This is a genomic window from Ohtaekwangia koreensis (assembly GCF_900167975.1).
GTDB lineage: Bacteria > Bacteroidota > Bacteroidia > Cytophagales > Cyclobacteriaceae > Ohtaekwangia > Ohtaekwangia koreensis.
In genome coordinates, this window is sequence record NZ_FUZU01000002.1 from 7,501 (window position 1) to 65,171 (window position 57,671).

Consider the following 57,671-nt stretch of genomic DNA (forward strand, 5'->3'; position numbering starts at 1 on the left):
TTCTGCGAATAATGAAAAGCAATTTGCTCCTCAAGTATCTGCTTGATTTCACTTTTGAACCGTATCATATCTGTAGACTTGCCAGCATCGATTTTATTTTTCAACAAATTCAACTGTCCCTCAAGTTCATTATAATATTTTTCTTTCCTCGCTGTCTCAATCAACAGTTTGGTATTTCGTTCGAGGGATGTAGAGTATGAGAATTTATTTTCCTTAATGAGCTTCATAAATTTCTCATAATCATTATCGGTAAGGTGGAAAGATTTCAGGTCTGGTTGATTCGAATTCTCCGCGCAATAACGCGATGCAAATTCAAATACCCACCCGGAACTTATTAGCGCAGAGGTGACCGTGCCGACAGGTTCGTATTCAACCGTAACGTCAGGATCAAGACCTCCTCCATCATAAACTTTTCTTCCTTGCTTGGTTTTAAATTCCGATTTTAACGAATCGGCTACACGCTCTACAGTCCCATCATCTTTTCGATGCGTATAATCAAGCGCCTGGATACATCTCCCGCTAGGAACATAATATTTGGCTGTTGTTACTTTCAGCTGAGAATTATAGGCCAATGGACGTGTTGTTTGCACAAGTCCTTTTCCAAAAGTTTTCTTTCCTACTAGCACAGCACGATCATAATCCTGAAGTGAGCCGGCTACAATCTCCGAAGCCGAAGCGCTTCCTTCGCTTACCAATACAATCATTGGAATTTGTGTATCAACCGGACTATTTAATGTAGTATATGTTTTATTCCACTCTTCAACTTTTCCTTTTGTCGACACCACTACTTCACCGCGAGGAATAAATAAACTTACTACGTTCACCGCTTCATGCAGAAGCCCTCCTGGATTTTCCCGAAGATCTAAAATGATTTTTTTTGCGCCTTTTTGTTTTAATTCAATCAACGCACTGGAAACCTCGTTGGCTGCGCCAGAAGTAAAATCATCCAGACGGATATATCCTATTTCCGATTCCACCAAACCATAGTAGGCCAAGTTATCAATGCTTATTTTTTCACGTTTGATTTTAAATGTGAGATCATCTTTTTGTCCGTAACGCCTTACTTTAATTTCGATCTCCGTTTTAGGTTGGCCTTTAAGTAATGCACTAACATCTGATGTTGATTTTCCCTGCACATCTTTTCCATCCACGGAAATGATTTCATCTCCAACTTTAATCCCCGAGCGATACGCTGGGAAATCTTTATAGGGAAATGTTACGACTGTTTTTTTATTTATGATTCCGATCAATGCTCCTATACCACCATACTGACCAGTGGTTGAGATACGAAAAGATTCAATTTCATCTTCCGGTATATAGTCTGTGTACGGATCAAGCGATTCCAGCATTCCATCAATCCCTTTTCGAATGAGCTTCTGTGGCTCGACCTCATCTACATAGTAAGCGTTGATCTCTTTAAAGAGCGTGGCGAAAATGTCGAGGCTCTTTGCAATGTCGAAATACTTCTCTGCAGGTCTTCTAAAAGCGAATGCAAGTACTACACCGAGTACTAGAATCAATGGCCATTTAATTCTTCTCCACATATAATAGCTTTCTGGTTGCTGGCTCTTGTGCAAATGCGAACGGATGCTAAGTAAATATAAAGAGTATTCGATTTACTCCCTATATCTATATCATCAGAAGTTTTGAGGTTAAACGCTTCCGGAATTTTTAACCGGGGCTTTGGGGATTTTTTTGAATGACTGAAGCATTCTGCGCTTAATCTCCTCGAATAGCAAAATTTCTTTGTGAGCGTAGATATACCCGATCATCAATGGTGCTTCCGGCAGGAATTGCTTTTGTAAGCGATAGGCCTCTCTCATTCGCCTTTTAATCAAATTTCGATCAACGGCGCGTTTAAAGTTTCTTTTAGAAACAGAGATCAGAACTTGGTGATGCTCTAACGGCTCAGGACCGGGCATAAAAAACACCTTGAACGGGAACAAATAAAAAGAGGAACCCTTGTCGAAGAGTTCCTGTATTTGTTTTTCCTTTATAAGTCGTTCTTCCTTACGGAACGTAAATTTCCCCATGGAGATCAAAATTAATTCAATCTCTTTCAGGGAATTGAACTACCCGAAAGGGATCTATTTATGCTTTAAGGTCTTCTCGTCAGAAACAGTAAGTTTCTTGCGCCCTTTTCTTCTACGGGAAGCTAACACTCTGCGTCCGTTTGCAGAAGCCATTCTCTCACGGAAACCGTGTTTGTTCTTTCTCTTTCTGCGGGAAGGTTGATATGTACGTTTCATAGTAATCCGTTTTTACCCTTACTTTTTAAGGGCTGCAAAGATGGCCAGGATTTGCCGATTTTACAAACCATCCTACAAGGATTTCTTCCAAGATGGTCATAATCTGTTAAAAACCGTAGTTATCTGCGATTTCAATTTTCTATTTGAACAAAAATCAGGCAACTAAATCTGCCAATATTTTCTTCGCTTGTTCCGGATCGAGTCTTGGACCCCATTGTGTTACTACCCGTGATGATGCCAGAGACGCTAACTTTCCAGCTTCTGCATAACTATGATTGTGGGTGATACCAAATAAAAAGGCACCCGCGAACATATCGCCTGCTCCATTGGTATCGATCGCCTGAACTTTGTAAGGTTCAATTTGAATAAAAGTGTCGCCATCAAAAATCAATGCTCCGTTGGCACCCAGTGTGATCACGAATCTCTTGGCAACCTGTCTTAATTTTTCGCGTGCCTCGAGGATGGTTGATGTTCCGGTAAAGATCATAGCCTCTTCATCATTACAAAAAAGAAGATCAACGCTGGCTCCTACTATCTCTTCCATTTGCTTCGGGAAATATTTCACCATGCTTGGATCAGAGAATGTGAGTGCTACTTGCACATTATTTTTTTCAGCAATACGCTTTGCTTCTTTTATCGCCTCAAGTCCTTTTGGACTAGCTACTAAATAACCTTCCAGGTATACATATGAAGAGTCTTTGATAGCGCTTTCATCTAACTGCTCAGGTGAAAGAAAAGAACTCACTCCTAAAAATGTATTCATGGTACGATGCGCATCCGGTGACGTCATCACCAGGCAGCGACCGGAATGTCCTTCAGGACAATTTTCGTATTTCAGATTTGTATCAACGCCATTTCTCTTCAGATCATCCAAAAAGAATTTACCAAGAGTGTCATGTGCTACGAGGCATGAATAAAAACTTTTCCCGCCAAACTGATTGATTGCAACCACAGTATTCCCTGCGGAACCCCCACCGGTCATTTTGCTTTTCTGCATGTCGATTACTTTCATCAGCTCGAGCTGACGCTTTTCATCTACCAGCGTCATAACGCCTTTCTCTATACCATTCTTTTCAAAGAAGTCATGATCAACTTCGGTTACAATATCAACGATCGCATTGCCAATGCCGTAGACGTTATACTTTTTGCTCATTCCGGTTTCAGATTTTTCCCGCAAGAATACAGAATAAATAGAAGAATACAGTATCTGTGTCTGTTGTACGACTGTGTTATTTCTTTTGAACGTTCATATTCAATGTCATTTTATACTTACGGGCACGATCAGGATAGTCTGTAATAAACCCATCAACTCCCATACCTTTCAATGAAATCATTTCCTTCTCATCATTCACAGTCCAGGGAATAACACGGATTTTCTTTTTGTGAAGTGTATTTACTTTATCCTTTGACAACAACTTATAGTATGGACTATATATAGAAGGATTAAAACCAAGGTCCCTCAGGTTGGCGTCTATGGATTTGATGTTTTCTACCAACGCTGCTAACCGTACTCCGGGATATTTTTTATGCCAGTACTTCAGCACTCTGAAATCAAACGATTGGATAACAACACGTTCGAGCGGCAAATATTCATTGATGATTTTATAAACGAGATCCGAGTATTCTTCTACACCGGGATGATATTTTTTATCACCGTCTGGTGTACTCTTGATCTCAATGTTATAGTCTACTTCGTATTGCGTAGTTGTTTTAATATGACTCTCTGCGGCAATGATTACATCGCGTAAAAGAGGCTTGCTTACCGCGATCTTCTCCTGTTGTGGAAATTTTTCATTCCCTTTTGAACCGCAATCATATTTACTCACATCGGAATATAGCATCTCGTAGATGTTATACTTTTTTTCATCTTTCTCCGCTATAGGATGACCTGCTGTATCCAGACAAATGGAAGCTGACATGAATGGTTCGTGAGAAAGTACTACTTGTTTGTCCTTCGTGATAACGACATCCATTTCTAAGGTCATCACTCCGGAATCCAATGCTATGATAAAAGCAGGAATGGTATTCTCAGGCTTAAGACCGCGTGCACCGCGATGACCTTGTACTTCAAATTTTGGCATATAGACCTGGGCGAAAGATGTTATGGATGTTGCTACCAATAGCAGTACAATGTATTTTATCATGCCCCAAGATAAAACTGCTGTAGACAACCTCCAAGCTCCACGCATGAAGTACGCATTAGCATTCGGTTATAAAAAAACATCCACATACAGCGCGGGAGTCAGGCCAAACCCCTAATCCTATACCCCTCCTGACTCTGCACTGCATGTGGATGCCTATCGACTCCACTATATATACTAGTGTCCTACATTACTCATGTCGACTTTATTTTTTGCCGGTTTTAATATCAATACAAATGGAACACATACGAGAAAAAATATTCCTATACCCAAAAAGACATCCATATAGGTAAGTAACATGGACTGCTTCGTTACCATCAGGTCCATGAGTTTATTTGCCTGCATGGAGGCTTGATCTGCACCAGCGCCATTTGTAAGGAAATTTGCTTTCATACCTGCAAGACGTTCTTGCACATCCAGATCATACGGTGAGATGTGATTTGCAAGGTCTGCGCGATGCTGTACACTTCTGCGACTTATATAGGTACTAATCAACGCTATTCCAAATGATCCACCTAACTGACGAACCATACCGGTAAATGCAGCACCCTGACCAATCTCTTTTCCTTTTAGAGATGAGAGTGCAAGTGTGGTAGTAGGTACAAACAAAAATCCAAGTCCTACACCGCGCAACATCAACATCCAAAAGAAATCACCTTCACCTGTAAACGGAGTAATGATGGTATAGGCCCACAAACTAAATCCGAAGAATATAGAGAAGCCTAAGGCTATCAAGTATTTTTGAGATATACCATTCTGAATTGCTTTCCCTACAATAGGCATCATCAACCCGGTGGCTACTGAACTGGGAACCAACATCAATCCCGATTGTAGTGCAGTCCATCCCAAAGCATTTTGCGTGAACAGCGGTATAACAAAGGTTGATCCGTATAAACCAAAGCCAAGGATAAAGGAGAGAACTGTTCCTATAGCAAGATTCCGGTCTTTTAATACCCGCAATTCAACAGCCGGATCTTTCGCAACAAGTTCCCTCCAAATGAACAAGTATACTCCTAAGACGGCAACCACGGCAAAAGTGATGATCCATATATCTTCAAACCAATCATGCTCCTGTCCTTTCTCCAATACAAACTGAAGAGATCCGACAGCCAAAATCAGGAATAGGATTCCCAACCAGTCAACGTCTGATAATGATTTTTTACCGCCATAGTTCGGACTCTTTACGTACGACAATGTCAAGAGTGTTGCAATAACTCCGATCGGTATATTTATATAGAAGATGTAGGGCCATGAAAAATTGTCTACTATATATCCACCCAACGGAGGGCCTAGTGTAGGACCAACAATCACACCCATGCCGTACAACGCCTGGGCCATACCACGTTTCTCAGGCGGATATACTTCCGTAATAATTGTCTGAGATGTTACGAGTAAAGCACCTCCTCCAAGTCCTTGTATAAAGCGGAAGAACACAAGCTCCCATATATTTGTGGCGTTACCACACAAAAAGGAAGACACTGTAAAGATGATAATGGAAACAGCAAAGTAATTTTTTCTACCGAACTGCTGTGACAACCAACTCGTAAGTGGTACGATGATCACATTGGCAATAGCGTATGCAGTAATTACCCAGCTTACATCATTCAAGGTAGCGCCCAGGTTTCCCTTCATCTCATTGAGCGCCACATTTACGATAGTCGTATCAATGATTTCAAGCAAGGCGCACATCACCGCAGTAATGGTGATGATTACCCGGTTAAAACCATACTCGACCAATGATTCCTGCTGAAGCATCTGATCTCGGTTAATCTATATGTACATCAACAATCACATTCATACCGGCACGCAACAGACTTGCTTTCTCCTGCGATTCAGTCAGTACTATTTTTACCGGTATACGTTGTACTACTTTTACAAAGTTACCAGATGCATTATCGGCTGGTAAGAGCGCAAATTTTGCGCCCGTTGCCGGAGATATAGATTCAACTTTTCCCTTAAAAGATTCATGCGGAAAAGCATCAACTTCAATTTCGACTTCCTGTCCGGGTTTCATTTTTTCAAGCTGTGTCTCCTTAAAGTTTGCAACAACCCATTTCTGTCGCTCTGTTACCAATGCAAAAAGTGATTGTCCGGCTTGTACCAATTGACCTACCTGTGCATTCTTGCGCGAGATAACACCGGCGGCAGGAGCCGTGATATAAGCATACGACAATTGAAGCTTAGCAAACGCTACATCGGCTTCACGCTCTTTTACGACAGTCTCAGCCAATGCTATATTTCGATCACTCACGGTACTCTGTGCTTTACGAGCTGACGTTTCGCGGAAACTTGCTTCGCGTTGACGCTTGGCTACTTCAAGTTGTTTAAGGGCAGCATCACGTTCAGCTTCTGCCTGCTCATATTGTTGCTTCGTTATCGAATTTGTTTTGATCAATTCCTCATAACGTTTAAAGTCCTGCTCCGCTCTTCGTGCTCTTACTTCTGCGATCTCTATATTTCCTTCCGATGCCTGCAGCGTTGATTTGGAACTCAATACATTTTCCTGAGATGTAGTATATCCGGCTCTTACAGCAGCGAGGCTTGCTTTTGCATTTTCTAATGCCGCTTCTGCCTGCAGAACACGCAACGCAAGGTCACGATCATCCAACACAACCAGTGTATCTCCCTTTTTTACTACGGAGTTATCATCAACCAGCAGGCGCGCTATAAAGCCGGGTACTTTTGGAATGATCGGACTGATATCGCTTTCAACCTGCGCATCATCAGTTTCTTCATGATGCCGGCTATGGATATATTTTGTTATACCAAATGCTGCTCCTGCCAAAACCAATACGCCCAGCACCAGAGCAAATCTTTTATTCTTGTTAGTTTTAGTTTCCATACTATATTTTACAATGCTTTTATTGAAGAGTTCCGACTGATTCCTGAAGTTCGTAGTAAGCGATCATACTTTCTGCTCGCGTGGTAGCATAGTTGATCCGTGCCTGAAGTAATGCGACATCAGCTTCCAGGTAATCGGAAAGAATGAGTAAACCTTGTTTGTATTTATTCTGAGAGATCTGAAAATTCTCTTCCGCTTGTTCGATTGCTTTTTCAGTGATCGCGAGTTGCTCCAGTGACTTCTGACAATTCAGATATTTTTCACGGATATTAACCTTCACCTGGTCTGTCATAATCTGCCTGGAAGCTTCTGCCTGTTCAACGCGTGCCCGCGCTTCCTGCATACCATGTGAAGCATGTATAGCACCGGTTATACTATATTTCAGGGATACGCCTCCATTTAAAGCATTGGTGATATTGACTACATTCGGTATAAAGGCGTTTACATATCCGGCCGTTAGGGCTACGGTTGGAAGGCGATTAGCCTTTGCAATTTTATACCCGGATTCTCCGGCCTTTACCTGTACCGTTGCAGATTTCAATTCAGTACGATTTGCAAGTCCTGTCTGAAGGTATTCATCCCAGGTAGTAAGCTTTGCCAATTCAAACATCCCAACAGTATCAATCTCTACGATAGTCTCGTCTGGCAAGCCTAAGAGTATAGCAAGATTATAGTCGGCAAGCTTTACATTGTTATTTACTTCAGTAAGAGCAAGCTCTACATTATTCATCTGCAATTCAGCCTTCAACCGATCATTACGCGCTAAAAGATTTTGCGCCTCTTGATTTTTAAATTCAGTTACACGTTGCTGCTCCTGTTTCAGATTCTCCTCTATCGTTTTACGGGTTTCCAGTAACTCATAATATTGATATATAGCTTTCGCTATTGTGAGTGCAACGTTGCTTTTCGTAGTTTGTGCATCATACTGAGCAGCCTGTTCCAGGTACTCGTTCATAATTTTAGTGTTCCTGGTTCTGAAACCGTTGAACACAGGCCACGATGCAGAGACTTGCAGCAATGCTATATCGTGTAAATTAGCCAACGATGCGAGTGGTGAATCAGAACTTCCACCGTTCGAAGATGATTCTTGTGAAAAACTAACGTTGGGAGTATTCAGATGTAAATAGGTTCCGCTAACACCAACTTCTGGTATTACTTTGTCTTGCGCCTGTTGAAGCTTCGCCTGTGCTTCTTTTACTTTAGCATTGGACACGATCAGTTGCTTACTGTTGACAACACCAAGATCGATGGCCTCTTTCAGCGTAAGCCGTTTAACCGATTGTGCCTGCAACTGCAGTGCGGTAAGCAGGCCGATTATTAGAATACTGATTTTTCTGTACATGGTATATATTCTTATTTCACTAAATAACCTGTGAGTAGATCGTTGAGATATTTTTTCACGCGTAGTCTGTAGCTCTCGTCATCCTCGTTAGCACGCAACCACCGTTTTCTGAAAATCGAATGTGTAGTCTGATACATTACACCAAACAAAGTCGCCATGGCCATATCTATATCTACATCTTTTTTGAAGGCCTTCTTTTTCTGACCTTCTTCCAGAAGCTTGCGTAACTCCGAACTGTTTCTGTTTAGAATTTTGCTGATACCTTCCACTAATTCTGGACGCTGCGTTGTTGACAGTTCACGATGGATAAGCTGATGATACTTGCAGTTAGAAAAGATTTTCTCAACATATAGATCGATCACTTGCAATAACTTCTCTTCCGAAGAGGAAGCAGACTGATTAATATTGTGAAGCTTCAGTCGGGTGCTATCCACTGATTGCTCCATAACCGCCAACAGCAGGTTTTCTTTGGAACCAAAGTGATAGTTAATCAACGCGACATTTACATCAGCCTTCGTTGCGATTTCCCGAACACTGGTCAGGTCAAAGCCTTTTTCTTCAAAAAGCTCACGTGCCGCAGAAAGTATCTTTTCACTTGTCATAATCGTCTTAACGAGGCGCAAAGTTAAACGGTTGTTTAATTTTTAAACAATTGTTTAAAAATTATTTTCTTAAGCCGTATTAACAGAGTTTCAAACGGTTGTAGCAAATGAATGATTTTCAAATTTGATTCATTTTTTAACTTAACGATGATAAAATTAGATGCAGCCAAGGAGCGTGCGTCACTGATTATACCGACATATTTCTGTCAGGCGTGAAATCACTTATCACCAGGGCTGGTGATATTAATTCTGGATTCACAAGGTGCAAAACAAAAATCACTGCTCAATCTCACTGCTCCATACATATTGTAATGAAACAATAAAACTGAACAGTGACTTATGTAAGAATCTGAAGTCTTATCGGATAATGCGCATCATGCCTCCCCGGGGAGGACGCATGCCCATTGGGTTTAGCTGTTTGTTGATCGCATAAATAAAACTGACCATATAATAACGACCTAAAGAATTTGTAGTCTGGCGTTGAAAGTAATTAACGTCAGCTGTTTGTGATACACCTATATTCTTATCCAGAAGATTGTTTACTGAAAATTTAAGTTCGCCACTTTTAGCTTTTAGTAAGAATCGAGAGATGGAAAGGTTCACCAACGGAATAGACTGCTTGTAATCTGTCGTTTTGCTTTCATATACCAGGTACTCAAGTGATGAACTCAGTTGGTAATTTTTCAGAATAGTAAGATTTGCTTCTGCTGTATATGTCTTATTAAAATATAATTGATTGGATGATTTGTTGAACTCATAGTCTGTGGACTGGCGACTGATGTTAGCGCTTAAACTTGCGTCAAAGACTTCTTTATAGCGGTAGTCATAACGCAACCTTCCACCATAAGTCTTTTGAAGGATTCCGCTTTCAACTTCCTCAACAACATTTACACCACTTTGCCTTGTAACATTCGCAGATAAACTAAAGCGGCTGCCAAACTTCTGTATCGGAAAACTAAATGTAGCATCGGTATTGATACGCGTGTTGCTTGATACGTTTACCGGTGTCGATATACGAACTTGTTCTTCCGTATAGCTCTGTGCAGTGGTAATCGAATTTTTCGTATAGGTAGCATCTACAAAAGCGAAGAAACTTACAAACTTGCCCGGCTCAAACGTCATAAAGTTCAACCGTGCATTGTGTGCATAGGCAGGCCGTAAATTCGGATTCCCTATATACCAGTTAAGCTGATCACTATTATCAACCACAGGTTGCAGTTGCTGAATCGTTGGTTCTTGTACTGACGTCTCATAATCAAAGCGAAGATGCTTCGTTGTAGAAAAATCATAATTGAAATGCGCGACCGGCAAAATATTCTGGTATGACTTTGAAATCTTCTGATCCAGTAAAATCAAATCTCCATCGAGGTAAGTTTGTTGAAGGCTACTTCCAAAAGTCAGATTATAGTTTGACCGAACCATTCTGAGATTAAGTCCCGCACGGTGATACTGATAATCGCTCTTATACTGATTGCTGAGTGAAGAATTAAATACATAGTCCTCATTCTCCACATCATAAACCCGTTTGTCAACATCATTCAAATTCTGTCTGAAGGTATAATTCGCTTCAAGGTACCTGCGCTTGCCGAGTGGTTCTGTATAGGAAAGTGTGCCGCTATAGCTTACCGTGTTGGTCTCCTGTATATTGGTTTGTAACACGTTGTTTACCATCTCCCCTTCGGTATAGTATATATTTGTAGCATTCTGATCACCATCACGATCACTATCCGTAACGCTCAACTGTCCATTGACGGAAAGCGTACGCCCCTTCCGGGAAAAGCGATGACGCCATAGCAGATTTGTATTCAGATTTACTGAACTGCCAGCGGAAGACGTACTTCCGATACTTTCATTTTGAAGTATACCGCCAGCATCCAGATTTTGGCTTTCACTTTTTGTATTGGATTCTGTTTCATTATACGTAACACTCGTAACCATTTTCAATGAATTCATAGAATCCAGCTTATGTTCCAGCGTAGCATTAACACGATGATTGGCATTCGTATTCAACTGCCTGCTATGTTGATTAAATTGAAGATTGCCGTTTGATAAATAATTGGTACGCTCGGTTGTAGCATCTATATCGTGATCGAGGTAGTTGTAGAAGTAACTTGTATTAAGCTCCGTTTTTTTATTGAATTCATTATTGAAATTTACACCGCCAGCATAGTTCGTCATGATTCCGCTGTTGCGTCCGCCTATATTTAACGGTATACCAGATTGATTATTCGAATTAAGCTGAACACTTACCTGACCGCGTCCACTCATTAATTGTTGCGCACCACCTGTAAAGCTCATATATTCTTCCATAGAGAAACCTTGTTCATTGGTATTGTTAGCCATACCGAGAACGGAAAGTTGCTGACCTTTTCTGAATCGATTAAGATTCGCTTTGGCCGCAAAGCGATCGTCTGTACCTACTCCACCTTGTACGTTGCCAAATATACCATTACGCTTTTCCTCCTTCAGCTCAAGGTTTATAGTCTTTTCACGCTGACCATCATCTATACCCGAGAATGTTGCCTGATCGGATTTTTTATCAAACACTTGCACTTTATCTATGGCATCAGCAGGAAGATTCCGCGTAGCCAATTTAGGATCGGTTCCAAAAAAAGTTTTGCCATCCACCGTTATTCGCTTTACCTGCTCGCCTTGGGAGCGAATGGTTCCATCATTATCTACTTCAACTCCGGGAAGTTTTTTCAATAATTCTTCTACATTGGAATTCTGGTTAGTCTTAAACGCCAACGCATTATACTCGATCGTGTCGCGCTTTATCACTACGGGTATTTTTTCTGACTGGATCACTACTTCATCGAGCTTTGTCTGCGCAGGGTACATCTTTATTAATCCCAGATCCATAACTTCACTTTCTGTAACATGTAGCAACGAAGAATATGTTTTATACCCTACATACGTGATCTTTAATATATACTCTATCTTCTCCAGATTCTTAATTTCAAATTGCCCGGAATTATTGGAGGCCCCGAAATTCACCAGCGATGAATCCTTTGGATTTAACAAAATAACCGTAGCGCCTTGCAAAGCATGAGAAACGGAATCAACCACTTGCCCTGTAATCGTGATCTTTTGCGCCAGTGAAAGCTGCGTTATGAATAGGAGAAATATTAAAAGTCGCTTCATAGTATGAGTTTATGAAATCCAGGAATGGAAATTATTTTGAACTATATATAGTATAGATTGACCAGGTCTTAACAGGTTAATTCCTGATCATGACATTTCCACCTTCCCGGCCCATGCGTTGCATTTGCGCTTCTACCATCTTGCGAAATTCCTTCTCCGTAATTTTAGTGCCTCCCGAAGAGATTTTGAGCTCGCCTTTTTTCAAGGTTCTTTTCTCTATCTTTTGTACCGTGATCACTCTTTCACCATTGTTCATATCGATTTGGATCACCGTTCCGGGCAGCGTATTAAAATTTTCCGGACCCATATAGGGGCGCAACTTGTCGGTATACCAGGCTACTATATTTTGCTTGCGATCTTCAATATATAGTGTGGCCTGACGGCATTCATATCCATTGATTGTCTTTACTTTCGCTCCAAATTTCCAGGGCGTTATCTTTAAGGAGTCCTCGATCAGATATTTCTTACCCATAAATTCCTGTAGTGTGACACGCTTTGAAGCACTATGATTAAAATAATACTCTGCCTCAGGTCTTCTGAATCGCATGCGCACATTGCCACCTTCATCTGCAAAATCATCTTCTTCCTCTATCACAGGTTTATACAATGATTCCGTCTCATTAAAGAAAAGCTGGTCGCTGCTGATATTGAATTCCGGCATCATCTCTTTCATCCCTTCACGATCAGGAGGAAGCCTGCGATGCATATTTACTTTCACCTCATAGGTGATAACACCTTCCGTAGTTTGACCAAACACAAAATGAGCAGCCATCATGGACACAACAGTGCCCAGAATTATCAGGATTCGTTTCATAGTAATAGAAATTTGCATATTGATTTTACAATCGTAAATGTACTGGCAGGGATAACTGCCAACGGTTAATGGTTCTGAAAGGAATGTTAATTAACGTTAAAGAAGTACATCCTACGTTACAACTACGTTAACTTTGTGAACCGTTATCTACTCCTATGAATGAGTAATGGTTACTCTTGTTGTGATTGGGGATTAAGAAATAACAGTTTAACCATTGAGCGGATAAGGCCAGGCAAGACTAAAAATGATGAAGCGAAAAGATATAGTGATTCTTATACTTATGGTCAGCAGCATTGTGTTGTTGATCACACTCCAGGTATTCTGGTTGCAAAACTCCTATGAAAAAGCATTTTATGACTTGAGGCGTCAAACGAATACTATATTTCGCAACACGGTGTTAACGCTCCGCGATTCTGCTTTCTCAAAAAACATCCAGGCTGTTTCAGTAGATTCTTTAGGCCCGAAGCTGACACTTGCAATGCCTGGAGAGTCCGCTGCATTTGGACTGCGTGATTCTGTAAAGAGTATTGCAGCCCAAAATCAAAATGTTCAGGTATATATATCCACTCAGTATGGAGATTCTGTGTCGAAAGATGAATTAAAGCCTGTTGTTGCCGGCATCCAGAATATCCGGTTCCGAAGCGCAAAAGGATATGCTAAAAATTTCATTGTGCGGCTTGGTGCCGATACTTTAAACAGCGATAGCCTGCAGCACCAATTTAAGCGCGCACTCGCCAGTGAATCGCTTGCTATACCTTTTACAATAAAACACATACAACACATACCGCTGGAACGTTCGGAATTTTTTCCGGATTTCGGTCATAAGGAATTTATTCGTGAGCGAGGCCGGAGCGATACGCAGGAAACTATATTTAGCGATACCCTACATTCAGAGCCTGTCCGATTAAATCCTGCCCATCATTATACAGCCTCGATGACTGGTATACGGAGCACAGTATTGGCTGAAATCACGCCACAGATTTTATTTTCTGCATTTCTTACCATCACTATTTTGATTGCTTTCATCGTGATGTATTTGAATATACGTTCGCAGCAACGGCTCATGGCACTTAAAAATGATTTTATAAGCAACGTTACGCATGAGTTGAAGACCCCTGTCGCCACGGTGAGTGTTGCCATAGAAGCGCTGAGGAGTTTTCAGGCGAAGAGCAATCCGAAACTTGCAGCCGAATATTTAGATATAGCGCAAAGCGAATTGAATCGACTCACGTTAATGACAGACAAAATCCTCAAGACTTCGATCTTTGAGAATCATGGTATAGATTTTAAACCTGAGCCCATAAATCTTGACGAAACGCTGCAACAAGTGCTTGCGTCTATGAAACTGATTTTCGAAAAGCGAGGTGCTGCTGTTAACTATATCAAGGAAGGAAATGATTTCGAGATGCAGGGCAGTTCGCTACATGTCACGAATGTGATTCATAATCTTATTGACAATGCATTGAAGTATAGTCTTAAAAATCCATTTATACTCATTACATTAAAAAATTCATCGGATAAGCTAACATTACTGGTAGAAGACCGCGGAATAGGTATACCGAAAGAATATCACAAAAAAATATTTGAGAAGTTCTTTCGCGTTCCTACAGGAGATGTACACAACGCCAAAGGCTATGGCCTCGGACTAAATTACGTGGCCAGTGTAATAAAAAGTCATGGCGGAAAAATTGAAGTGGAAAGTGAAGTTGGCGTTGGAAGTCTGTTTAGAATTGCATTGCCGAAATACTGAAAGACGGCAGAGATTACAAATCGGAGATAATAAGATGAAAGATATACTTTACAAAGCGAGCGAATCGTGCATAAACGTTATGCGCTTAACCACTCGTTCACAACAACACACACTAAAATCTTCGTGACTTTTAAATCACCTATGGCAAAAATAAAAATACTTTACGTTGAAGATGAGCCTTTCCTGGGAAGAATTGTGAAGGAGAGCCTGGAGAGTCGTGATTTTGAAGTGATCATGGTAACGGATGGCAACGATGCTGTTACCGAATTCAAAAAATCGCTGCCTGATATATGTATACTTGACGTCATGCTTCCGTCTAAAGATGGTTATGCCATTGCACAGGAAATTCACCAGGTTGCGCCTGCGATACCGATCATTTTTGTTACTGCTAAAACACAGACGGAAGATCTGTTGAAAGGATTCGAGTCCGGAGGGAACGACTATATACGCAAGCCTTTTAGCATGGAGGAGTTGATCGTGAGAATCAATAACTTATTGCACATTACACAGCATCAAAAAAATAGCAATGGACATGATGGCATAATGATTGGTGCGTATCAATTTGTGCCGTTGCGGTATGAGCTCCGCTATAAAGATTTCGTGAAAAAGCTTTCGCATCGTGAGTCTACGCTTTTACAAGCGCTGGTGGAAAACAAGAATGCTACCGTTCTTCGTAAAGATATACTTATGAAGTTATGGGGCGATGACTCGTTTTTCAATTCACGAAACCTGGATGTATACATTACCAAGCTTCGCGATTACCTGAAGGAAGATTCTTCTATTGAGATTATCACCATCAAAGGCATCGGCTATCATTTTGCAGTGGGCTGATTCAATGAATGTTCCCTTACTTCAAGTTTATACCCAACGCCGTGAACATTAAGAATGGAAACATCCGGATCATCTTTCAGGAGCTTTCGGAGTCGTGATATAAATACATCCATACTTCTGCCTACAAAATATCCTTCATCCTCCCAGATGGCCTTCTGAATAATATCACGGTCGATCACCTTATTCCGATTAATACAAAATAATTTCAATAGCTTCGCTTCTTTATTGGTAAGTTCCTGTACGCGTGTGCCTGAAGTGATCAACTGATTGGCGAAGTCACACATCAATGTTCCCAATGGATATATAAATTGTTCATCAGCCTTAGTCGGCTGATCATATACCCTTTTCAGAATCGTTTCTATACGGAGCAAAAACTCTTCTATACTAAAGGGTTTCGTGATATAATCGTCTGCCCCGAGTTTAAATCCCTGGATACGATCCTCTTTCATGGATTTGGCCGTAAGGAATATAATCGGGACTTGCAGACTTAATTTCCGAATGTCATACGCCAGTGCAAAACCATCTTTTTGCGGAAGCATTACATCCAGGATACATAAATCATACTTTACCTTTACAAAAGCACTCAAAGCCGACTGTCCGTCTGTATATATATCTACAGTATAGCCAGCCATCTCGAGATTATCCTGTAACATAAAGCCCATGTTACGATCATCTTCCGCCAACAATATCTTTCTCGGGGTTATGCGCATTCTCAATAACTCTGAAAATATAAATCGAACCGGCTTCCTTGATTTTCTTCACTGCTCACCGTAACGATTCCATTATGTGCCTTTACAATTTGCTGCACGTAGGTGAGCCCAAGCCCAAATCCTTTTATATCGTGTTGATTGCCGGTAGCTGCACGATAGAATTTATCAAAGATAAATTTCTGGACATCGTGTTTGATTCCTATACCCTTATCCGCGATGCTGATCTGAATTCCGGCTTCATGATTTCGTGTTGTGATGGTAATCTCCGGATTTAAAGGAGAATACTTATCCGCATTGTCCAATAGGTTATAGAAAAGATTTGTGAGATGAAAAGGATCGCCTGTCAGCTGTGCCGGAGATGCCAGCAGGTGTTTTATGATTTTTCCTTGTCTGGATTGGAGGCGAAGTTCAAAATTAGAGATCACTGAATTGATCAACTGATTTATATCAATCTCCTTTTTATTCAGATTTACTTCACCGCGTTCCATTTGGGCGGTCTGCAATACCTGCTCTACATGAAATTTAAGCCTCTGATTTTCCTCATGTATAATATTCGCATACCGCATGGCCTTCTTACTATCGACCGGTGTAACGGCTCGCAACACTTCACTGGCCATACCTATATTTGCGATGGGCGTTTGCAACTCGTGCGTCATATTGTTAAGGAAGTCCGTTTTTATTTCAGCGAGTTTTTTCTGCTTTGATAAATCCATCACCATATAGGAGAATACAACCAGGACGAGCAGAAATATAGCAGCAGTTATGATCCATATATTCAAAGATCCTAAAATGTCAGTACGCTTATCCGGAAAGGTAATGGAGAAATCCATTTTTGCTACGACAGGCTCACGGTTGCGACATGTTGCATCACCTTCTGTGAGTGCCCCCTGTTGATAAAAATTTCCATACAACAACACATTGCTCTGATGTTCATATACCCCCAGCTCGAATGAAGTATATATACCATGCTTCTTAAATTCCGATCGAATCAAAGAGTCTAGTAATGCATACTCAATCTTTCTGTTCAGCGTAACAAAAAAAGCGTTGGATGCTGTGTGTTGAACCGGATCGATGCGTCCTGAGAAATCCTTTTGAGATTTCAATAAATTATCGGCGACATTCCGTAATGCCAGGTTAACACTCTTATCAAATTGAGCCTCCTCTAGTTTATACGCGTGTACAAACCAATAGATCTGCATCACCAGCAAGCCCACAAGCGCGGTGAGTGTCGTAACGATCAGTATTCTATATACCCTGGCTTTCATTCTAAATTCTGTAAGTAAATGTAGCGCTTAATTCTATGGCTATCGCAGAATTTACATTTCGTTAACATCTTTTTACAACGGCTTTACAAAAAGAAAAGTGAATGCCGGTAGGTTTGAAAAACAAATCAACAACAAGCTCATGAAAATAATTACCCTTCTATTCATTACCCTAAGCGCCTTTACTTTTCGAGAACCCGCGGTTTCTTACAAGGTGGATCTAAAGCAAAGTTCTGTGCGCTGGACTGGTTACTATTCGTTTAGTTTCGGTGAGCACACCGGCACCATCAATCTTACAAAGGGAGAATTATCCATGACAAGTGATCAATTGACTGGTGGAAACTTCGAGATCGACATGAATAGTTTGCAAGACACTGACATGCCCGCGAACGATGGTGGCAATGACCTGACCGAACACTTAAAAGGTGACGACTTCTTTTCAACAACGAAGTTTCCTTCCGCACTATTTGAAATCACCAAGGTAGAAAAGGTTAAAGATGCAACTGCCAATCAACCTAACTATGATATAACAGGAACCTTAACATTAAAAGGAATTAAGAATCAACTCAAGTTTCCGGCAAGCATTACGTCTAACGGGAGTACTGTTAAAGTTCAGGCGAAATTTAAATTTGATCGCACGAAATGGAACGTCCGTTATAATTCCGGGAGATTCTTCAGTGATATAGGCGATGGCGCGATCTCCGATGCTATAGGAATTGAATTGAGTTTGCTGGCCACTAAATAATTATACTATGAAACTATATTTCTTAATATTCATTTACAGCCTTTGTGCTATACAGGCACAGGCCCAAGGGGACGCTGAAAAAATCTACGTCAGTCATGACCAGGGCGACTCCTGGAAACCAATCCACACCGGGCTTCCGGAAGATGTAGTGATCAATAACTGGACAATGCATCGCGATGCTGTTGTAATTGCCACCGATGCGCACGGCATATTTATATCTGATGATAAATTTAAAACCTGGCATGCTGCCAACTTTGGATTACCACAACACGTAAAGATCGATGCCCTTATTTCATTTGATAATATAATCCTGGCAGGAACTTCTCAAAACGGTATATATATGTCTTACAATGACGGTGACTCCTGGCAGACATGCAATATTGGGTTAAAGAACATGACGGTGCGATGCTTCTATATCTATAACAACACACTTTTTGCAGGAACAAATGATGGGATATATTACTCATACGACAAAGGTCGTTCGTGGACAGCATCTATGCGTAGCGTTCAAATAAATGCTTTTACGGCTTTGAATAAAACGCTGTTTGCAGCCACCCGACTTGGTGCTTACCGATCGGATGACAATGGAAGAAGCTGGAATGCCAGCGGGAGCAACGGAGCCATGGCATCCATTGGGGTAGATGGCGACAATCTGGTTGCTATACTATATCAAGGACAATCCTTTGTGTCCACTGATCGTGGCGCTGTTTGGCTTGATACAAAGTCATTTTTTTACCAGTATACTTTTCGCCTTACACCTACCAGCACAAAACAGCTAATATCCAATTGGAGAAGAACCCTGAGACTCCCATACTATCAACAACTCACCGGCCCGCAAGGCTTACCGAATGTTCCTTTTAATTTGCTACTGGATACACCGTATGGTATACTAACTGCTTCCAGCAAACGAGATGGTTGTTGACGATATATGTATTATTAGCCACTAAATAAAAAAAACCGGAGCACTTTCGCGCCCCGGTTTCTCTACCTAACCTACCTGTGACCAGAGATTTACTCTATTTTTTTTACTATATCACCGCTCCTGAGGTTGAGTGAGAAATTATCATCACCAACTTTCAAATCAGCAGTGTCTTCACCCTGAAACGTAACTGTACCTTCGTAGGTATAATCACCTTTTGCAGGAACGGTTCCTGTCAGTGTATACGTAGCTGTGCCACTTATTATTTTATGTGTCTGCTTGTCTATTACAACGTCAGCCAAGTCAATTTCTATACTGCTGCTCCCGGATTTTTTATCACCTTCTTTTTGCTCGAAAGAACCACTGCGTTTGTAGAAACCTTCCAGTAGAAAATTCTCAACAGATTCTTCAAGACCAATAAGATCGAGTTCGGATGTACCAGAATGTTCAGTGGACAATTTTGGCCCGCTAAAATCACCGCTATAGCTTAAGTCAACCGAAACGCTAGACGGCTTTTCTTCATCATTACAATTGAGTTGAAATTTATAGCTGAAGTCATAACTCCAGGTAATACTTCCTCCATCAGGGCTCTCACCAGACAGATCTATATTTTTAGAAGCACCACATGCGGCCACACGGCCGTTGGCGTTGTCTTCCAAAAGATCTTCCGATGTACCTGCTGATTCCGTAGAAACAAAGTTTACACCGGATGTATTCGATGAAAATGAAGAAGAAACAATTACTGCTGCTTCATCGGAAGTAATGGAGTTATTCGGTTTATCATCATCATCGTTGTTACAGGCTGTAAACCCAATGATCAATGATAGAAATAACCATGCATTCGTTTTTCTCATAAGCGAAAGTTTAGTTTTGCTATTTGACGGATACAACGGTGCAAGGTTCGCGTTTCTGCAGGAAGCGACTATGAAGAGCCTATATCTTCAATAAAACTATGATTTAAAGGGATGACTGGAACAATAAAATTATGCACAATTTTTATTCACAAATCCACAATGTGGATTTAAGACATCAATTCGCTAAGGCATGTTTTTTGGATCTATAAATCTGTTGAGATTATCCTTATAGTGTTCACTGATCGGGATCTGTACTTTCAAAAGACTTATTCTTCCTTTGCGTATAGATGCTATTTTATTAAGCGATACTATAAATGATTTATGAACGCGCACAAATTGATCGACTGGTAATTTTTCCTCCAGTGATTTCATACTCATGCGTGTGATCACCGGGCGTTGTGCTGAAAGAAGAAAGATCTTCACATAATCTTTTAGACCTTCTATATAGGCTATATCACTAAAATCAATCCGCACTAAATTATACTCTGAATTCACAAACAGATATGTAGCCTGGCTGGGCTGAACTGCTACGGGAACTTTCAGTGCATTGAATTTATCATGGGCCTTGTTCACTGCTTTTAAAAAGCGCTCGAATGAGACAGGCTTCAAAAGATAGTCTACAACATCCAGGTTATAGCCTTCCATGGCATACTTCTCGTATGCTGTTATAAAAATTACAAGCGGTGGATTTTTAGAAAGACCTTGTAAGAATTGTATACCGGTTATCCCGGGCATCTGTATATCGAGGAAGATAAGGTCTACATTTTGAGTCTGCAGAAAATTATTTGCCTCCAACGCATTGGAGCATTTCTTCACCAACTTCAAAAAAGAAATCTTCTTGATGTTATCCTCCAGTAAGTCGAGCGCGAGCGGCTCATCATCAACAGCAACACATGTCATAATTATTCAGGGATAATTTTCAGTTCAGTGATAAACCAGTTATCATCAGTCTTATATATCTCCAGTGTATATAAATCCTTGTATAACAAATCGAGCCTTCTTCGAACATTCTGCAATCCGATGCCGGAGCTTTCATCCTTTACCTCATTGCTGGAAGGATTAAAGCGATTACGCACCGTAAAACTGATGCGATAAGCTGTTGCTTCCAGTAATATAATAATAACGGGCTCATGGATCAATCCTACTCCATGCTTGAATGCATTTTCAACAAACGGAACGAGGAGCATAGGCTCTATAACGGTTTCCTTTCGCTCTATATCTACATGAAAGTGCATGTTGATGGTTGAACCAAACCGAAGTTTCTGCAACTCTATATAATTACTTAAATATTCTGCTTCCTGTTCTAATGTAACCTTCTTCTCGGTGTGATATAAAGAATATCGCATCAATTGAGACAGTTGTATAATAGCAGATTCCACCTGGTCAGATTTCTTGCGTGCAAGTGAAGCGAGGCTGTTCAACACGTTAAACATGAAGTGTGGACTTACCTGTGATCGCAGAAATGAAAGTTCGGACTTCAGTTTTTCATTCTCTTGTTCTTTCAGGGCGGCTTCAAAAGAGGAACGATCTTGCATAATACGCAGCGCAAGACTCAATCCAAATACCATTAAGAAATTAGGGACACCCACAAAAAGCGGTGGTCCAAACGGTCGGCCCATATCGCCTGCTGGTATAAAGTATAAACGAATAGCATACCCTGCGAACAAGTATATACTAAATGCAAGCACTACTATAAATGTATACGGCCACCAACTTTTTTTCGAAAGAATCCGTGGCACGAATATGAACATGTTGAGGTAAAAGAAAATTGCCAGTAACACATTGGTGGCAAAGGCTTCGATGCGAAACCACATGGGGTCAAACGGAATGGTTTGGATCATGTGTTCCGGCGGTGCCGGGCCGGCTCCACCTCCAGATGGAGGCATTCGTTCTGCAAAGCGTGCATTGCCTCTTGAAATAAATCTGAAAGGCATCATGAACAACAACGCCCAGCCAAACACGTGTAGTGCTATAATAAGTATTTTATTGACAACTCTTTTTTTCACGTGCTCCTGAGCCAAACGACATCCTGTTCAGATGAAAGCTCACTCCATTTTTTAAATATCTTTCTTTTTAATGTTTTGTCAAACACAAAGGCTTCTGCAAAATGCAGAAAGCCTTCGGTACTTGCTATGGTTTGGGCTCCATCGAATTTACTATATATCATCCGCACGTGTACAGGTAGATATTGCCGTTCAGTTAAGTCTATCGTTTTCATCTTCACCATTCAACTTCTAACTCCAGCACTTAACTGAACGACCTTATCCCTACAGCCTGCAGGTTAATTAATACGTCTCATCGTATTCTTCCAATGGCTTGAACTCCCAGATATCGTCATAACGACTTGTTCCGTTTTGTCCGGTGCCTACAAAAATTCTATCACTCAATACATATCCAACGGCAAGGCTTCGTGCGGATCCCTCATATCCTGTGCGATCATCCCAATCAAATGTCGTGGCATCAAATACGTATACCGTTTTAACTGCTGCACCTGTTGATGCTACTCCTCCGATAATATAGACTTTCGTTCCTACAGTCACTGCCGTTGCATCGTATCGATACATAGCCAATTTGAATTCATCATAATCAGATTCATCATCATCCGGTGTACGCTTTGTCCAGGTTGGATTACTACCATCGGTACCGGGTACAAACTCCCAGAAGTCAAGATTGAATAAACCGTTATCACGACCTGTACCTATATATGCTTTTCCATCTACTACAAATGCTAATCCTGATTCTATTTTGTCACCGGGGTAACTTACTATCTCCGACCAGGTGTTGGTTGAAGGATCGTATTGCCAGAAGTCACTGTTTGTGTTATCACCATCATAACCGGTACCTACATATCCTTTTGAACCGATAGCAAAAGCTATAGCGTTATAGCGTGCAGAACCACCGAAGAGGCCGAGGGAATCCCAGGCGTTAGTAGCCGGATCGTATTCCCAAAAGTCTCTGAGTTCTTCTGTGTCTTCATCACGATTATACCCGAGCCCTACATATCCTTTACCATTTACACTAAAGGCAACAGCACGCTCACGCGCTTTGCCCGGGAATGGCGCCATCGACTCCCAGTAACCGTTGTTGATATCGAAACCATATACATCAGACCAATAATCATCGCCATCATAACCAAGTCCGACAAATACTTTTGTGCCGATGGTGAAAGAAAATGCACCGGAACGTTTCACACCTTTAAAAGGCGTAACCTTTGTCCAGTTACCAAGTGTATCATCATCGTCATCATCAGACGAGCAGGCATTAAGCATCACTAATCCTGATAGCACAAAAAGCATTGCTGCTAATTTTATCTGTTTCATTCTTAATTATTATTTACAGTGACAAAATAAATTCTCAAGCGTGTTTTATAGTCGACACCATTATTGCCGGCATAGATACGATCTACCGATACCGGAAAATTTTCAGAGAGCGAGAAGACCAATCCATTCTCGTTGAATTCAGCCAGTTCCATTTGCTCTTTTACAAAAGATGTTACATCAAGAGTATAGCGTGTATAGCGATCGAGGTCTGTGTCGTTGAGCAGCGTGGCACTGGTGCCGTACTGGGCATAGAAGTTATTTTTCTCATCCGCTTTATATACCACAAACGAAGAGGGTATAGGCTCGACATTACTATATGAATTACGGATCGGGTAAATATCGAGTATAGCTTGAGTGGGATAGAAATTTTCGATCTGCTTCAACTCACGCAGGTACGGCATATCTATACGCAATAACAATCCGGCACCGGCCTGCAGATACGCTTGCTCGTCTGTTTCATCAGAACTCAAGCGTTCATCGGTATCTTTAAGTGTTGTTAATTTTGTATTCTGGACATTGGTGTGAATATTCGTCTGCACTATATTTGAAGACGAAGCTGCGAATGATATATACTTATCGGTAATAGGAGTCGTGCTCTTATCTTTATAGTAAACGCGAAGTTCGGGTGTTATCGCAAAACCGAGCAAGCAAGTAGAGCTGCTGGTATCCGGCAATATAGCAAGGCCTTTAAAGTAGCGCAGAAATTCTGTTGAACTGCTCAACTGGTCGCTGCCACTGGTAAGTTTTTCGAAGAGTTCTTTTCCAAGATCATCTGAAAGAATAATTTCCAGAGAATCTGAGCGATTCGGTTTCGGAAGAAATGTAAGAGAGCCTAAAGGGTTTTCATCAATGGCGAATGTTCGGTCGCTATATAATGTGCCATCATCATCCAATTCCATATCTTCCTTTACATAGTGTGCGCGCAGCGTTACATTGGCAGTAGTATCATAATAGAAGTAATGATCATACTTTAATACGATCGCTATATAGTCGTAGGATACATCTTCATATTGCAGGTCTGCACCAGACGGAGGAACCACCTGAAAGTACGATGATGCGGTAATGCGACCGAGTTTTTCATCTACATGCGAGCCCAATAACATGCGGGCACCAACATTTGTAGTCAGGTCCTCGATCCGGATTGTTGAAAGCTTAACAGAAGAAGAATCAATGTATGAAAAATCCAGTGCGCCTTCGTTGAAGAAATCTGTACCAATCTCCGAAGAATCAACACCACACGATGTCATCATTAAAATTACTACGACTACAAACCAAAATTGCTTCATGGAAAAACATCTCCGTGACAAAAGAACCTGGTTCGTATTGCTTCATGAAATGAATGAGACAACCTCGCTCAATTCAGCTACCAAAACCAATACGGGCACCACCGAACGTATAGGCTATGGGTTGGCGACATTCTAAAAACCATCGCCAAATGCTTTTTTACGCTGATAATGACGATTACAAGTTATTTCTCAAATGAACGCGTAAATAGATCGGCACAAAATCAAAGATTGCAGTTGTATTCTGTGGGTTGGTCGCTAATTATTGTCGGACCAAAAAGTGGTGGCGAAGTTGCAAGACTAAAAAATCTGCAATGCCGAGATTTACACATGTTCTGATCGCAGGGACACTTATACTACTACACTATAGCGCGCAGGCGCAAAATATATTTAGCTCGCCTTATTCTGTATATGGAATAGGCATGATAAACAACAGAACCTCTTCCATGAACAGAAGTATGGGTGGAGTAGGCATAGGTGTACAGGATGACTTCAATCTCAACCCACTCAACCCGGCTTCATACGGGGCGATCTCATCACCAATAACACACATCTATGAAGTTGGACTATATGTAGAGTCTAATAAATACCAGATGAGTACACGGTCGGATTCAAAATCTACCGGAGGATTATCCAATATAAATTACTGGTTTAAATTTTCTCCTTGGTGGTCGGCTTCCGCGGGCCTTGCTCCGTTTAGTAGTGTCGGTTATAAGATTAACACAACACGGGAATTGGGTGCTGCTTCAAATGTAGACTATACTTATGATGGGAGCGGTAATATCAACCAGCTTTACCTGGGCAACTCCTTTAACATCGTAAAAAATTTGTCGCTCGGTGTTAACATTTCATATCTATTCGGGAGCATTACAAAAAATGAAACTATAGATTTATCGAACCTGTCAAGTGTACTTACCTACGAGAATAAAATTGTAGCACGTAAAATGGACATCGATTTTGGGTTACAGTATAGAATCAAAATAAAAAATCGCGCGTTGGTATTGGGAGTCGTTGCTGACGATGGCCTTACATTGAGAGGAACTCAGAAGAGCGCATTATATGATCAGAATGCCGATACGCTCACCAATGATACCGGTGATAAACTAAAGTATAAACTTCCGGCTTCAGCAGGTTTCGGAATTGGACTCCATTCTAAACGTTCCATCCTTGCTGCCGATTTAAAATTTGAAAATTGGAGCAGCGCAAATTTCTCCGACCAGGAGTTAACATTTCAGGATACTTGGAAAGTTGCTGTTGGCTATCTATATAAAGGGAACCCAAACGCAGAAAGTTATTGGGGCCTTGCCTCACTTCGCACCGGATTTTATGTACAGAACTATCAGCTAAAAATTGATGGAACAAATCTGCCACTGTGGGGAATGTCTGCCGGAGTTTCATTGCCGGTGTTTGATGGCAAGTCTGCTATCAACTTAACATATTCTTATGATAGACTTGGAACCACTACCAATAATCTGATCAGACAAAATTCTCAAAAGATTATGATCGATGTGGTGATTCGTGACCTCTGGGGGATCAAACGTAAATTTGATTGATGCATCGATCGCATGCAGCAACTTTGCTTCTGCGAAATATACTTTAAACTATACGAAGTGGGTAATACAGGGTTCGAACCTGTGACCCCTACCTTGTCGAGGTAGTGCTCTAAACCAGCTGAGCTAATTACCCGTAAGCCGGGCGTGAAATTAACAATTCTTTTAATGGATACCAGCATTCCCAAATTACCGGTTACCGGTTTTGTGGGTGATGAATTGGGCAGAAGCATTTATATTAGAAACTTTATAAACTGTTCTCCTCTTTTGACAAGAGCCTATGAAGTCGCCTGAATATTGGATTACTCAACTTGCACTTCTTCCACATCCGGAAGGTGGGTTTTATAGAGAAACTTATCGCACAGCAGAATTAATTCCTTCACCCGGATTACCATCGAGGTTTCCTGCTGCGCGAAATTTTTCAACGGCTATTTATTTTTTACTTCGATCACACGATCGCTCCCTGTTTCATCGTATTAAATCTGACGAGCTCTGGCATTTTTATGCGGGCGGGCCACTCAACATTTATATATTAACAGACCTGGGACTCACAACCTATACTTTGGGATCGGACCTGGAGAAAGGTGAATCGCTGCAAGTAGTAGTTCCTGCTAATTGCTGGTTCGGTGCGAAAGTGGTTGATGAAAACAGTTATACTCTTTCAGGATGTACCGTTGCTCCTGGCTTCGACTTTGCAGATTTCGAAATGGCAAATCGAAACACTTTACTTAAAACTTTTCCTGCCTGTAAAAGCATCATAGAATTATTGACAAACGATACTGCGTGCTGAACCGAATTATTTTTTGTGTGCTGTTTTTAACACTTCTATGCTCTGCAACATTTGCTCAGCGTCAGCAGGTGTTTACAGGTATATTGGTTGATTCTGCAACCTTCAGTCCACTACCTTTTGTAAGTATCCGCATAAAAAATTCGATGCATGGAACTGCTACTGATGTGCAAGGTAAATTTAGCATTACAGCTACTGATCGTGACACACTGATCTTTTCACTAGTGGGATATGAAACGATTATACAACCCCTATGGAATTATGAATCGAGCATGATTCGTATGACAGAAAAAGGAATTATGCTGGAAGCCGTCACGATCGAATCAACGCCTTTCAATTATGATGGTATGTTTGATGATGAGAATGCCAAACTCGCCCGAAGGAAATTGCCATTTTATTTATCAAAAGGTAAAAAACAAAAAAGAAAACTCACCTGGCTACGTGAAGACAACAATCGCGCAAAGACGTATGTAGATATAGTAATCAACAACCCCGATACAAAGTCAGGGCTGATGAAAAAATATTCTCTTTCGGAAGATGAGTACTATAAACTACTGGGAGACTTCAATGCCAAAAACTACACGGTGATGTACTATCTTACCGCAGGTGAGCTTATAACGCTCCTCAATAGTTTTTACGAGCAGCATGCGCCAAAGAAATAATTGCTATACTATATCTCACGGGAATCCAATCGCTTTAAAAGCGCAAGACCTTCGTCCCACTTTCCAAATCCCGCTGCTACATTAATGTGTCCTGCCGGACCAATTTGAATTAGCTCACTACCCCATGCATCAGCAAAAGAAGCTGCACGCTCTTTGGTTACGTAGTAGTCATCTGTACTTGCCACCGCAATGGAAGGGAATGGTAGCTTGTTGGAAGGCATGGGGGTAAAGCCCGATGTACCACTGGGATAAGTCTCTGCTTCCGTATCACTCGGAGCCACCAGCAACGCTCCATTTATTTTACGATTATACCGTTGTGCCCAAAAAGCAATTGTACAACACGCGAGGCTATGCCCGACTAGTATAACGTCTGTTGTATTTAGTTCTTCGATCTTTTTATCGATCGTTTCAATCCACCTGTTGCAAACCGGAGTGTCCCAATCGTGTTGTTGTACGCGGATAAAATTATACTCTTTCTCCCACAGCGTCTGCCAATGTCCTTCACCGGAATTTCCAAGTCCAGGCAGTATTAATACGGTTGATTTAAATATATAGTCTGCCACAGCTTATTTGAAATCAACGTTACCATTCGAATATTTTATATTATAGGTAAAACTATCGATGCGCCAACCTTTGTCGGTAAGAACGCAATGTAAATCATAACTGCCAACAAACTCGCGCGTGTTGCCTTGCGTAGCAGCCTTTTTATAATGTAGCGCTATTGCATAACAAAGCACTTTCGCTTCTATAGCTTCCGACTTAAAGTCTACCAAAAAATTCCCGGCTTGGTGATGTACAGCATCTATTCCGGCAAAACCTGCTTTCCACATGTCGCAGATTTCTTTTGCTGAAAGGTTCTTGCCTGCGCCTGCTCCAAGTGAAGACATATCAAACCAGACATTCTCTGTGAGAACTTCTTCCAGCAGCTTATCCCACCATTGATAATCTGTATAGATAAAGAGCTTGGTAGCGAGTTCAATTACTTCATCACGTTTACTTTTGTTCTCCATATAAAGGGGGTTGATGTCACTTCGAAAATATACAACACCTTGAAAAATTGCTAATCAAAATAAAAAATAGCGAAGCAGATTAGCGCAGAGAATATCAAACACAAAAGTCTGCGTTAATATTCGAAAGTCCTACGAACAATATTTCTACTCTTCTAGAATAAAAGTGCGGATATCGGGTACATATAGATTGAAAAATCCTTTTCCTCCTTGAACGTTGGAGGGATAATTGACCGGTTCACTGAGATACTCTATAAAGCTAAAGCGATTATCAAGTCGCAGCTTCATGAAATTATAGTATTCTTCACTGATGTTTGATAAGAAAACAGCAACCGTATCACCCGCTTCAAAGTCACGTTGAAATGCCCTGAAAGTTTCGCTATAGTCGTTACTTTCAAATTCGGCATCATCTAACAAACGTGTAAACGCACGAGGATTCAATGCATCTTCAATCAACTCATCACTTTCAATTTGTTGTACATTCAACATATACCAGTTCTTTTCTTCGGGGTCAATAAGCTGGTATGAGACTTGAACCAGTGTATCATCATAACCATTGAAATATAGCTCTGCCTCAATGTCCTCAAAAGAAATCATAGGCTTAACTGTAGTCGTTGCCGATATCTCGCCTAATGTTTCGCTTTCCACATGGAGAGTATATTCTGCATTTGGCTCAAAGGGTATAAATGTACCGCCATATACTCCGCTTCCAAGCGCAACCAAAGTATAGACATCCCGGGGACCCGTAATCGTCACTTCCGCATCCTCTACTGCAATCTGGTCCAATAATTCCTGAGCATCACTATCTTCATTTGCATCCAGCGCGCCAAACGATTTGGTTAATAAAACTACCAATGACTGATCTGGAATAATCTGTGTGGATACGACGATCTGCGGCTGAACAACGGGAATACCTTCTACCTCCAATGGATCTGGTATACATGCTGCCAGTATAATAAACATAGATGAGATTAATCCTGCACTTGAAAACCTCACACCGTAATCTATAGTCTTTATCATTCTTTCTCTTTTCTGGTATATATAATCAGAATGCACTAAAATTTAAATCCGTAACTGATAAAAGGTATTAGTCCAAATAACCCGGGCTGTTCATAACGCAATGCATTCGTTGCCTCGTCCTGCTCTATCGTAATCCCGATAGGATTTGCCCGATTGTACGCATTGTATACACCGGCAAACCACTGCCATTGAAATTTACGATCTGGTTTACTCCTGAACTTGATACCCATATCAAGTCTATGACTATCCGCCAGTTTTACCTCGTTGATACCAGAGTATATAGGCACAAGATCGACACCTGTTAATGTTGGCGCGAGAATTACATATTGTCCTATAACAGGAGTAAAGCGTGAGCCAGAAATAAATTCCCACACAGCAGATACGGCCCATCGCTTGTTTATAGCATACTGCATAACGACAGCACCATTATGCCTTCGGTCATAGCGCGAGTAAAACCACTCACCGTTATTGATTTCGTTATACTGCCTCCACGACCACGACAAAGTATAACTAATCCATCCGGTAAATTTACCGGCATCTTTACGCAACAAAACTTCGAGGCCATAAGCGTTACCTTTGCCCTGTATAAGTTTCGATTCGAAATCGTTATTGAGAAAAAGATTAGTGCCTTCTTCGTATCCGATCAAATTGTCCATTGATTTATAGTATGCTTCCATTGAAAGAAAAAGATCTTTCGTGGGGAAGGATCGTTGCCACGCCAGGGCCACCTGGTGGGAAGTCTGCGGACGAATGCTGGATGTAACCGGATACCATATATCTGTAGGCGAAGTAACCGCAGAGTTTGAAATGCGATGCATATACTGCACCATCCGCGAATAGCTAAATTTCAATGCTTCGTCATTTGTAAGTGCATACCGTGCCGAGACTCTTGGCTCCGGGAAGAAATAAGTCTTATCTGCAACGATAGCCATAGACGCACGCGTGCCCACATTGAAACGCCAGCGGTCGGAAGCAGCCCATTCGTATTGGGCATGCACGGCTAACTCATTTGATACCTTACCGGAAGTTGCACTGCTCTCGAAGATCTCCGCTATAGTACCTTGTGAATTAATGATATTCGGACTAACGTTATGCCGTGCCCAATCTATGCCACCTTTAAATATACCATTGCCTAATACTGAATCTTTTTGCAGGAGCCAACGTGCTCCATAATCCTGAATATCAGACAACGCTCTCAATTCATTTTCTTCAAAGGCATTGCGAATATCATATTTATACTCTGATCGGATCACGGAAAGCGTGCTATTCCAGTTGTTATGTAAACCACGATTCCATTGCAATGCCAAGCTTGTGTTTCCCGCGTTATAGTTTGTTAAAAAACCATCGCCATCATTATCACGATCACGGTAAAGCTCAAGCTGATCAACGCCTCCATAATAACTTATCTCTACGCGATCATGGTTAGAAGGCCGAAGTACAATTTTACCATTCAGGTCATAGAAGTAATATGGAAGTTCTTCGTTACCGATCGCTTTTACTACCTGATCGATATAGGTTCTTCTTCCTGCAATCCAGATGCTCGCTTTATTCTTTACGATTGGTTGTTCAATAAAAAGTCGCGAAGCAATTATACCTATATCTCCGGAAACGCGGGTCTTATCTGCGATACGATCTATAGTCTCAATATTTAGTATGGACGACAATCGGCCACCAAACTCTGCAGGAAATCCTCCATTTATAGCTTCAACCTTATTTAATATATCCGGGTTGAACACTGAAAGAAAACCCAGCATGTGGCTGGGGTTATATATAGGTACATCATCCAGCAATACAAGGTTTTGGTCTGCAGCACCACCACGCACAAAAAGATCGGAGCTTCCTTCCACACCACGTACAGTGCCTGGCAGTAGTTGCAGTGCTTTAATAACATCTGCTTCGCCTCCCAGAACGGGTAACATCCGGATGTCTTCCGGTGTAAGCAGATATGTACTCGTGCGATTTGTTTGCAGGATTTCCTCTTGAGGACTTCGTTCCCCAATTATTTCTACTTCTTTCAATTGTCCAATCGTGGGGTTAAGCGATATAGAAATGGTTGTATCTTTTTGTAGAGAGAAAACTTGCTGATATACTTCGTATCCTATAAAAGAAACAATGATCGTTTTTCTTCCACGCGATAACGTTTTTGAGAACTTCCCATCATTAGTTGCTGCCAGATTAATTGAATCCGGGTAGATAAAAATGTGTGCTGCCGGAAGCCGCTCACCTCCCTGATCGCGCACAACGCCTTTCAGCGTAACGGTTTGAGCCATTACACTGTTGATACCTAAAATCAACAAAATCACCACCAGTATTTTCATTGCATAATCACTTCGGGTGTAGCATAACAAAGTAATGAAACATAACGAGTATTGGAGTGTTAAATTTTAAAAAGCAAAAAATGACTTTTTAAAGCAGTTTAAACCTACATGCTTTTTTGGCCTGAATTGTCTTTAAGCTTGTGCTGCAAAAAGCTTACTTTGAACTTTTAAGCACAATGCAACCCTTCCTCCGAAATTTATTGGTGGCACTATGCACAGTATCGTCACCGGTATTGGCATTCGACCAATCGGATAGTACAAGGTTATCGAACATTCTCAATCAGGCCGCAAATATTTATCTATCCTATCCTGATTCCGCTATTACACTCGCAAACTCTATTGCTACTGAAAGCATGAGTGGCAATCATAAATATCTTCTTGGACATAGTTACTTCGTTCTTTCAAAAGCGAACTGGGCGAAGGCGAATTACAGACTTAGTATAGAGTACGGTTTTAAGGCCCTTAAAATATTTGAGAACTCTTCCTATACTCATTTATGGGGACAGAGTTTGTTATCGCTTGCACGTACATCATTAGAACTCCGTGACTTCACGCAGGCAAATGATTTTTTAAAACGCAGTCGGCAACTCGCCATTACTCATGATGATAATAAGCTACTGGCCGATACGTATCGCGAGCGGTCTATGCTGCTTTCAGAAACTCAACTATACGACTCTTCGCTTTACTTTATAGACATCGGGTTACTGCTGTACAAGGGCATGCACGACACACTCAATACAAGTATACTATATAGTCGCAAAGTGAAAATTTATCATTTACTGGGTAATTACAAAAAGAGCACAACCTATAATCGCCTGGCGCTGCATCTGGACAGTGTGGTCGGAAATAAACGGGCGCTTGGTATATCATTTTTATATGCAGCACAAAATGCGAATGAACTTCATCAATCGGATAGCGCTATTTTTTTTGCAAAGAAATCGATCGAGTTGAGTGGCTCTCTTAAAAATCTGTCAGGGTTGATAAAAGCACACACCCTGCTGGCAGATATATATAGCAAAACGAATAAGCCAGATCTGGCCGTACATCAGCTAAAGCTGGCAAATCAATATAAAGACAGCTTGTATAATTCTGAAAAGAACGCACAGATACAGGAAATGAAATCGCTCTACGAACTGGGCACGAAAGACAAAACCATTGAAGAGCTGGGACAAAAAAATACGTTGCAGCAACAGTTGATAAGTAATCAGCGATGGCTAACTGTACTTTTGGCGGCTGGTATAATTCTGCTTATGGGTTTTATCATGGTTCTTTCGAGGCTGCGTTCTATACAAACAAAAACTAATCAGACACTGGAAGAAAAAAACCAAGCGATCGAATTACAACGTGAAGAAATGCAGGCGCAGGCAGAATACCTTCATTATCTGAATCAGCTTAAATCAAAACTATTTTCTGTAATTAGTCATGACTTACGTGGTCCTATAGCAACGTTGCAATCGCTGCTCGACCTGGTCACTTCAAAAATTATGACGCAGGAGGAATTTTTATCCGTATCCGATAAAGTGAAAGGTAATTTAAATGTAACGCAGCGCACACTGGACAATCTTTTGAACTGGTCTTTGAGTCAGATGGAAGGTATACGAACAGAAAAGAAGGCGCTGAATATAAAGGTCTGTATTGACGAAGCGAGTAAACTGCTGACCGATATTGCCGAGCAAAAGAGGATATATATTGCAAATACGACAGAAGAAGCTATTAAAGTCTGGGCCGATCCGAATCAACTTCAATTGATACTTCGAAACTTGATTCACAATGCCGTTAAATTTTCCAAAGCAGAAGGACATGTAGAAATCTTTGCATCCACTTCAAATAATTACTGCAGCGTTACCGTAAAAGATTCAGGCATTGGAATGACGGAAGAAGAAGTAAATATGATTTTAGGACAAGAGCACTTCACCAAACGCGGCACGCAGCAAGAGAAAGGCACTGGCCTCGGACTGCTTCTCTGCAAAGAGTTTATCAAACACAACGGTGGCGAACTAAGCATCAAGAGCAAACAGGGCCACGGCACTGAAATATCATTTACCCTCGCACTCGCGCTATAAATTCACGAACAATATCCTTTTTAAATACGTTGTACAGACAACAGACTCTGACGGCCATCATTGGCATTATTATAAAGGGATTAGACTTCGAAAGTACTGCAATTGAATTTCCTGATTTTTAAGAAATTGCTAGTGTCGATTTGGCAGTGTTTGGCATTTGGCGCAAAGCTTGCAACAAGAGATTCTGCAAACAACCTATAAAAATTAAAAACTAACGAGAAATGGGAGCTTTAATAATTGGACTTTTTTTCATGGCGATTGGATGGATGGTGAGTTCGAGGCTGAAGAGTAAGTTCAGAGAATACTCGCAAACTCACCTGACGCGCGACTTGACAGGCGCAGAAGTAGCCCGCCTGATGCTGGCTGATAATGGTATACATGACGTTCAGGTTACACACGTAGAAGGTGAACTAACAGATCACTATAATCCTGCATCAAAAACGGTGAATCTAAGTGAAGGTGTATACCATGGAAGAAATGCAGCAGCAACGGCAATAGCCGCACACGAATGTGGTCATGCTGTGCAGCATGCGAAAGCGTATAGCATGCTGGAGTTACGTTCAGCGATGGTGCCTATACAGAACATCAGCGCGAAAGTGATTAACTTCTTATTTATGATGATGATGTTCGGTGCATTCTTCGCATCGCAGCTTATACCGTGGCAAACAGCATTACTGGTAATTATAGGATGTTATGGTGTATTCGCTTTGTTTGCACTGATAACATTGCCTGTAGAATTTGACGCCAGCAAAAGAGCGCTGGCCTGGGTGCAGTCGAGAGGCATTGTAAACACACAGGAATATGGAATGGCAAAGGACGCATTGAAATGGGCAGCAATGACCTACGTTGTGGCAGCCATCGGTGCGCTTACTACGTTGTTCTACTACGTGATGTTATTCCTGGGTAGTAATAGTGAAGACTAACGTTTGTAAACGATTGAAAAAATCGCGTAAAAGGTTTTAACATTAAAATGAGAAATTTATTTTGCAAGCCCGGGCATATGCCCGGGCTTGTTTTTTTATACCTTACCTGCCGATACATACAGACTTATTAACCTGAACCTCATATATGAATTTTCAACTTACTGAAGAGCAACTAGCCGTTCAACATGCAGCACGCGACTTTGCAAAGAATGATTTACTTCCCGGGGTAATTGAGCGTGACACCGAACAGAAATTTCCGAAAGAGCAAATAAAAAAAATGGGCGAACTCGGCTTCCTGGGTATGATGGTAGATCCTAAATACAACGGTGGGGGGATGGACACTATATCTTATGTATTGGCTATGGAGGAGATCTCAAAAGTAGATGCCTCTGCATCGGTGTGTATGTCTGTAAATAACTCCCTTGTTTGCTGGGGGCTTGAGAAATTCGGAACAGAGGAACAGAAAGAAAAATATTTAAAGCGATTGGCAACTGGTGAAGCAATCGGTGCATTTTGCCTTTCTGAACCGGAAGCGGGATCAGATGCTACCAGCCAACGGACTACAGCCGAGGACAAAGGCGATCACTATATATTGAATGGCACCAAGAACTGGATCACCAATGGAAACAGTGCCAGTATATATATAGTTATAGCACAAACTGATATCGCTAAAAAACACAAAGGCATTAATGCGTTGATCGTTGAAAAGGGAATGCCCGGTTTTGTTGTTGGAAAGAAAGAAGATAAAATGGGGATCCGCGGGTCGGACACGCATTCGCTGATGTTCACAGACGTAAAAGTTCCGAAGGCAAATCGCATCGGTGATGATGGGTTTGGGTTTACATTCGCTATGACCACATTGAACGGTGGTCGCATTGGTATAGCATCACAGGCGCTGGGTATAGCTGCGGGTGCATACGAACTGGCACTTGCCTATTCGAAGGAACGCAAAGCCTTCGGCAAAACATTATCAGAACACCAGGCTATACAATTCAAACTTGCAGACATGGCAACAAAGATCGATGCAGCGCGCCTGTTGGTACACCAGGCTGCATGGCTAAAAGATCAGAAGAAAGATTTTGTAAAAGCAGCCGCGATGGCCAAGCTATACGCTTCGCAAATTGCACAAGACGTGACAACCGAAGCTGTACAAATTCACGGAGGTTATGGCTATGTAAAAGAGTTTCATGTAGAACGCCTCATGCGTGATGCCAAAATTACCCAGATCTACGAGGGCACTACTGAAATTCAGAAGATGGTAATTTCAAGAGAGCTTCTTAAATAAATATAGTATTCATTGCAATGGAGCTATAGTGTCATGAAAAATTGACACTATAGCACCGTTTTTTATTCAAGGAATTATCAGAATTAATGACCCAATCAATATCATCACGCTATATTTTAAATTCATCCGCATAGTATAGATGTCGTCATAGCGTTACCTTTGTGCATGCTTTCCGAAAAAGACAATACGCATATCAGTAAATTTCTCAGCCTGGTGCTTCGGCACAAACCTGAAACAATAGACATTACACTGGATGAAAACGGATGGATAAGCGTAGATGTACTCCTTCAGCAGATGACAATTCATGGGCATAGCATCTCGAAAGCTATACTGGATCATGTCGTTACTACGAATAGCAAGAAAAGATTTTCTTATAGTGAGGATGGAACAAAAATACGAGCAAGTCAGGGGCATTCCGTTGAAATTGACCTCGACTATAAATCTCGGCAGCCACCCGCTATACTTTATCACGGCACAGCAGAGAAGTCGTTAAACTCAATTTTAGCGACCGGTCTCAAAAAAAGAGAACGTCACCATGTACACCTTAGCACAGCTATAGAAACTGCATTGGCCGTTGGCAAACGATATGGCAAGCCTGTTCTTCTCTCCATCGATGCTCGAAAAATGCATGATGATGGCTATATATTTTTTCTTTCCGAGAACAACGTATGGTTAACAGACCATGTGCCTGTGAAGTATATAAATAAAACAACAGGGCTATTGATAAATTGATAGTGGCACTATAACGACAAGGCTATTTTTTGTCCTTCCTGTTATATAAATTAAAAAATGGAATATCCACAGCAACAAAGGCTCCATAGCGAACATAGTAATTCTCGCTAATAGAAGCTGTGCCACCAGAATCAACATCACGCAACGCAGGTCCCATCTGTGCTCCTAAACCCAGCGATATAGGGCTCTTTCCTAATCCATAGATGAAGTACAATCCAGGGGCAACTATATCTTTCAATTTTACATTGGACGCAACTGCTGTGTTGTCATCATTAAAACGAAACGAAGCCAGTGCACCGAGGTCAATAACCGAAACAAAAAGACTTACTGACTTACCTCCTTTTTTATCACTCGCTTTCAATCCTCCCCGGCTGAAAGAAAAACCTACCGGAGCAAAAACACCAGCAGAACCTCGATCAGGTGTTTTCGATGCAGGCATGTGTTCAACACCTCCATATAACCCCACATATCCGTTGAGTGAAACATTACCATACGATTCACGCTTCACGCGATAGCTTCCTGGTGGTAACGCTACAACTTCTATAGCCTGCTTCACTTCCTCAGATGTTTTTGCAGTAGCCACATTGGCCATGAATGATCCGTATTTAATAACGCCTTTCAAAAAATTCGAATCTGTAGTATCTATTTTTTGAATGATCAATGAAAACTCAATCACCGCTGCGCTATAGGCCTTGGCGCGTACATCAGCAACGAGATTCGAAACATGGGTGAAAAGAAACTCAATATCAGATGTTTTAAACAACGGTGTTTTATCTGAGTTCATCACAATTTTATTAGCCAGTGCCAGAATCTTGGGTAGATCGTTTAATAAAGCAACATAGCCACCGGTAGTGCCTGGGTCATCGCTTGCTTTTAATTGAAGCAACGTTTGATCAGCATGCGTAAGTATAGGTTTAAATTTAATAATGATGCTTTCAGCATTGTTGATTGTTTTTGAAAGCGTTGCTAAAAAAGCTGTGAATGTATCGACATCTATGGATAACGATTTTTGATAGATCAGGCCAAGATATATTCTTAAAAAAACAGGGTCGCTAAATTTATTGAACTCTTCCTCCGAAATCCAATACCGCTCGCCCGTTGCAGAACGTAATGACTGCGAAAATATATTAGCTACTTTTAAGACCGGTCCGAAATCACCCCAGGTATCACGAATATATACCCTTGTTGCCAGTTCATTTAAAATATCACCGGGATGTTTGCCTTGCTGTATTTCTACGGCTATCTCAAAAATCAATTGAATATAGGGATAAGACGGAAGACCTTGGATACGCGTCACCAGCTTGGTGCGGGTTGCTGGATCAAGGTTGATCCATGTATTTGCATTCAACAGAATATTCGATAAATCATTTGCAAAGGCTTCCCGAAAAGCCTGCAGGTATTGCTGGTAATTATAGATCTCATGGCCAGCCACCAGCATAACAGAATGTGTATTCGGGAAGAGTACTTGTACATCTTTCCCATAGTCCTTGTTATTTAAAAAATCATTGAACTGCTCAAAGAAGTATACATCAAGCTCGGCTTTGGTTCGCTCTACCAGAAACTTTGCAATTCCATCGGCAATCGTGGTGACATCAAGCCCGCCAACGGATGAAAGCATTTTGGAAGCGCCTGCAATCGGGCTGCTGCTCAAAGCATTTACAGCAGGCAATCGCAGATATGGATTTTTAGAAAACGCTTGTTGAATTTCACCATAGGTAGTTTTATCAACATACTTTTTTAAAATTTCTGCCGCTTTTAAATTGCTTTGATTAACAATCGGAAATAATACCCGACCGCTATCTATAACGGGATTTAAAGCTGCAAGCTGCAACGCGTCCTGATACGCCACCTGTGCGCGCAACGTGTTCGGCAATACGAACAAAAAGAACACGGCACCGAAGAGTATATTTCTTTTCATTTTACAATTTATTTAAAGTGTTAACGGGATTTATCAGTTTGCCATATTCCACGCTATCGGCATGGCTCATCAGCTCTTCTCTCAGATCATGCGCACGATATTTCTTATTCTTTTTCCTGACAGCCTCCAGCAGTAATGCAGCGATACCCGCTACATACGGTGCGGCCTGGCTTGAGCCGGAAAGATTTACATAGGCCTTATTAAGAAAGGTTGAAAAAATTTCTTCGCCTGGCGCAAAAATGTTTGTCTTATTCGCATGTATAGTATCTGCCAATGGAAATTTGCTTTTCGTAATACCTGCCACTGACAATACATTTTCATATCTGGCGGGATACAAAATATCATTTCCTGTAGTTGAATCTCTATTCCCAGCCGCTGCGATAATCAAAATTCCCTTCGCGATAGCTTTACCTACAGCGGTTTCAAGCGCACTATTATTTGCGCTTACTCCATTGCTGATAGAAATGATATCGACTGAATTTTTAATCGCCCACTCTACCCCCTTCACAAGAAACTGTACATCGTCACCGTGAATATCATTTGTAATTTTACCCAAATAAAAATCAGTATTAAAAGCAAGTCCTTTCACACCGAAACCATTATTGGAAGCCTTAATTATACCCGTAACATGAGTCCCGTGCCCGGTTTGATCTGTAATGCCTGTACCGCTCGCTGATAGATCCATAAAGTTAGCGGTATTGACTATCAGATCCGGATGAGGCAATGCTATACCTGAATCTAACACGGCAAGCTTTACCTTCTCGCCACTCAATCCTTTTCTCCACAGCTCCCCTATATTAAAATCCTTATGCCACCAAAAATCCGATTCGCTAAATTCAGTCAGCGCAGCCCGGGCGATGATTTCATCTATATTCTCAATGCTCCCACTCCAGTAATAATTATTCGCAGCATCTTTCAACCAGGTATTAACGCCTCTTAAAATATCACCATGGAATAATTTGCCTTCAACCTCCAGTTGACTGCCCGGGGCAATGTTCTGATAGCTGGGTGCATTTATACTCGGGCGTCCTACACGAACATCCAAATGTTCTTTTACAATAACTTTCATTTCTTGTTTATCTATAGCTATCGTTAGTCTTTCCTTTTATCCTGTCACTAAATCTTTACGAGCTTGTACAGCAAGTCAAATGGAATGATACACTCAACGACAGGGCTATTTGTTCCTGTCTCATAATCTGTAAGGTGAACTTGCAGCAATATATACTATTATATCCTGACCTGATATTCCGGCACTTCTTCTCTTTTATGCCATAGCCTGGCTTCAGGGGCTCTATTGAGATATAGCAGATTTCTTCCTACGTACTCACAGATAAGGCGATCATTCACACAAACAATAGTGGCGCACAGAATGAAATCAGACAGATGAATATATAACTTCCTATAAACACAACAATACGTCAATGTTAAGAAAGATAGAGGAAGAGCAGAAAAGATTAAAAATCGCGAACTAAAGGTTTTCTACACAACGCAACAGGTATCGGTATACTTTACTTTATTAAAAAAACTAAGCACCCGGCTGCCGGGCACTTAGCTGAGTAGGTCTTTTGATATTCTTCTGCATGGCTAACTTTAACCCCAACGATTCATGCTGGAGTATGCATGCCTCATTTCACAAGCATGAGGGTGCTTTTTGTTATTAGAGCCCATCTAATAAACATATGTCTGCTTGAAGATCACGTTCGGACATTCATTCACAACGCTAGGCCTGGTGTACACTTTTGTCGAAACATGGATTACAAAGAGGTTATCAATCAATCACAATTCAACAGAGGTGTTAACACTCCATGTGTATGCTATTTAAATACAAAAAGCCCATCGCTCTGCCTTGCGGCAAAATGATGGGCTCATAATCGAATGTAGCAAAACATCTACACATTTACAAGCAGGATGTTTTCAATGTTAGCTATAAATGTTAAACAAAACCCCGTTTCCGGGATGGATACCTGAAAAAACGTTACTAAAATTACGACATGAATATTCATGTAGGACAAGAAATAGAAAAAGTGCTTCTTGATTCAGGCATTAAAAAGAAAGAATTTGCCAGGCGGATCCATACTAGCACGCGAAATGTTTATTCAATCCTAAAAAAGAAGGAGATCAAGACAGACCAATTGATCGTGATCAGCAAAGTGCTGAACTACAATTTTTTCAGTTTATATGTGAAGCCAATCGAAGAGCAACGTTTACATATGCTTTCGGTAATGAACGAAATGCAGCAATGCAACGCTCGTAAGAATAATAACAAAGTAATGATTACGCTGGAACTGGATGGCAAACCTGAAACGCTCGCGCAAAGTATAAAGCGATTACAAATGATCAACCAGGCGCTGGATTAGGATGGGCATTTAATAGCGGTTTTAGACCATGCAGAAAGTATAGTATATCATCTGCATGGCCCACGAGTAAACCTGCTATTTCATATACATATAGTCTACGGTAACATTGATCATAGCCTTAAGGCCGGTAAGCATACCGCGATCATCCATCATAAAATCAGGCGTGTGGTGCGATGCTGCTTTCTCTACCGGAATCTCCGGAGGACATGCACCTACAAAGAAAAAGAAACCAGGCACTTTCTTCTGATAATAAGCAAAATCCTCAGCACCTGTTACGGCTGGTATACGCGCTACATTTTGTTCACCGGCAGCTTTGTTCAGGCTGGCTACCATCTTCTCGGTAACAATGGGATCGTTGTAGGTTACCGGTGTCATACGTGTGATCTCGATCTCCGCGCGAGCACCTGCACTCTCTGCTATATTTACAACGGTGCGCTTTAATTTTTCATGAATATCATTTTGCATGGTCTCATCGAATGTACGGATCGTTCCCGTCATCTCTGCATATTCAGGAATGATATTCTGACGAATACCCGCATGTATAGTACCTACCGATATCACCGCTGGCTCCTTCGTTAGCTCCGTCTGACGACTGATAATAGTTTGTATACCATTAATGATCTGCGCGGATACAACCACCGGATCTATACCGAGCCAGGGTGCTGAACCATGCGATTGTTTTCCATATACTTTAATCGTAAACCAATCAGAAGCTGCCATCATACCCGCAGGTTTATACGCGATCTGTCCGAGTTTACGAATGCTTTGAATGTGCATTCCGAAAATAACATCTACTTTAGGATTCTCGAGTACACCTTCTTTTACCATCAGGTCAGCACCACCTTCTTCACCGGCAGGAGGTCCTTCTTCCGCAGGTTGAAATATAAATTTGATAGTGCCCTTCAGATCTTTTTTATTCTTTGAAAGTATTTCGGCAACACCCATTAAGATGGCTACGTGCGAGTCATGACCACAAGCATGCATAACACCAGTCTCTTGTCCATTGAATGTTGTTTTTTCCTTGGAAGCAAAAGGTAAATTATTTCGTTCCGTTACCGGCAATGCATCCATGTCGGCACGCAACGCTATAACAGGTCCGGGCTTTCCGGTTTTAAGTAAACCTACAACACCTGTATGAGCAACACCCGTTTGAATTTCTATACCGAGTGCTTTTAAATGTTCGGCTACATATGCGGCAGTCTTTACTTCGCGATTTGATAGTTCAGGATATTGATGGAGGTGTCTTCGCCATTCTATAACTTTATTCTCGATTTCTTTTGCCTGCTGATCGAGCTTTGCCTGTACTTTGGAATTTACCTGCGCCTGAGCAACGATACAGGAGAGTATAAGGGCGAGGCTATAAAAAAATTTCATCATAGGAATGGCTTTAGATTCGGACAATATATTGATTATCAATTTTGCAACCAACGACAATGCATGGAGTGGATTAAAATCTTTTCGAACGACACAGAAGCGAGGAGTAAAATTACCCATGATAAACCACAACTCCTGGTTCTTCATGGCAAACGGATTTGCCTCGTACTTCACGAAGAAAATTTTATAGCTGTGCAAGATGCCTGCTCACACAATGGAGAGTCGCTGAGCAAAGGACACGTTAATTACCTGGGCGAGATCGTTTGTCCCTGGCATGGCTATCGCTTTCAACTTAAAAGCGGCCGTGCCTGTGATTCTTCTTCCGCAGATTTAAAAACCTATCCGGTTAAATCAGATGATTCCGGTTTTTTTATTGGCATTTAAAATAGATTAATACCTATTTTCGTTTTTTACTCGCTCCCTAATAGTTGTGGAGCGCTGTGGTTAATCGACCGAATAAAAACTTATGCAAGTTCGTTTTCTGATCATCATTCTCATTATAAGTTTACAATCTGTTTTCGCACAAACATATTTCCGCGAAGAGAACTGGATCGATCAATTGAACCTGGCGGGTGGACTTCCTGAAAAATTACTCAGTACGCGCACAACCGTTTTCTACGATTATACACTTACCGAAAAAGAGCTCAAGGATACACAGGAGTATTTTCAGCGTTCAGGTATCGATGCTGTTGCGTACTATGAGATGGATATACTCATGACCGGTAAAGATATAACCCGTGCATTCGGAGATTTTTTAACGAAGCGTGAGATCTCGAACATTGCCTTTCTAGAAAAAACAGATAAAGGTTACAGGTTGATTATCACCACGTACAACGGCAAAGAAAACGTTGTTGACCCGAAGCAGAATGCATGGTCGTTATCCAATACTATACTTACGGAATTATTGAAGACGGTATACCGCACTACAGCCAATCAGTTGAAGAAACAAAATTTACTGATCAACGATCTTCCTGAACCTGGCCCGGATATAAATCCGATTGCTGGAAAGCGAAATGAATTCTTTGCGATTGATTTGAAAGTAGATCCGCTGGCTGTACCCAAGTTTGGTGACGAAGCGCTTGATAAGCAGCTGGAAGAGATTTTCAAGAACAACTATCCGCTGAAGTATAAACTTACCGAACCTGGGCTCACCGATAAAGAATTGCGCAAGCAAGGATCGCTATATGTACTCTGCATCGTGAAAGGAAGAGGATCTGCATTGAAAGAAATTTTGGGATACCCAGTAGCCAAATCTGAAAGCGCTTTGGTATCGGTTACTTATCCTGACATGCAGCAGCAACTAAAAAATATTCCATCCAACGCGCAGGTATATAAAATATACTTTAAACACATCGACTCTGGCAATGTATTTCTGGGCACCAAATGGGATGCTGATGTTACCTGGGAACAAGCACTGTTAAACAACATCAAAGGATTAAAGGCAGAGCTTAAACTGAATTGATGAACGACATCGCAAAGTTTACTCCACTCCTGCCATCTTTAATTTATAGATATACTCTGCTTCTTTGCGTTTCATTTCTTCGTTCGTAGCGGATAGCTCCTCCATATTCTGACGCATTTCCTCTTCCTGTGCGTGAAGCTGCTGTGTCTGCTCCTGCATTTGCGTAACCAGCGTACGCATCTTCTGAGTCGACTTCACGGTAGAGATCGCCGCTGCCATATACTCCGTTGCCTTCTCAACAAAACTCTGTTGATAATCCTGCCACGTTACAAATCCAGCCAGCTCAAATACACCTTCGATTTGTTCGCTATATTTCATCGGAACAATCAGGATACAACTGGGTGTAGCATCTCCCAATCCGGAAGTAATCTGCGTATAGCCCTCGGGTACTGATCGCATTACCACCGTTGCTCCTTCAAGAAAAACCTGACCGATAAGTCCTTCACCAATTTCGATGCGCTTTTCAACAAACTTCCGTTTATCGAAAGCATAGCAAGCTGCAAGCTCCAGGTATTTATTTTCCTCAAAGTCTTCCTGTAGTATAAATGTACCCCCTTGTTGTGCGGAGAGATAGCGAACAAGAAAACGCGTAGCCTGATCCGCTAAGGCTTTTGCATCATCCTGGTGCTGTCGGATGATCTCTGTGAATTTTGTCAGCCCCTCTGTTGTCCAGATACGCTTGCGATCTTCGTCCTGTATGCGCTTCATTTGGTCGCGCATGTCCATCAAGGTAGAAGAAAGATTATCTGTATTCAGTTTTGCATTCGCCTCGCTCATGCCAGGCCAGCTCACAGCAAAGTCACCGGTGGTGATTTTTTTAATGAAGTTGGAAGCATTCTTGATGTTGCCAATTGAAGAGTTCAATATCTCTTTCGCGTCATCGGCTATCGGTGTGCCGGGATCAAATATAAATTCACGATTATTCTTTTCAAGATTCAGCAGCAGTGCTTGCCGGTGCGACTCTTGTCCGCGGATGCGATGAAAAATAAGGTATAAACTTGGTATACCGAGTAGTAGCATTAATGCCTGGATGACGAGATTACTTTGCACTGCTGCCTCATAGCGCATTTCAGCATCATGCTTCAGCGCACGTTCATGCTGAACAAAATCCGTTGAGAACCCAAGGTATGTTTTCCATACTTGGTAGCCACGATCTTCAACCATCAGTTGTTTAAACTGCGTCATGCTGTCAACCTTGGCGATCTCAATCATCTGATGACAGAAAGCTATATATCCATTAACGGACGCTACATATTCTTCAAAATTCTGCGTAGGATACTTCTGCTTCTTCATAATCATCCTAATGGTATCCATATCATTGGGAGCTCCCTGCAAGGATATATGAAACGGATCCAGTAACGTTTCTGTTTTTCCCAATGCATATCCGCGTACACCTAAGTCAAGCAGGTTAAGCCAGCGAATAAGTTCATTGGTTTTGCTCAGCGCTAATTCCGCTTCCCGCACATGCTCGGCAGTTTCAGTCATAATTCTTTGATTGCGGAAAGCAAGGACGGATGTGATCAGCGTCAATATCAGAATAACACCAACCGCGAGGTAGATTGTATTCTTTCTTAGTAAAGCAATAAGGCTATTCATAGAATAGTTAGAAGGCTATATGGTTTGCAATATGATATTAACGAAACGGTTTAACAATAGCAATAAAACACACAGACTATTCCGCAGGAATGCGTTTTGTCTGTGAATTGGAAAAAATATTATACAAAAAAGGAGATTACGCTTCCTTAAAAATCAAGGATAACGAAGTAAAAAACAACCACTTCATTCATCAGACTATATCTATTCCTTTTCCTTCTTGCAATGTAAGAAAAGGTTGATGCGGCTTAGGAAGCTTTGCCAGCGCAGCGTTCAAGTCGCGTACAGGTTCTTCTGCTCCATCATCAGCAAGTGGAAATGTACCGAAGTGTGATGCAATGGTGAGCGATGATTTTACTTCCTGGTGAATCTGCACAGCTTGTTCTGGAGAACAGTGAATGGGCGACATAAACCACGCAGGCTTATAGGCGCCAATGGGTATCAATGCCGCACGAATAGGTGCACAGCGCTCTCCTATTTCTTTAAAAGTATAGGCGTTGTAACCCGTGTCGCCTGCAAAGTATATATTTCCATCGGTGCGCTTCAGCAGATAACCACACCACAACGTTGCATCACGATCGAGCATTCCTCGTCCTGAAAAATGCTGTGCCGGTAAAGCCTGAACAGAGAGTCCATTCGGTATAGCAATCTCCTGCCACCAGTCAAGTTCGTGATACGCATGTATACCGTGCTGCCTGAGAAAAGCACCAACGCCCAACGATACTATAAATTGAGGATTGAACACTTTCACGAGCCGCTTCACGGTATCTATATCTAAGTGATCATAATGATTATGACTGAGTAATACGAGGTCAATCTTCGGCAGGTCTTCAAAACGTATACCGGGAGGACGCATTCTTTTCGGACCAATCCACGAAAAAGGACTCGTGCGTTTACTCCAAACAGGATCCGTAAGTATATTCATTCCGTCAACCTGAATTAGAAACGTGGTGTGATTTACAAACGTAATGCGTAAACCATTTTCGATTCGCTCCGCCGGTTTCTCACCAAAGGTATTTTCAAGTTGCTCCGTCCAAGCACCGCGCTTACGTTCGCGCATCCATTTCAAAACTTCTATAAGGCCGTTCGCCTTCACACCACCTGGATTTATAAACTGTTTCCCATCAAAGTGATCACTAACAGGACCTTTATACCGGGGCGCTGATATACTATAACCAATTAAAATAAACGTGAGAGCAACTGCTGCCACTGGCAAAAGAATATAGATTATAAGCATAGGTTGCTCTGATGTTACATAGATTATAAGCAGGAAGACGCAAAAGACGGATTCTTATTGCACACTCAAAAAATTATACCCAGACTTTACAAATAAAAAAAACGTAAAGAGCCTTGCTACAAAGGTAAATTTTTCATTCACGCTGTTCTTTGTTTCTGCATGTAATCTCTTTAAAACAATACATTAACAGAAATGTTTGGCAGAATATAGACTTCTGTCACCCGGAAATTTCTTATCGTCAAACAGCTTGCATGCCAATGTTTATAATGTTTTACAGCAGTAAGATTGTATAAACTTATCTATGAATAAAAGATTTTACGGGCGGCAACGGTTGTCCTGTATTCTACGTTAGTCGGAAGTCCATACGTTTTTTCCTGCATGGCTTTTTATCGAATGCCCTTCGGGACAAAACATTTTATATTTTTGAAGGCTCTCTCATCATGGAATTAAAATTACAAACAGGCTACAAGCAAATTTTAGGAATGGCAATGCCAATCACGCTGGCGATGCTTGTGCCTCAGATCAATTTTATTACTAATAACATTTTCCTTGGTGGACTTGGTGAAAAGGAACTTGCCTGCGCTGGTATCACGGGTGTATTCTATCTGATCTTTGCCGTGATTGGCAATGGCTTGAATAACGGATTACAGGCACTGATAGCACGAAGAGCAGGACAAGATTTACCACAGGAGATCGGCAGACTTTTCTATCATGGTGCGTGGGTTGCCCTGGCCGTTTCCTCCATCGGTATATTGATCACCTATACGCTTGCTCCTTCGATCTTGCGCATGGTTATTCATGATCCGGTGATTACCGAGATGGCAATCGACTTCCTGTCAATCAGAATCTGGGGGCTGCCGTTGCTATACCTATATGTAATGCGTAATGCTTTGCTAGTGGGTACGAACCAAACTAAATTTCTGGTATGGGGCACATTAAGTGAAGCTTTAGCAAATATATTCTTCGATTACGCTTTTATCTATGGCAAATTCGGATTTCCGGAGATCGGTTTTAACGGAGCGGCGTATGCTTCCATTATCGCGGAAGGCTTCGGGTTATTGGTGATCTATATTGTGATTCACATCAACGGAATGCACAAGCAATTTGCATTCTTCAAGCAAGCAAGAATGGATGTGTCGGTTTTGAAGCTTATCATGATTCAATCATCACCGCTAGTGATACAATATGCGATCAGCATTGCCAGCTGGGAATACTTTTATATACTGATCGAACACCATGGCGCACGTGCGCTTGCTATATCCAACACCATGCGAAATATATTCGGCTTGTTCGGGATATTCTCATGGGCATTTGCTTCTACCACCAATACGATGGTGAGTAATATTATAGGACAAGGACGGCAGAATGAAGTAATTCCAATGATCAAACGAATCTCCGGAATAAGCTTTCTGATCTCTCTCTTTATTTTTCTGTGGCTGAACATTGTGCCGGAATGGTTCCTGTCATTCTACGGACAAGGTGATGATTTTATCAATGAAGCTATACCCGTAGTGCGCGTTGTATCCTGTGCCTTGTTGCTGATGTCGTTTGCCACGGTATGGCTGAACGCTGTTACCGGCACCGGCAATACGGTAGTAAACCTCACGATCGAGTTGATCACCATTATCATCTATAGCGTCTATTGCTATATCGTGCTGGAATATCTGAAGTTGCCCATCACCTGGGGATGGGGCTCAGAATGGGTTTACTGGATATCCATGCTCTCCATGGCATATCTATACCTTCGTTCCGGCAAATGGAAGAATAAGAAAATCTGATGATCGACTACTTACGTTTGTAAAAGTATAGATACGATTTTTTCTTACCGTTTTTCTCACTGAGTGTATAGAACCCTGATCCGTTACGATCCCATGCAATAGATTCGCCCTGAGGTTCTTCTTCATAGGGGATTTCTTCGGGCGTTCCTTTTAGCAGCTTTGGTGCGGGGGTATAGGCTGCCGCAGACCAGCGGTATATATGCTCGTAATTCTTCAGCAGAATTTCTTTTCCATCATCAGAGAAATCACCGGCCACGATTTCTCTGAATGGCAAACTCATTACCTCCGTGGCCGTAAGTGTATCGGTTGTTGAATATGGATATCGCAGTGTATACAAGTATACCGGCTCCTCACGCTTCGACACTATAAAAAGATCTTTAGTCTTCGGATCGATAAAAAGCGTTTCAGTATCCTTCATGTCACCCGGCAAACGAAAGGTAATTTTATCGTATGCTGTAATCTCCATCTTATCTTCACCTTCATGCCAGACAGGTTCTTCAAACCTGTATATATATTTAAAAGTATGTGCTGCCGCATTGTCGCCTATATCACCTACATATATATAGTTTTTGGCAGGATCAGGTCCAGGTCCCACAGCCAGGTCTTCCCAATCACGGTTATCAACTCCTTTGAGTTTACATGTCAGTGCTAATTGCAAGGTTTTATCGATCAAGAAAACCTCGGCTTTGTTGCCGCTGTCATTATGTACCCACAGCTTGCCTGGGTTGTTTATACTGGCGGCCATATCTGAAACCTCTGGGAATGGAGATTTCTTTAACTCTGCTAACGGTTCCCCGCGTTCGAACGCTGTTGAAATAGTATAGGCTGCCTCCTTTTTTGAGCAACCAAGATTGGCTAATATAACTAGCGCGATCAGTACTTTCTTCATGTATATATGCAATTAAAGTCCGAAGAAAAGGTATCCCGGTTTAAATAAGAAGTATTTCTTCCCGAAACTGATCTTATAATTTTATACTACGATTTTGATGTTGAGAGATAGGGTTTTATATCAAGGCGTATTCGTTTGTAATCACGCCTGGCATCTTCAATCGAAGATTTTATCCGCATCATTGTATTTGTATCCCAACCTTTTTTCGAGATTTGCACGACCTCATCCATATTTCGTTCCATCTTGTCGCGATGCTGTAAGAGCTCGCGAGTAGCTTTGTCCATGGGATGTTTTGCTTTAGGGGATGCAATCATTCTCTTTTCATCGAGTGCACGTATAGTCTGATTCAATGAATCCCGCAGCTGCATTAGCGCTTTTGAAATCACCTCGCGTTCCATCGCAATTTCAACAGAATCCTTATTCTGGAACATATCCACCTGGCTATAGGCAAAACTATGTATACATATAGCCGTGGCAACGAGTATGGTACGTAACGCTTTCACACCATGTTATTTACAAGTATAAAATAAATTACAGTGCCTGAGTCCTATATGCTTTTCCGTCAGATACAGAAAGGTAGTGCGCAAAGATCTCTACGTTTTACCGCGCGAAAGTAAAAATGGCAGCATCCTCGTTCTTCTTTCCCTGTAAAAGATCTGTGATAATTTCAGCAGCAATATGGCTAAAGGTGATCCCGTTACCACCAAATCCCAGCGCAAAGTATGTATTCGGCCGTTGTGATATGGAGCCTATATAAGGAAGCCCGTCTTTTGTATTGCAAAATGTACCAGCCCATTCGAAGTCTGGTCTAAACTCTATTGCGGGAAAAAGTTTATGAAATGTTTTTACAAGCTGTGCGGATTTAAGTGGCAGGTTTGCATCGCGCTTGTCCGGATTATAAAACTTATCGTCCTTCCCTCCAATCAGAATCCGGTTATCAGATGTAGTGCGCAAGTAAAGATAAGGCCGGGCAGTTTCCCATATTAAACTATTCTTATACCAGAATCTATCTTGCTGGAAAGGCTCGCTTATAACGGCATAGGTTGAGTATAATTCTTCGACTTGTTTAGGAATATAGCGTTGCGATTCATATCCACAGCAAATAACAAGTTTACGAGCGGTGATCGTATTACCTGTATCCGTTAACAGTTCAACGGAACGCTTGTGATGTTTTATTTTTACAACCTCCGTTCCATCGAATATTTGTAAACCTCTTCTCACCGAAGTATGTATCAATGAGTGCGTCATGCGATATGCATCCAGTTGTGCGGCATCCTCTGAAAGTATACCGGCTGGTGCCTTGAATGAAAATTTATTAAAGATGTCTTTCTCCTCGAGCCATTGTACGGATGATATATGATGTTTCTTCCGCAAACTATATTCTGTCTCAAGCTTTTTTACGTCCTTCTTGAAAGAAGCAAACTGAAAACTTGGCTTCGGTGTAAACTCTACATATTTAAAATTAGCAGCCATCGCCTGCAACTTATGAACAGCCTCCAGGCAAAGCTTATAACTTCTTACAGCACTCTTTTCCCCTACAATGGAAATGAGTTTATGCAAAGGCGTATCGATCTCATACTGTAGCAAACACGTACTCGCTGCGGTGCTGCCCTGTCCTACATGCCTTCTGTCTACCATCACAACATCAAAGCCTGCTTTACACAAATGATAACTGACAAGCGCACCGGTTATACCTGCCCCCATAACAACAACATCTGTTTTGATAGACTCCTGAACAGAAGCATAGGTCTTTACAATGCCATGTTTTAACAGCCAAAAAGGATAATGCGAGCGGAGGTCCATAAAGTATACCTGCAGATTTCTACGAATGTGAGAGTGGTGAGAAAATTCGTTGATTCTCCGGCAGTTCCTTTGTTTCACGTTTTACAATAAAGACAGCAGTCTTATCGGGTACAATACCGGCTCCGTAGTTCACGGTGTATACTTTCGTAAACTCTGCGCCAAAGAAAAGTATAATGGAAGTATAGTATACCCAAAGCAACAGGATCACAATAGAAGCGGCAGCGCCATAGGTTACACCTATACTTGAATTTGCAACATATAGACTGATCAGGGATTTGCCAATGATAAACAGCAACGAAGTAAACGATGCACCTATAAATGCATCACGCCACTGGATTGTTGCATCCGGAAGTACTTTGAAAATAATAGCAAATAAACAGGTTATCACGGCAAGGATCGATAAGAAATTCAGTCCTTGAAAAAGATATACTGAAATATCGTTGAAGTAATATTGAAGCTTATCGTGCATGAGGTCCAACAGCGCATTAATGATCAGTGACACCATCAATAAAAAACCGAGACTGACCAACAATGAGAATGATATGAGCCGATTGACGAGAAGCTTTACAATACCACGCTTTGGTTTGGCCTTGATTGACCATATATAGTTTATAGAATCCTGCATCTCGGTAAATACGCCGGTTGCGCCAATCAACAGAATTCCAAGACCAATCAAAGCACCCGATGCACCGAGTTGTGACTTCTCTATATTCTGGATGATCTCCTGAATTTGAAGGGCCACTGAATTTCCAACGAGGCCATTGATTTCACCATAGATCTTTCCCTGTACCGCTTCCCTGCCCCAGAAAATTCCTGCCAGTGAAATAATAATGATCAGAATCGGTCCTAATGAAAATATCGTATAATAAGAAAGTGAAGCACTCAATTTCAATCCATTGTCCTGCACAAATTCTTGACCTGCCTTCTTTAGGACATTCCATATTTTAGAGAAGAGCTTCACGGTATGTTTCAAAATTGGAATCAATGCTTTTCGGAGAAATGCTCCTGCTTCTGTATCTCATCGATATCAACAATGAGTTTTGCAACCGCAGGGTCTGCGTAGGCACCATACGCATCTATCAACGTTCCTTTTTTTCCATCGGAAGTTTCAATTACATATAGTATAGAATTATCATCCGGGTTGCTGATCCCTTCGAAACGATAAAAGTTAACTACCTTTATATCACGTGGAGAATATACTTTATTGGAATCCAGTGATTGCAAACCACCGTTCTCAGCTTTGAAATTTTCTGTATATCCTTGCTCTATCATCTTATCGAGACAAGCATTTAACGTCTTCATTTGGGGTATAGGAGTTGTCTGTGCCATAATAGTTTTTTTAATTTTGTGATAACTGGTTCTCGAAATCAACGAGGTTGTCTTGTATTGTACGGGCATGAGGAAGCGCACTATTCAACCATGTTTTAATGTTTAAATCGCTTGTCTTCGCGCCATACGATTCAAGTTCACCTATAAAGTCTTTGTTTGTATTTCGTAATTTTCTACACCACTTTTCATCAAACTCGCTAGGCTTTTCGTCCAGCAATCTGCGAGCCTCCCGTGTAGAATTTTCAGTGGCCTCTGTCGGTATACTAATAACATGTGCAGAAGCATAGGCTTCAACTTCGTCCAACAGATTTTGTAATTCAGGCTTAACTTTATTAGCAGTAGCTACTGCATGCGCAGAATTTTTCTCAAGCGCCACATCGGTTAAAGCGATGAGAGTATGAAGCGAACTTGTTGTTTCCACTACAAATTGCGCATCTTTTTCATCGGGCTTATTTTCGAACTTCGCGCGGTTCTTTTCCTCCGCTATCTCTTTACTCTCCTTAGACTGGTTACAGCTAACCATTCCAATCAAAATACATATTACTATTATATATTTCATGACTCATAATTTTGACTAAGAACATAATTATTCTGAAGGGCTTCGTATGTGTTTCTCAACGTCTCCGATGACTCCAGTGTTATTCTATGATCAAGCAGGCATTGACGAAGGTCATCTGATATTTTCGCTGCACTACTAATCACATGATCATATCCCTTTGTAACCATCTTATCCATCGCTTCACAACAGCTTAGTATAGCGTGCACAGGTTTAGCCGCAAGCATCGAACGGAAGTCCATCCATAAGAGACATGCCTTTCCTGCAATGGATGTATGCTGTGTATAGTATCCGCCTAGTGCTTTTACTGCTTTAACAAGCTCTTGAATATTACGGGCACTTTCTTGTGTTACCATGCTAAAGAACGGCGCTGCATTTAAACCTACATTCAACTGATTCAACAAACTGGTCGCCTGATCATAACAAGCAATGCGATCGTAGTTCAACTGAATGAGCGTAGTAAGATGATGTATAGGTTCAGCGTTTTTCATAGTTCAAACCTCACATTGAGTTTAAAAGAACTATGCCCGAATAGGCAAGTCTACAGGCTTGGGTGCTGTGGAACCGGTTCCTCACTATGAGGTCACAAATAGATTAACAGGCAGAAATAGTTGCGAAGTGCAGCGTCATAACGGGGCATAAATTTTACAAGTACTCAGAAATATAAAACTATATATGTCACTTTCTAAAGATCAACATCCCTTCTATCAGCGATTAAGTTTAAACCTGATAAGTATCACTATCCTCGGAACACTTTTATTTATAGGGCAAAACATATTACTGCCCTTATTCTTCTCGATGCTTCTGGCAGGGTTGCTTATTCCCGTTGTTAACTTCCTTAACAAAAGAAAAATACCCCATGTACTTTCTATAACACTCTCTTTGATCGTTTCGCTTATCCTTCTGTTCGGTATATTTTATTTCCTTACCACACAAGTGCTGAACTTCCTGGATGATTCTGAAATGATTAAGGACAAAATCACACACCTTGTTTTGGACATAAAACAATGGGTATCGAAGAATTTCCATGTCGGCATTCGCAAACAAAATCAGTATCTACAGGACACTGCAAAGGAGATCAGCACCTCGGGACCTAAGCTCGTGAGTCAAACATTTCTCTCCATCACCGAGATTGGCTCATATCTGCTTTTCATTCCGATCTATACCTTTCTGCTGCTATACTATAAAGATCTTATCAAGAAGTTTTTGATTGAACTATTTAGAGATGGCAGCGAAGAAAAAGTAATTTCAGTCATGCACGGTTGCCGGTCAGTTGCTCAATATTATGTAACCGGCCTCCTTATAGAAATGACGATCGTATTCGCATTGAATTCGCTGGGATTTCTTATTCTTGGAATTAAGTATGCAATCTTCCTGGCATTGATCTCTGCGTTGCTGAATCTTATACCGTATGTTGGCATGTTGGTAGCGAATTTATTTTGCATGCTCATTACACTGATCACCTCTCAAGACACGGGGGATGTCATCTGGGTGGCTGCTATATTAAGTGGTGTGCAGCTGGTGGATAACAATGTGTTGATGCCGCTGATTGTTGGTTCTAAAGTAAAGATCAATGCACTGGCTACGATCATTGGTATCTTAGTGGGTGGTGCACTGTGTGGTGTTCAAGGGATGTTCCTTGCTATACCAGGAGTAGCTGTACTAAAGGTTATTTCTGATCACGTTGATTCCTTAAAAGCCTGGGGAATTATGATGGGAGACAAAAACGGCCACGACGAACCTCGGATACTTAAACGAGCAAGACGCAAATTAAAATAATATTTGAGTATAACTTACTTTCGGATTATATACTTTATTCTGCACGTAACTCTTACCCATATACTCTAGACTCTGCCTAAATATTCCATTTCATACAAATTTAGCTGAGCAACACGGTCTTGTGATATACAGGTCTCGTAATATGTAGTGTATATATGTGTTCATCTGCCGGAATATTCACATATAGCGCGCTTATCTATACAACTCCATCCACCTCAATTGCGGGCTTGTCTTAAAAAGAAAAAGCCTGGGCTATCAACCCAGGCTTTAACCGCTTTAAATTAATCATCTACGGATGATGATTTAGATTAAATGCCAGGTATAACTGGGCAAATGAGTTTTTAGAGTCGCCAATGATATCTCTTGCTGTTTCACTGTCAGCAATTTTAGCGAGACCGTAGTTATAGCGTGCACCTACTTGCGCAGGTCCAAAATTAAAACCGATACCTCCTACTAATCCGTAGTCAAATGATTTGAAATTATCTTTATCAAGATCATCACTGCCGCTACCAAAATCACCATCGGTAGAAATGTTTGCTCCTAGAAGATAAGAGCCATAGGCACCGAGTTGTAAATCAACTGACTCACCTAACTTAAACACAGCAAGTACTGGAACATCGATATAGTTTAAATTGAATTTAGTTTCCTGATCGATAATTCCATCGGTTACAAATTTCGAACCCTTGGTTGAATACAACAATTCAGCCTGCAGTCCGAATGCTTCTGTGGAGATAATCTCTCCAAACAAACCAACGTTAAAACCGTATCTTGCATTTTCATCGTCTACGTCATCAACATACAGGTTACTAACATTCAATCCGCCTTTGATACCAGCTCTTCTCTCCTGAGCGAAGGAGGTAACGGTAGATGCTATTGTAAATATCCCCGCAACCAACAAGATGTGTTTCAATTTTGTTTTCATAGTGTTTTTTAATTTGCGGGATAAGAAAAATAACTATGCCATCGAGTGTTGATGAACCAAATTGACTATTTAATATAATACTCTATATAGAATAAAAGAGTCGACTAAATATTTACCCAATTTATATAGATGTAGAACACGTTAACCTATACATACATCTTAAAGCTATAGATTGAATAAAAAAGCCACTGGATATCGATCCAGTGGCTCATCTATTATACATACATGGAATACCCTGCTAGTTTCTTCTGAAAGATCCGGCAATCAGAGAAACCAGAAAGATCACAATAGCGATAAAGAAAATTATTTTAGCCGCGTAAGCTGCACTGGCAGCAACGCCACCAAATCCAAAAATAGCTGCAACAATAGCTATTATTAGAAATATTATAGTCCATCGTAACATAAATAATTGTGTTTAGTCTACACATTATAGTACTAGAAATTCATGCCTGGCCGGATACTATGTATATAAATTCGACATGTGCATGTAGATGATTATCCCCAAAGATTACCCCATTGTTGATACTTAGCTTTAATAATTATTAAGATTAGTACATGGCACATCCTTTTCTTATGTCATGACGCATAAGTATACATTTAAACAATACAATTATGACAAGCCTGGAATTAAAAGGAAAATGGAATGAAGCTAAGGGTAAGCTTAAACAAAAATATGGTGAACTTACTGATGATGACTTAGCTTTCACATCTGGTAAAGAAGATGAACTATATGGTCGTCTTCAGCAGAAACTTGGAAAGTCAAAAGAAGAAGTAAGAAAAATGATTGAAGAAATTTAATCTGATATCATTACTGATGCTTAACAGTTTGTAAGGTCATTTTTGGGGTATTGCTTCTCTTCATGTACACCACACCATGATCAGTGCAATACTTCCAAAATGAACCTTTGCCTAAAGTGATTTACAAACCGTATATCTATATATACGATTCATATAATTTAGTTGGTCTATAGTTCAGGTAGAAGGTCTGGGCCGCTGCGAAGGCAGCGGCCCTTGTAAAGGAAAAGCATATGAAAGGACGAATCATCACCATGCTAATTGCACTATCCATGTTAGTTTTAATTATTGGCATGCAGTTTATACACCTCTAGAAACTTTTCACAATCGCTATATATATAAAAAGGTTGCCGCAACGCGCGTGCAACCTTTTACTTTATTAAAGCTTACGTAAATCAGAAAATATAGTCGGTGCTTAAGAAAGCAGATTCGCGATTGCGTATAATATTACTGATGATGTGTTTATTTTCATCCGTGCTCTTGGTCGAGACCAGCGTACGAATTGAAAACACACGAAGTGCATCTGCGATGGAAAGTGTTCCTTCCGCAGAATCCTTTCTACCATTGAAAGGAAATGTATCTGGCCCACGTTGACTTTGAGCATTTATATTGATTCGCCCCATTTGGTTTACGAAAGCATCGATCAACCTGGCTATCCGTCTTGAATCTGTACCAAATATACTCACCTGTTGTCCGAAGTTAGAGTTCAGTACATATTCAATAG

General features: G+C 41.2%; 56 protein-coding genes and 1 tRNA gene (2 of these 57 only partly in view). 18 read left to right on the forward strand and 39 right to left on the reverse strand.

Annotation, left to right across the window (positions count from 1 at the left end):
• The 11 genes from B5Y40_RS12790 to B5Y40_RS12840 all read right to left on the reverse strand — a co-directional run.
• Positions 1-1,544: the 5' portion of a S41 family peptidase gene (locus tag B5Y40_RS12790; protein WP_079687196.1), read on the reverse strand. It extends 106 nt beyond the left edge of the window; the window shows 1,544 of its 1,650 coding nt (coding positions 1-1,544); it begins with the start codon at positions 1,542-1,544; its stop codon lies off the left edge, out of view.
• 108 nt (positions 1,545-1,652) lie between these two features.
• A complete protein-coding gene (gene rnpA / locus B5Y40_RS12795; RefSeq protein ID WP_079687197.1) occupies positions 1,653-2,033 on the reverse strand; it encodes a ribonuclease P protein component in 381 nt (126 codons plus the stop codon).
• Between the two features lie 54 nt (positions 2,034-2,087).
• Positions 2,088-2,249, reverse strand: coding sequence for a 50S ribosomal protein L34 (gene rpmH, locus B5Y40_RS12800; protein WP_079687198.1), 162 nt, complete (start codon positions 2,247-2,249; stop codon positions 2,088-2,090).
• 154 nt (positions 2,250-2,403) lie between these two features.
• A complete protein-coding gene (locus B5Y40_RS12805) occupies positions 2,404-3,402 on the reverse strand; it encodes an adenosine kinase (protein ID WP_079687199.1) in 999 nt (332 codons plus the stop codon).
• A 76-nt stretch (positions 3,403-3,478) separates the two neighbouring features.
• Positions 3,479-4,393: a glycerophosphodiester phosphodiesterase family protein gene (locus B5Y40_RS12810; RefSeq protein ID WP_245840542.1), complete on the reverse strand. Its 915-nt coding sequence runs from the start codon at positions 4,391-4,393 to the stop codon at positions 3,479-3,481.
• A gap of 174 nt (positions 4,394-4,567) precedes the next feature.
• Positions 4,568-6,145, reverse strand: a complete 1,578-nt coding sequence (locus tag B5Y40_RS12815; RefSeq protein ID WP_079687200.1) for a DHA2 family efflux MFS transporter permease subunit — start codon at positions 6,143-6,145, stop codon at positions 4,568-4,570.
• Between the two features lie 10 nt (positions 6,146-6,155).
• Complete coding sequence (locus B5Y40_RS12820; protein WP_079687201.1) at positions 6,156-7,232, reverse strand: HlyD family secretion protein; 1,077 nt, start codon at positions 7,230-7,232, stop codon at positions 6,156-6,158.
• Positions 7,233-7,251: 19 nt separating this feature from the next.
• Positions 7,252-8,574: a TolC family protein gene (locus B5Y40_RS12825; RefSeq protein WP_079687202.1), complete on the reverse strand. Its 1,323-nt coding sequence runs from the start codon at positions 8,572-8,574 to the stop codon at positions 7,252-7,254.
• 11 nt (positions 8,575-8,585) lie between these two features.
• Positions 8,586-9,176: a TetR family transcriptional regulator gene (locus B5Y40_RS12830; protein ID WP_079687203.1), complete on the reverse strand. Its 591-nt coding sequence runs from the start codon at positions 9,174-9,176 to the stop codon at positions 8,586-8,588.
• Between the two features lie 357 nt (positions 9,177-9,533).
• Positions 9,534-12,320: an outer membrane beta-barrel family protein gene (locus B5Y40_RS12835; RefSeq protein ID WP_079687204.1), complete on the reverse strand. Its 2,787-nt coding sequence runs from the start codon at positions 12,318-12,320 to the stop codon at positions 9,534-9,536.
• 76 nt (positions 12,321-12,396) lie between these two features.
• Positions 12,397-13,134, reverse strand: coding sequence for a GLPGLI family protein (locus B5Y40_RS12840; RefSeq protein WP_079687205.1), 738 nt, complete (start codon positions 13,132-13,134; stop codon positions 12,397-12,399).
• Positions 13,135-13,378: 244 nt separating this feature from the next.
• On the opposite strand from B5Y40_RS12840, the gene B5Y40_RS12845 reads away from it, so the two are divergent.
• Both B5Y40_RS12845 and B5Y40_RS12850 read left to right on the forward strand, forming a co-directional pair.
• Positions 13,379-14,884, forward strand: a complete 1,506-nt coding sequence (locus B5Y40_RS12845) for a sensor histidine kinase (RefSeq protein WP_079687206.1) — start codon at positions 13,379-13,381, stop codon at positions 14,882-14,884.
• Positions 14,885-15,025: 141 nt separating this feature from the next.
• Positions 15,026-15,715, forward strand: a complete 690-nt coding sequence (locus B5Y40_RS12850; protein ID WP_079687207.1) for a response regulator transcription factor — start codon at positions 15,026-15,028, stop codon at positions 15,713-15,715.
• On the opposite strand, the gene B5Y40_RS12855 is transcribed toward B5Y40_RS12850, so the two are convergent.
• A complete protein-coding gene (locus tag B5Y40_RS12855) occupies positions 15,697-16,425 on the reverse strand; it encodes a response regulator transcription factor (RefSeq protein WP_079687208.1) in 729 nt (242 codons plus the stop codon). The two genes, B5Y40_RS12850 and B5Y40_RS12855, sit on opposite strands and share 19 nt — an antisense overlap.
• A gap of 2 nt (positions 16,426-16,427) precedes the next feature.
• On the reverse strand, positions 16,428-17,690 hold the full coding sequence (locus B5Y40_RS12860; RefSeq protein WP_079687209.1) for a sensor histidine kinase: 1,263 nt from the start codon (positions 17,688-17,690) through the stop codon (positions 16,428-16,430).
• Positions 17,691-17,829: 139 nt separating this feature from the next.
• Between B5Y40_RS12860 and B5Y40_RS12865 the strand changes: the two genes are divergently transcribed.
• A complete protein-coding gene (locus B5Y40_RS12865; protein WP_143785752.1) occupies positions 17,830-18,432 on the forward strand; it encodes a YceI family protein in 603 nt (200 codons plus the stop codon).
• Positions 18,433-18,439: 7 nt separating this feature from the next.
• The gene (locus B5Y40_RS12870) at positions 18,440-19,354 is read left to right on the forward strand and encodes a sialidase family protein (RefSeq protein WP_079687211.1); all 915 of its coding nucleotides are present in this window, start codon (positions 18,440-18,442) and stop codon (positions 19,352-19,354) included.
• A gap of 89 nt (positions 19,355-19,443) precedes the next feature.
• On the opposite strand, the gene B5Y40_RS12875 is transcribed toward B5Y40_RS12870, so the two are convergent.
• The 6 genes from B5Y40_RS12875 to B5Y40_RS12900 form a co-directional block, all read right to left on the reverse strand.
• Positions 19,444-20,205 (reverse strand): hypothetical protein, encoded by a 762-nt coding sequence (locus B5Y40_RS12875; RefSeq protein WP_079687212.1) that lies wholly within the window; start codon positions 20,203-20,205, stop codon positions 19,444-19,446.
• A gap of 183 nt (positions 20,206-20,388) precedes the next feature.
• Positions 20,389-21,105 carry a LytR/AlgR family response regulator transcription factor gene (locus B5Y40_RS12880; protein WP_079687213.1) on the reverse strand — a complete coding sequence of 239 codons (717 nt, stop codon included), beginning with the start codon at positions 21,103-21,105 and terminating at the stop codon, positions 20,389-20,391.
• A gap of 2 nt (positions 21,106-21,107) precedes the next feature.
• The gene (locus B5Y40_RS12885; protein WP_143785753.1) at positions 21,108-22,211 is read right to left on the reverse strand and encodes a sensor histidine kinase; all 1,104 of its coding nucleotides are present in this window, start codon (positions 22,209-22,211) and stop codon (positions 21,108-21,110) included.
• On the reverse strand, positions 22,208-22,423 hold the full coding sequence (locus tag B5Y40_RS29645; protein ID WP_159453694.1) for a hypothetical protein: 216 nt from the start codon (positions 22,421-22,423) through the stop codon (positions 22,208-22,210). The genes B5Y40_RS12885 and B5Y40_RS29645 overlap by 4 nt, the downstream gene beginning before the upstream one ends.
• 67 nt (positions 22,424-22,490) lie before the next feature.
• On the reverse strand, positions 22,491-23,525 hold the full coding sequence (locus B5Y40_RS12895) for a Kelch repeat-containing protein (protein WP_079687216.1): 1,035 nt from the start codon (positions 23,523-23,525) through the stop codon (positions 22,491-22,493).
• Positions 23,526-23,527: 2 nt separating this feature from the next.
• Entirely contained in the window at positions 23,528-24,811 is a 1,284-nt protein-coding gene (locus B5Y40_RS12900) for a DUF4270 family protein (RefSeq protein WP_079687217.1), read from the reverse strand.
• Here B5Y40_RS12900 and B5Y40_RS29650 point away from each other — a divergent pair.
• Together B5Y40_RS29650 and B5Y40_RS12905 are read left to right on the forward strand one after the other, a co-directional pair.
• Positions 24,810-24,947, forward strand: coding sequence for a hypothetical protein (locus B5Y40_RS29650; RefSeq protein ID WP_159453695.1), 138 nt, complete (start codon positions 24,810-24,812; stop codon positions 24,945-24,947). The genes B5Y40_RS12900 and B5Y40_RS29650 overlap by 2 nt on opposite strands.
• Before the next feature lie 175 nt (positions 24,948-25,122).
• The gene (locus B5Y40_RS12905; protein WP_143785754.1) at positions 25,123-26,361 is read left to right on the forward strand and encodes a BamG family beta-barrel-assembly machinery protein; all 1,239 of its coding nucleotides are present in this window, start codon (positions 25,123-25,125) and stop codon (positions 26,359-26,361) included.
• A 58-nt stretch (positions 26,362-26,419) separates the two neighbouring features.
• On the opposite strand, the gene B5Y40_RS12910 is transcribed toward B5Y40_RS12905, so the two are convergent.
• A tRNA-Val gene (locus B5Y40_RS12910) sits at positions 26,420-26,494 on the reverse strand.
• Between the two features lie 144 nt (positions 26,495-26,638).
• On the opposite strand from B5Y40_RS12910, the gene B5Y40_RS12915 reads away from it, so the two are divergent.
• Both B5Y40_RS12915 and B5Y40_RS12920 read left to right on the forward strand, forming a co-directional pair.
• Positions 26,639-27,148, forward strand: a complete 510-nt coding sequence (locus B5Y40_RS12915) for a cupin domain-containing protein (protein WP_079687219.1) — start codon at positions 26,639-26,641, stop codon at positions 27,146-27,148.
• Positions 27,142-27,807, forward strand: coding sequence for a carboxypeptidase-like regulatory domain-containing protein (locus tag B5Y40_RS12920; RefSeq protein WP_159453696.1), 666 nt, complete (start codon positions 27,142-27,144; stop codon positions 27,805-27,807). Before B5Y40_RS12915 ends, B5Y40_RS12920 begins: the two co-directional genes overlap by 7 nt.
• Positions 27,808-27,815: 8 nt before the next feature.
• On the opposite strand, the gene B5Y40_RS12925 is transcribed toward B5Y40_RS12920, so the two are convergent.
• The 4 genes from B5Y40_RS12925 to B5Y40_RS12940 form a co-directional block, all read right to left on the reverse strand.
• A complete protein-coding gene (locus B5Y40_RS12925) occupies positions 27,816-28,370 on the reverse strand; it encodes an RBBP9/YdeN family alpha/beta hydrolase (RefSeq protein WP_221408948.1) in 555 nt (184 codons plus the stop codon).
• A gap of 3 nt (positions 28,371-28,373) precedes the next feature.
• Positions 28,374-28,817, reverse strand: a complete 444-nt coding sequence (locus B5Y40_RS12930) for a nuclear transport factor 2 family protein (protein WP_079687221.1) — start codon at positions 28,815-28,817, stop codon at positions 28,374-28,376.
• A 144-nt stretch (positions 28,818-28,961) separates the two neighbouring features.
• A complete protein-coding gene (locus B5Y40_RS12935) occupies positions 28,962-29,834 on the reverse strand; it encodes a DUF4249 domain-containing protein (RefSeq protein ID WP_143785755.1) in 873 nt (290 codons plus the stop codon).
• A 35-nt stretch (positions 29,835-29,869) separates the two neighbouring features.
• On the reverse strand, positions 29,870-32,152 hold the full coding sequence (locus B5Y40_RS12940) for a TonB-dependent receptor (protein ID WP_079687223.1): 2,283 nt from the start codon (positions 32,150-32,152) through the stop codon (positions 29,870-29,872).
• 176 nt (positions 32,153-32,328) lie between these two features.
• Between B5Y40_RS12940 and B5Y40_RS12945 the strand changes: the two genes are divergently transcribed.
• The 4 genes from B5Y40_RS12945 to B5Y40_RS12960 all read left to right on the forward strand — a co-directional run bounded on the left by B5Y40_RS12945 (position 32,329) and on the right by B5Y40_RS12960 (position 37,155).
• Entirely contained in the window at positions 32,329-34,215 is a 1,887-nt protein-coding gene (locus B5Y40_RS12945; protein WP_079687224.1) for a sensor histidine kinase, read from the forward strand.
• A 221-nt stretch (positions 34,216-34,436) separates the two neighbouring features.
• Positions 34,437-35,138 (forward strand): zinc metallopeptidase, encoded by a 702-nt coding sequence (locus B5Y40_RS12950; RefSeq protein ID WP_079687225.1) that lies wholly within the window; start codon positions 34,437-34,439, stop codon positions 35,136-35,138.
• Between the two features lie 145 nt (positions 35,139-35,283).
• The gene (locus tag B5Y40_RS12955; RefSeq protein ID WP_079687226.1) at positions 35,284-36,423 is read left to right on the forward strand and encodes an acyl-CoA dehydrogenase; all 1,140 of its coding nucleotides are present in this window, start codon (positions 35,284-35,286) and stop codon (positions 36,421-36,423) included.
• 165 nt (positions 36,424-36,588) lie between these two features.
• Entirely contained in the window at positions 36,589-37,155 is a 567-nt protein-coding gene (locus tag B5Y40_RS12960; protein ID WP_079687227.1) for an RNA 2'-phosphotransferase, read from the forward strand.
• A 22-nt stretch (positions 37,156-37,177) separates the two neighbouring features.
• Here the strand turns inward: B5Y40_RS12960 and B5Y40_RS12965 are convergent, their stop codons facing one another.
• Positions 37,178-39,073 carry a hypothetical protein gene (locus B5Y40_RS12965; RefSeq protein ID WP_079687228.1) on the reverse strand — a complete coding sequence of 632 codons (1,896 nt, stop codon included), beginning with the start codon at positions 39,071-39,073 and terminating at the stop codon, positions 37,178-37,180.
• Position 39,074: 1 nt separating this feature from the next.
• Complete coding sequence (locus B5Y40_RS12970; RefSeq protein WP_079687229.1) at positions 39,075-40,142, reverse strand: S8 family serine peptidase; 1,068 nt, start codon at positions 40,140-40,142, stop codon at positions 39,075-39,077.
• 922 nt (positions 40,143-41,064) lie between these two features.
• Here B5Y40_RS12970 and B5Y40_RS12975 point away from each other — a divergent pair.
• A complete protein-coding gene (locus B5Y40_RS12975) occupies positions 41,065-41,430 on the forward strand; it encodes a helix-turn-helix domain-containing protein (protein ID WP_079687230.1) in 366 nt (121 codons plus the stop codon).
• A gap of 75 nt (positions 41,431-41,505) precedes the next feature.
• Here B5Y40_RS12975 and B5Y40_RS12980 read toward each other — a convergent pair whose 3' ends face one another.
• Positions 41,506-42,804, reverse strand: coding sequence for an amidohydrolase (locus B5Y40_RS12980; RefSeq protein WP_079688426.1), 1,299 nt, complete (start codon positions 42,802-42,804; stop codon positions 41,506-41,508).
• A 63-nt stretch (positions 42,805-42,867) separates the two neighbouring features.
• On the opposite strand from B5Y40_RS12980, the gene B5Y40_RS12985 reads away from it, so the two are divergent.
• A complete protein-coding gene (locus B5Y40_RS12985; RefSeq protein WP_079687231.1) occupies positions 42,868-43,188 on the forward strand; it encodes a Rieske (2Fe-2S) protein in 321 nt (106 codons plus the stop codon).
• Positions 43,189-43,270: 82 nt separating this feature from the next.
• Entirely contained in the window at positions 43,271-44,266 is a 996-nt protein-coding gene (locus B5Y40_RS12990) for a hypothetical protein (RefSeq protein ID WP_079687232.1), read from the forward strand.
• Between the two features lie 18 nt (positions 44,267-44,284).
• Here B5Y40_RS12990 and B5Y40_RS12995 read toward each other — a convergent pair whose 3' ends face one another.
• A complete protein-coding gene (locus tag B5Y40_RS12995) occupies positions 44,285-45,862 on the reverse strand; it encodes a GAF domain-containing protein (protein WP_079687233.1) in 1,578 nt (525 codons plus the stop codon).
• Positions 45,863-46,052: 190 nt separating this feature from the next.
• The gene (locus tag B5Y40_RS13000; RefSeq protein WP_079687234.1) at positions 46,053-47,096 is read right to left on the reverse strand and encodes an MBL fold metallo-hydrolase; all 1,044 of its coding nucleotides are present in this window, start codon (positions 47,094-47,096) and stop codon (positions 46,053-46,055) included.
• 440 nt (positions 47,097-47,536) lie between these two features.
• Between B5Y40_RS13000 and B5Y40_RS13005 the strand changes: the two genes are divergently transcribed.
• Entirely contained in the window at positions 47,537-48,874 is a 1,338-nt protein-coding gene (locus B5Y40_RS13005) for an MATE family efflux transporter (RefSeq protein ID WP_079687235.1), read from the forward strand.
• Positions 48,875-48,881: 7 nt separating this feature from the next.
• Here the strand turns inward: B5Y40_RS13005 and B5Y40_RS13010 are convergent, their stop codons facing one another.
• From B5Y40_RS13010 to B5Y40_RS13040, 7 genes are all read right to left on the reverse strand, one after another.
• A complete protein-coding gene (locus B5Y40_RS13010; RefSeq protein WP_079687236.1) occupies positions 48,882-49,763 on the reverse strand; it encodes a hypothetical protein in 882 nt (293 codons plus the stop codon).
• 86 nt (positions 49,764-49,849) lie between these two features.
• On the reverse strand, positions 49,850-50,266 hold the full coding sequence (locus B5Y40_RS13015) for a hypothetical protein (protein ID WP_143785756.1): 417 nt from the start codon (positions 50,264-50,266) through the stop codon (positions 49,850-49,852).
• Between the two features lie 97 nt (positions 50,267-50,363).
• Positions 50,364-51,566 (reverse strand): NAD(P)/FAD-dependent oxidoreductase, encoded by a 1,203-nt coding sequence (locus B5Y40_RS13020; RefSeq protein ID WP_079687238.1) that lies wholly within the window; start codon positions 51,564-51,566, stop codon positions 50,364-50,366.
• Positions 51,567-51,585: 19 nt separating this feature from the next.
• Positions 51,586-52,527, reverse strand: coding sequence for a YihY/virulence factor BrkB family protein (locus B5Y40_RS13025; RefSeq protein ID WP_079687239.1), 942 nt, complete (start codon positions 52,525-52,527; stop codon positions 51,586-51,588).
• A 20-nt stretch (positions 52,528-52,547) separates the two neighbouring features.
• Complete coding sequence (locus B5Y40_RS13030; protein WP_143785758.1) at positions 52,548-52,895, reverse strand: hypothetical protein; 348 nt, start codon at positions 52,893-52,895, stop codon at positions 52,548-52,550.
• 10 nt (positions 52,896-52,905) lie between these two features.
• Positions 52,906-53,454, reverse strand: a complete 549-nt coding sequence (locus tag B5Y40_RS13035) for a DUF4142 domain-containing protein (protein ID WP_079687241.1) — start codon at positions 53,452-53,454, stop codon at positions 52,906-52,908.
• Positions 53,451-53,942 (reverse strand): DUF2383 domain-containing protein, encoded by a 492-nt coding sequence (locus B5Y40_RS13040; RefSeq protein ID WP_079687242.1) that lies wholly within the window; start codon positions 53,940-53,942, stop codon positions 53,451-53,453. Before B5Y40_RS13040 ends, B5Y40_RS13035 begins: the two co-directional genes overlap by 4 nt.
• 184 nt (positions 53,943-54,126) lie before the next feature.
• Between B5Y40_RS13040 and B5Y40_RS13045 the strand changes: the two genes are divergently transcribed.
• Positions 54,127-55,230, forward strand: a complete 1,104-nt coding sequence (locus B5Y40_RS13045; protein ID WP_079687243.1) for an AI-2E family transporter — start codon at positions 54,127-54,129, stop codon at positions 55,228-55,230.
• A 289-nt stretch (positions 55,231-55,519) separates the two neighbouring features.
• Here B5Y40_RS13045 and B5Y40_RS13050 read toward each other — a convergent pair whose 3' ends face one another.
• The gene (locus tag B5Y40_RS13050) at positions 55,520-56,152 is read right to left on the reverse strand and encodes a porin family protein (RefSeq protein WP_079687244.1); all 633 of its coding nucleotides are present in this window, start codon (positions 56,150-56,152) and stop codon (positions 55,520-55,522) included.
• 238 nt (positions 56,153-56,390) lie between these two features.
• Positions 56,391-56,555: a DUF1328 domain-containing protein gene (locus B5Y40_RS13055; RefSeq protein WP_079687245.1), complete on the reverse strand. Its 165-nt coding sequence runs from the start codon at positions 56,553-56,555 to the stop codon at positions 56,391-56,393.
• A 209-nt stretch (positions 56,556-56,764) separates the two neighbouring features.
• Here B5Y40_RS13055 and B5Y40_RS13060 point away from each other — a divergent pair, with 209 nt between their 5' ends.
• Positions 56,765-56,950 carry a CsbD family protein gene (locus tag B5Y40_RS13060; protein WP_079687246.1) on the forward strand — a complete coding sequence of 62 codons (186 nt, stop codon included), beginning with the start codon at positions 56,765-56,767 and terminating at the stop codon, positions 56,948-56,950.
• A gap of 392 nt (positions 56,951-57,342) precedes the next feature.
• Here B5Y40_RS13060 and B5Y40_RS13065 read toward each other — a convergent pair whose 3' ends face one another.
• Positions 57,343-57,671: the 3' portion of an NADP-dependent glyceraldehyde-3-phosphate dehydrogenase gene (locus tag B5Y40_RS13065; RefSeq protein ID WP_079687247.1), read on the reverse strand. Its footprint extends 1,291 nt past the window's final position; the window shows 329 of its 1,620 coding nt (coding positions 1,292-1,620); its start codon lies beyond the right edge, outside the window; it ends in the stop codon at positions 57,343-57,345.

Coding starts and splice junctions, on each gene's coding strand:
- rnpA (WP_079687197.1), bottom strand. CDS start 2,033: ATGGGGAAATTTACGTTCCGTAAGGAAGAACGACTTATAAAGGAAAAA.
- rpmH (WP_079687198.1), bottom strand. CDS start 2,249: ATGAAACGTACATATCAACCTTCCCGCAGAAAGAGAAAGAACAAACAC.
- B5Y40_RS12805 (WP_079687199.1), bottom strand. CDS start 3,402: ATGAGCAAAAAGTATAACGTCTACGGCATTGGCAATGCGATCGTTGAT.
- B5Y40_RS12810 (WP_245840542.1), bottom strand. CDS start 4,393: ATGATAAAATACATTGTACTGCTATTGGTAGCAACATCCATAACATCT.
- B5Y40_RS12815 (WP_079687200.1), bottom strand. CDS start 6,145: ATGCTTCAGCAGGAATCATTGGTCGAGTATGGTTTTAACCGGGTAATC.
- B5Y40_RS12820 (WP_079687201.1), bottom strand. CDS start 7,232: ATGGAAACTAAAACTAACAAGAATAAAAGATTTGCTCTGGTGCTGGGC.
- B5Y40_RS12825 (WP_079687202.1), bottom strand. CDS start 8,574: ATGTACAGAAAAATCAGTATTCTAATAATCGGCCTGCTTACCGCACTG.
- B5Y40_RS12830 (WP_079687203.1), bottom strand. CDS start 9,176: ATGACAAGTGAAAAGATACTTTCTGCGGCACGTGAGCTTTTTGAAGAA.
- B5Y40_RS12835 (WP_079687204.1), bottom strand. CDS start 12,320: ATGAAGCGACTTTTAATATTTCTCCTATTCATAACGCAGCTTTCACTG.
- B5Y40_RS12840 (WP_079687205.1), bottom strand. CDS start 13,134: ATGAAACGAATCCTGATAATTCTGGGCACTGTTGTGTCCATGATGGCT.
- B5Y40_RS12845 (WP_079687206.1), top strand. CDS start 13,379: ATGATGAAGCGAAAAGATATAGTGATTCTTATACTTATGGTCAGCAGC.
- B5Y40_RS12850 (WP_079687207.1), top strand. CDS start 15,026: ATGGCAAAAATAAAAATACTTTACGTTGAAGATGAGCCTTTCCTGGGA.
- B5Y40_RS12855 (WP_079687208.1), bottom strand. CDS start 16,425: ATGCGCATAACCCCGAGAAAGATATTGTTGGCGGAAGATGATCGTAAC.
- B5Y40_RS12860 (WP_079687209.1), bottom strand. CDS start 17,690: ATGAAAGCCAGGGTATATAGAATACTGATCGTTACGACACTCACCGCG.
- B5Y40_RS12865 (WP_143785752.1), top strand. CDS start 17,830: ATGAAAATAATTACCCTTCTATTCATTACCCTAAGCGCCTTTACTTTT.
- B5Y40_RS12870 (WP_079687211.1), top strand. CDS start 18,440: ATGAAACTATATTTCTTAATATTCATTTACAGCCTTTGTGCTATACAG.
- B5Y40_RS12875 (WP_079687212.1), bottom strand. CDS start 20,205: ATGAGAAAAACGAATGCATGGTTATTTCTATCATTGATCATTGGGTTT.
- B5Y40_RS12880 (WP_079687213.1), bottom strand. CDS start 21,105: ATGACATGTGTTGCTGTTGATGATGAGCCGCTCGCGCTCGACTTACTG.
- B5Y40_RS29645 (WP_159453694.1), bottom strand. CDS start 22,423: ATGAAAACGATAGACTTAACTGAACGGCAATATCTACCTGTACACGTG.
- B5Y40_RS12895 (WP_079687216.1), bottom strand. CDS start 23,525: ATGAAACAGATAAAATTAGCAGCAATGCTTTTTGTGCTATCAGGATTA.
- B5Y40_RS29650 (WP_159453695.1), top strand. CDS start 24,810: ATGGAAAAACATCTCCGTGACAAAAGAACCTGGTTCGTATTGCTTCAT.
- B5Y40_RS12900 (WP_079687217.1), bottom strand. CDS start 24,811: ATGAAGCAATTTTGGTTTGTAGTCGTAGTAATTTTAATGATGACATCG.
- B5Y40_RS12905 (WP_143785754.1), top strand. CDS start 25,123: ATGCCGAGATTTACACATGTTCTGATCGCAGGGACACTTATACTACTA.
- B5Y40_RS12915 (WP_079687219.1), top strand. CDS start 26,639: ATGAAGTCGCCTGAATATTGGATTACTCAACTTGCACTTCTTCCACAT.
- B5Y40_RS12930 (WP_079687221.1), bottom strand. CDS start 28,817: ATGGAGAACAAAAGTAAACGTGATGAAGTAATTGAACTCGCTACCAAG.
- B5Y40_RS12935 (WP_143785755.1), bottom strand. CDS start 29,834: ATGATAAAGACTATAGATTACGGTGTGAGGTTTTCAAGTGCAGGATTA.
- B5Y40_RS12940 (WP_079687223.1), bottom strand. CDS start 32,152: ATGAAAATACTGGTGGTGATTTTGTTGATTTTAGGTATCAACAGTGTA.
- B5Y40_RS12945 (WP_079687224.1), top strand. CDS start 32,329: ATGCAACCCTTCCTCCGAAATTTATTGGTGGCACTATGCACAGTATCG.
- B5Y40_RS12950 (WP_079687225.1), top strand. CDS start 34,437: ATGGGAGCTTTAATAATTGGACTTTTTTTCATGGCGATTGGATGGATG.
- B5Y40_RS12955 (WP_079687226.1), top strand. CDS start 35,284: ATGAATTTTCAACTTACTGAAGAGCAACTAGCCGTTCAACATGCAGCA.
- B5Y40_RS12960 (WP_079687227.1), top strand. CDS start 36,589: ATGCTTTCCGAAAAAGACAATACGCATATCAGTAAATTTCTCAGCCTG.
- B5Y40_RS12965 (WP_079687228.1), bottom strand. CDS start 39,073: ATGAAAAGAAATATACTCTTCGGTGCCGTGTTCTTTTTGTTCGTATTG.
- B5Y40_RS12970 (WP_079687229.1), bottom strand. CDS start 40,142: ATGAAAGTTATTGTAAAAGAACATTTGGATGTTCGTGTAGGACGCCCG.
- B5Y40_RS12975 (WP_079687230.1), top strand. CDS start 41,065: ATGAATATTCATGTAGGACAAGAAATAGAAAAAGTGCTTCTTGATTCA.
- B5Y40_RS12980 (WP_079688426.1), bottom strand. CDS start 42,804: ATGAAATTTTTTTATAGCCTCGCCCTTATACTCTCCTGTATCGTTGCT.
- B5Y40_RS12985 (WP_079687231.1), top strand. CDS start 42,868: ATGGAGTGGATTAAAATCTTTTCGAACGACACAGAAGCGAGGAGTAAA.
- B5Y40_RS12990 (WP_079687232.1), top strand. CDS start 43,271: ATGCAAGTTCGTTTTCTGATCATCATTCTCATTATAAGTTTACAATCT.
- B5Y40_RS12995 (WP_079687233.1), bottom strand. CDS start 45,862: ATGAATAGCCTTATTGCTTTACTAAGAAAGAATACAATCTACCTCGCG.
- B5Y40_RS13000 (WP_079687234.1), bottom strand. CDS start 47,096: ATGCTTATAATCTATATTCTTTTGCCAGTGGCAGCAGTTGCTCTCACG.
- B5Y40_RS13005 (WP_079687235.1), top strand. CDS start 47,537: ATGGAATTAAAATTACAAACAGGCTACAAGCAAATTTTAGGAATGGCA.
- B5Y40_RS13010 (WP_079687236.1), bottom strand. CDS start 49,763: ATGAAGAAAGTACTGATCGCGCTAGTTATATTAGCCAATCTTGGTTGC.
- B5Y40_RS13020 (WP_079687238.1), bottom strand. CDS start 51,566: ATGGACCTCCGCTCGCATTATCCTTTTTGGCTGTTAAAACATGGCATT.
- B5Y40_RS13030 (WP_143785758.1), bottom strand. CDS start 52,895: ATGGCACAGACAACTCCTATACCCCAAATGAAGACGTTAAATGCTTGT.
- B5Y40_RS13035 (WP_079687241.1), bottom strand. CDS start 53,454: ATGAAATATATAATAGTAATATGTATTTTGATTGGAATGGTTAGCTGT.
- B5Y40_RS13040 (WP_079687242.1), bottom strand. CDS start 53,942: ATGAAAAACGCTGAACCTATACATCATCTTACTACGCTCATTCAGTTG.
- B5Y40_RS13045 (WP_079687243.1), top strand. CDS start 54,127: ATGTCACTTTCTAAAGATCAACATCCCTTCTATCAGCGATTAAGTTTA.
- B5Y40_RS13050 (WP_079687244.1), bottom strand. CDS start 56,152: ATGAAAACAAAATTGAAACACATCTTGTTGGTTGCGGGGATATTTACA.
- B5Y40_RS13055 (WP_079687245.1), bottom strand. CDS start 56,555: ATGTTACGATGGACTATAATATTTCTAATAATAGCTATTGTTGCAGCT.
- B5Y40_RS13060 (WP_079687246.1), top strand. CDS start 56,765: ATGACAAGCCTGGAATTAAAAGGAAAATGGAATGAAGCTAAGGGTAAG.